The organism is Mycobacterium sp. NGS22, assembly GCF_059813095.1.
The window spans coordinates 1-40,556 of record NZ_JCALDY010000033.1 but is presented as its reverse complement, the minus strand read 5'-3'; the positions used below and the strand labels follow the sequence as shown (position 1 = coordinate 40,556).

36 protein-coding genes, 2 tRNA genes and 1 pseudogene are annotated in these 40,556 nt (G+C 66.4%); 30 read left to right on the top strand and 9 right to left on the bottom strand.

What is annotated here, in order from left to right; all coding sequences use genetic code 11:
• Positions 1-11 precede the first annotated feature (11 nt).
• Genes AC5Y47_RS22575 through AC5Y47_RS22565 form a run of 3 tightly spaced genes read right to left on the bottom strand, consistent with a single transcriptional unit; the run spans position 12 to position 3,049 of the window.
• The gene (locus tag AC5Y47_RS22575) at positions 12-1,028 is read right to left on the bottom strand and encodes a pyridine nucleotide-disulfide oxidoreductase (RefSeq protein WP_499946482.1); all 1,017 of its coding nucleotides are present in this window, start codon (positions 1,026-1,028) and stop codon (positions 12-14) included.
• Between the two features lie 60 nt (positions 1,029-1,088).
• Complete coding sequence (locus AC5Y47_RS22570; protein ID WP_499946480.1) at positions 1,089-2,654, bottom strand: glycoside hydrolase family 13 protein; 1,566 nt, start codon at positions 2,652-2,654, stop codon at positions 1,089-1,091.
• Positions 2,654-3,049 carry a globin gene (locus AC5Y47_RS22565; protein ID WP_499946479.1) on the bottom strand — a complete coding sequence of 132 codons (396 nt, stop codon included), beginning with the start codon at positions 3,047-3,049 and terminating at the stop codon, positions 2,654-2,656. Before AC5Y47_RS22565 ends, AC5Y47_RS22570 begins: the two co-directional genes overlap by 1 nt.
• 144 nt (positions 3,050-3,193) lie before the next feature.
• Here AC5Y47_RS22565 and AC5Y47_RS22560 point away from each other — a divergent pair, with 144 nt between their 5' ends.
• The 3 genes from AC5Y47_RS22560 to AC5Y47_RS22550 all read left to right on the top strand — a co-directional run bounded on the left by AC5Y47_RS22560 (position 3,194) and on the right by AC5Y47_RS22550 (position 4,586).
• Complete coding sequence (locus AC5Y47_RS22560; RefSeq protein WP_499946478.1) at positions 3,194-3,844, top strand: HNH endonuclease; 651 nt, start codon at positions 3,194-3,196, stop codon at positions 3,842-3,844.
• 63 nt (positions 3,845-3,907) lie between these two features.
• A complete protein-coding gene (gene ctaJ, locus AC5Y47_RS22555; RefSeq protein ID WP_499946481.1) occupies positions 3,908-4,132 on the top strand; it encodes an aa3-type cytochrome oxidase subunit CtaJ in 225 nt (74 codons plus the stop codon).
• On the top strand, positions 4,119-4,586 hold the full coding sequence (locus tag AC5Y47_RS22550; protein WP_499946477.1) for a DUF5130 domain-containing protein: 468 nt from the start codon (positions 4,119-4,121) through the stop codon (positions 4,584-4,586). Before ctaJ ends, AC5Y47_RS22550 begins: the two co-directional genes overlap by 14 nt.
• Here the strand turns inward: AC5Y47_RS22550 and pepN are convergent.
• Positions 4,583-7,180: an aminopeptidase N gene (gene pepN / locus AC5Y47_RS22545; RefSeq protein WP_499946476.1), complete on the bottom strand. Its 2,598-nt coding sequence runs from the start codon at positions 7,178-7,180 to the stop codon at positions 4,583-4,585. The genes AC5Y47_RS22550 and pepN overlap by 4 nt on opposite strands.
• 120 nt (positions 7,181-7,300) lie before the next feature.
• On the opposite strand from pepN, the gene AC5Y47_RS22540 reads away from it, so the two are divergent.
• From AC5Y47_RS22540 to AC5Y47_RS22530, 3 genes are read left to right on the top strand one after another with little or no spacing between them, the layout of a single operon-like run.
• Entirely contained in the window at positions 7,301-7,924 is a 624-nt protein-coding gene (locus tag AC5Y47_RS22540; RefSeq protein WP_499946475.1) for an Rv2466c family mycothiol-dependent reductase, read from the top strand.
• Between the two features lie 42 nt (positions 7,925-7,966).
• The gene (locus AC5Y47_RS22535; RefSeq protein WP_499946474.1) at positions 7,967-8,446 is read left to right on the top strand and encodes a ribose-5-phosphate isomerase; all 480 of its coding nucleotides are present in this window, start codon (positions 7,967-7,969) and stop codon (positions 8,444-8,446) included.
• Between the two features lie 15 nt (positions 8,447-8,461).
• A complete protein-coding gene (locus tag AC5Y47_RS22530) occupies positions 8,462-9,265 on the top strand; it encodes an Fpg/Nei family DNA glycosylase (protein ID WP_499946473.1) in 804 nt (267 codons plus the stop codon).
• Between the two features lie 12 nt (positions 9,266-9,277).
• Here the strand turns inward: AC5Y47_RS22530 and AC5Y47_RS22525 are convergent, their stop codons facing one another.
• Together AC5Y47_RS22525 and AC5Y47_RS22520 are read right to left on the bottom strand one after the other, a co-directional pair.
• On the bottom strand, positions 9,278-10,468 hold the full coding sequence (locus AC5Y47_RS22525; protein ID WP_499946472.1) for a serine hydrolase domain-containing protein: 1,191 nt from the start codon (positions 10,466-10,468) through the stop codon (positions 9,278-9,280).
• A 32-nt stretch (positions 10,469-10,500) separates the two neighbouring features.
• Positions 10,501-10,571, bottom strand: a tRNA-Gly gene (locus tag AC5Y47_RS22520).
• Positions 10,572-10,713: 142 nt separating this feature from the next.
• On the opposite strand from AC5Y47_RS22520, the gene AC5Y47_RS22515 reads away from it, so the two are divergent.
• The 21 genes and pseudogenes from AC5Y47_RS22515 to proB all read left to right on the top strand — a co-directional run bounded on the left by AC5Y47_RS22515 (position 10,714) and on the right by proB (position 34,927).
• Positions 10,714-10,790: transfer RNA gene (locus AC5Y47_RS22515), tRNA-Pro, on the top strand.
• 52 nt (positions 10,791-10,842) lie between these two features.
• A pseudogene (gene tig, locus AC5Y47_RS22510) lies at positions 10,843-12,162 on the top strand (trigger factor); the annotation flags it as partial.
• Positions 12,163-12,415: 253 nt separating this feature from the next.
• Positions 12,416-13,024 (top strand): ATP-dependent Clp protease proteolytic subunit, encoded by a 609-nt coding sequence (locus tag AC5Y47_RS22505; protein WP_499946471.1) that lies wholly within the window; start codon positions 12,416-12,418, stop codon positions 13,022-13,024.
• Positions 13,021-13,656: an ATP-dependent CLP protease proteolytic subunit ClpP2 gene (gene clpP2 / locus AC5Y47_RS22500; RefSeq protein WP_499946470.1), complete on the top strand. Its 636-nt coding sequence runs from the start codon at positions 13,021-13,023 to the stop codon at positions 13,654-13,656. The genes AC5Y47_RS22505 and clpP2 overlap by 4 nt, the downstream gene beginning before the upstream one ends.
• A 362-nt stretch (positions 13,657-14,018) precedes the next feature.
• A complete protein-coding gene (gene clpX / locus AC5Y47_RS22495; RefSeq protein WP_463824864.1) occupies positions 14,019-15,299 on the top strand; it encodes an ATP-dependent Clp protease ATP-binding subunit ClpX in 1,281 nt (426 codons plus the stop codon).
• Positions 15,300-15,580: 281 nt separating this feature from the next.
• Positions 15,581-17,521, top strand: a complete 1,941-nt coding sequence (locus AC5Y47_RS22490) for a 2-oxoacid:acceptor oxidoreductase subunit alpha (protein ID WP_499946469.1) — start codon at positions 15,581-15,583, stop codon at positions 17,519-17,521.
• Positions 17,522-17,558: 37 nt separating this feature from the next.
• Entirely contained in the window at positions 17,559-18,647 is a 1,089-nt protein-coding gene (locus tag AC5Y47_RS22485) for a 2-oxoacid:ferredoxin oxidoreductase subunit beta (protein WP_499946468.1), read from the top strand.
• Between the two features lies 1 nt (position 18,648).
• Positions 18,649-19,254, top strand: a complete 606-nt coding sequence (gene mobA / locus AC5Y47_RS22480) for a molybdenum cofactor guanylyltransferase (RefSeq protein WP_499946467.1) — start codon at positions 18,649-18,651, stop codon at positions 19,252-19,254.
• 699 nt (positions 19,255-19,953) lie between these two features.
• A complete protein-coding gene (locus AC5Y47_RS22475; RefSeq protein ID WP_499946466.1) occupies positions 19,954-20,535 on the top strand; it encodes a transglycosylase family protein in 582 nt (193 codons plus the stop codon).
• Positions 20,536-20,650: 115 nt separating this feature from the next.
• Positions 20,651-21,907, top strand: a complete 1,257-nt coding sequence (locus AC5Y47_RS22470) for a saccharopine dehydrogenase family protein (RefSeq protein WP_499946465.1) — start codon at positions 20,651-20,653, stop codon at positions 21,905-21,907.
• 56 nt (positions 21,908-21,963) lie between these two features.
• A complete protein-coding gene (locus AC5Y47_RS22465; RefSeq protein ID WP_499946464.1) occupies positions 21,964-22,554 on the top strand; it encodes a DUF937 domain-containing protein in 591 nt (196 codons plus the stop codon).
• A gap of 144 nt (positions 22,555-22,698) precedes the next feature.
• Positions 22,699-23,337 (top strand): LysM peptidoglycan-binding domain-containing protein, encoded by a 639-nt coding sequence (locus tag AC5Y47_RS22460; protein ID WP_499946463.1) that lies wholly within the window; start codon positions 22,699-22,701, stop codon positions 23,335-23,337.
• A gap of 69 nt (positions 23,338-23,406) precedes the next feature.
• Positions 23,407-26,058 carry a valine--tRNA ligase gene (locus AC5Y47_RS22455; RefSeq protein ID WP_499946462.1) on the top strand — a complete coding sequence of 884 codons (2,652 nt, stop codon included), beginning with the start codon at positions 23,407-23,409 and terminating at the stop codon, positions 26,056-26,058.
• Positions 26,055-27,497, top strand: coding sequence for a bifunctional tetrahydrofolate synthase/dihydrofolate synthase (gene folC, locus AC5Y47_RS22450; protein WP_499946461.1), 1,443 nt, complete (start codon positions 26,055-26,057; stop codon positions 27,495-27,497). The genes AC5Y47_RS22455 and folC overlap by 4 nt, the downstream gene beginning before the upstream one ends.
• A complete protein-coding gene (locus tag AC5Y47_RS22445; RefSeq protein WP_499946460.1) occupies positions 27,494-27,868 on the top strand; it encodes a DUF4233 domain-containing protein in 375 nt (124 codons plus the stop codon). Before folC ends, AC5Y47_RS22445 begins: the two co-directional genes overlap by 4 nt.
• Positions 27,869-27,902: 34 nt before the next feature.
• A complete protein-coding gene (gene ndk, locus AC5Y47_RS22440) occupies positions 27,903-28,313 on the top strand; it encodes a nucleoside-diphosphate kinase (RefSeq protein WP_499946459.1) in 411 nt (136 codons plus the stop codon).
• Between the two features lie 305 nt (positions 28,314-28,618).
• Positions 28,619-31,567 carry a ribonuclease E gene (rne, locus tag AC5Y47_RS22435; RefSeq protein WP_499946458.1) on the top strand — a complete coding sequence of 983 codons (2,949 nt, stop codon included), beginning with the start codon at positions 28,619-28,621 and terminating at the stop codon, positions 31,565-31,567.
• Positions 31,568-31,745: 178 nt separating this feature from the next.
• Positions 31,746-32,057 carry a 50S ribosomal protein L21 gene (gene rplU, locus AC5Y47_RS22430; RefSeq protein WP_499946457.1) on the top strand — a complete coding sequence of 104 codons (312 nt, stop codon included), beginning with the start codon at positions 31,746-31,748 and terminating at the stop codon, positions 32,055-32,057.
• A gap of 12 nt (positions 32,058-32,069) precedes the next feature.
• Positions 32,070-32,327, top strand: coding sequence for a 50S ribosomal protein L27 (gene rpmA / locus AC5Y47_RS22425; protein ID WP_499946456.1), 258 nt, complete (start codon positions 32,070-32,072; stop codon positions 32,325-32,327).
• Positions 32,328-32,372: 45 nt separating this feature from the next.
• Complete coding sequence (obgE, locus tag AC5Y47_RS22420) at positions 32,373-33,815, top strand: GTPase ObgE (RefSeq protein ID WP_499946455.1); 1,443 nt, start codon at positions 32,373-32,375, stop codon at positions 33,813-33,815.
• Positions 33,812-34,927: a glutamate 5-kinase gene (gene proB / locus AC5Y47_RS22415; protein WP_499946454.1), complete on the top strand. Its 1,116-nt coding sequence runs from the start codon at positions 33,812-33,814 to the stop codon at positions 34,925-34,927. Before obgE ends, proB begins: the two co-directional genes overlap by 4 nt.
• A 4-nt stretch (positions 34,928-34,931) precedes the next feature.
• Here proB and AC5Y47_RS22410 read toward each other — a convergent pair whose 3' ends face one another.
• Complete coding sequence (locus AC5Y47_RS22410; protein ID WP_499946453.1) at positions 34,932-35,576, bottom strand: TetR/AcrR family transcriptional regulator; 645 nt, start codon at positions 35,574-35,576, stop codon at positions 34,932-34,934.
• 84 nt (positions 35,577-35,660) lie between these two features.
• Between AC5Y47_RS22410 and AC5Y47_RS22405 the strand changes: the two genes are divergently transcribed.
• Together AC5Y47_RS22405 and AC5Y47_RS22400 are read left to right on the top strand one after the other, a co-directional pair.
• Positions 35,661-36,926, top strand: coding sequence for a cytochrome P450 (locus tag AC5Y47_RS22405; RefSeq protein WP_499946452.1), 1,266 nt, complete (start codon positions 35,661-35,663; stop codon positions 36,924-36,926).
• Positions 36,927-37,036: 110 nt separating this feature from the next.
• On the top strand, positions 37,037-37,201 hold the full coding sequence (locus tag AC5Y47_RS22400) for a hypothetical protein (RefSeq protein ID WP_499946451.1): 165 nt from the start codon (positions 37,037-37,039) through the stop codon (positions 37,199-37,201).
• Here the strand turns inward: AC5Y47_RS22400 and AC5Y47_RS22395 are convergent.
• Positions 37,185-38,018 carry an NAD-dependent protein deacetylase gene (locus AC5Y47_RS22395; protein WP_499946450.1) on the bottom strand — a complete coding sequence of 278 codons (834 nt, stop codon included), beginning with the start codon at positions 38,016-38,018 and terminating at the stop codon, positions 37,185-37,187. The genes AC5Y47_RS22400 and AC5Y47_RS22395 overlap by 17 nt on opposite strands.
• A 100-nt stretch (positions 38,019-38,118) precedes the next feature.
• Here AC5Y47_RS22395 and AC5Y47_RS22390 point away from each other — a divergent pair, with 100 nt between their 5' ends.
• A complete protein-coding gene (locus tag AC5Y47_RS22390; RefSeq protein ID WP_499946449.1) occupies positions 38,119-40,167 on the top strand; it encodes an NAD(+) synthase in 2,049 nt (682 codons plus the stop codon).
• A gap of 12 nt (positions 40,168-40,179) precedes the next feature.
• On the opposite strand, the gene AC5Y47_RS22385 is transcribed toward AC5Y47_RS22390, so the two are convergent.
• Positions 40,180-40,556 (bottom strand): HNH endonuclease signature motif containing protein (locus tag AC5Y47_RS22385; protein WP_499946448.1); only part of this gene is annotated, 377 nt, incomplete at its 5' end.

The window sequence follows — 40,556 nt, the reverse complement described above, 5'->3', positions numbered from 1 at the left end:
GGCCCGCCAACTCAGGTGCGGTAGACCATCCACAGCGGCAGCACGGAGTTGAGGTAGTCCATGAATTTCTTCAGCCCGACCCGATACTGCCCGTACCCGTAGGGATCCTCGGCGTATTCGGGGAACGCGATGCCGAGCCCGAACAGTCCGGGAGCGATGATGCCGTTCTGCGGGTTGTAATCCAGCACCCCCCACTGAGGCGTGGCCGGAAGCTCGCGGCGCTGGAACCCGACTGTGTAGACGACGCGGTCGCATTCGGCGAGCTTCTCGTCGAATTCCGCACTGCATACCCAATACCGCTCCAAGCGGTCCGGGTAGACGCCGTCGATGTTCTCCCGGGCCCATTCGGCGGCGCGGCCCTTGAGTCCGGTGTCGTCGAACAGAATCCAATCATCCAGGTACACAGCGTATTTGAGGGGACTTCGGTAGAAGTTGATCACCTTGGCCACCGGATGACGCAGCAGATGCGGCAACGCGATCATCGACGAGTGCGACGAGCCGAACACCGCCACCGTCGCACCCTCCAACGGCTCCTGCGCCAACAGCTCTGGATCGAGGGCGACCTGAACCGGAATCTCTTTCAGCTGCGGGTAGTCGAGCTTGGTCGGAACCGCACCGACCGCCAGAATGACGTTGGCGGAAACGATTTCGCCGTCGTCGGTCTCGATCCGCCACTGCCGGTTCTCCAGATACAGCGCGGTCGCCGTCGTCTGACACGCCGCCACCCGGTCGCGCAGGTGCCCGGTGACCCACAGCAGCGGATCCGCAACCAGCGCAAGGGCACACGTCTCCTCGGGATCGACTTCCCGCAGCGGCAACGGGGGCGCCTCGGAGAACCGGAAGGCGTCCGAACCGTTCAGGTATTCCAGAAACGTACCGGCGATGGTGTTGCTCGAGACCGACCGCCATCTGCCACCGAGGTCACCGGCGGTGAATGCTGGGTCTATCCACGCGATCTGCTCCGGCGCTATCCCGTAATCGAGGAGCCGTCCGACGCCCGCGATTCCCGCCGGGCCGGCTCCGATCACTGTCCACTCGTAGCGCGCCATGCACCACATATAGAGCACGGGCGACGAATTGCGAAACGGCTACCCGACCAGCCAGGCCGCGCTGTCCGCCGGCAACCGGCCGTCCGTCAACGGAGCGCTGGCGAGGATGACTTCGCCGGGCGGCAACGAAATCGGGCTGTCGCCGGCATTGAGTGCGCAGATCAGCTCCCCGCGGCGGCGGGCGAACACCAAGGCGTCCTCGGGGCCCGGCAGCCAGTCGATCTGGGTACCGTCGAATCCGTTACGCGCCCTGCGTAATTCGATCGCTCGACGGAAAAATGACAACGTCGACTCGTCGTCACGGAGCTGCTCTTCGACGGTGAGCCCGGCCCAGTCCGCCGGCATCGGCAGCCAGGTGTCCGGATTCGCCGAGAAGCCGAACGGGGGAGCGTCGCCCGACCACGGCATCGGCACCCGGCAGCGGTCGCGGCCGCGCTCGGTGTGCCCGGAGCGTTCCCACGTCGGATCCTGCAGTACCTCGTCGGGCAGATCCACGTCCGGCAGTCCGAGCTCTTCTCCGTTGTAGATGAACACCGCGCCGGGCAGGGCGAGCATCAGCATTGCCATGGCCCGCCCACGGCGCAGTCCCCGTTGGCCGCCGCCGTACCGGGTGACCTCGCGGCCGACGTCGTGATTGGACAGCGTCCAGGTCGGGGTGGCGTTTTCCAGTGCGGCCGCGTCCAGCGAATTCTGTATGGCGTCACGGATTTCGGTGGCGTCGAACTCGGTGCGGGTGAGCCGGAAGTTGAAGCCGAGGTGCAGTTCGTCCGGGCGGAGGTACTCGGCCCACTGCGCGTTGTCGTGCACCCACACCTCGCCGACGGTGACCGCTTCGGGGTAGTCGTCCATGACCGCGCGGATGTCGCGGTGGATCGCGTGCACGTTCGGCCGGTTGAAGCGCGGGTCGTCGTCGGTGTGCCGCAGCACCTCGGGGACGTCCGGACAGTCCGGCAGCCCCTGGGGCTTGGCCATCCCGTGCGCCACGTCGATGCGGAAGCCGTCCACGCCGCGTTCCAGCCAGAACCGCAGCGTCTTTTCGAAGTCGTCGAAGATCTCCGGGTTGTCCCAGTTCAAATCCGGCTGTTCGGTGTCGAACAAGTGCAGATACCACTGCCCGGGGTTGCCGTCCGGTTCGACCACCCGGGTCCAGGCCGGCCCACCGAACACCGACTCCCAGTTGTTGGGCGGCAACAATCCGTCGGGACCGCGCCCGTCACGGAAGAAATACCGGTCGCGAGCCTCGCTGCCGGGCCCGGCGGCCAGCGCCGCTTGAAACCACGGATGCGCCGAACTGGTGTGGTTGGGCACCACGTCCATGGTGACTTTGATGCCGCGGGCATGCGCCGCGGCGATCAACCGCTCGAAGGCGGCCATCCCGCCGAACAGCGGGTCGATGTCGCGGGGGTCGGCGACGTCGTAACCGTGGTCGGCCATCGGCGACACGGTCACCGGGTTGACCCAGATCCCGTCCACGCCGAGCTGTCGCAGGTAGTCCAGACGGTCGGCCAGGCCATCGAGGTCGCCGACGCCGTCACCGTTGCTGTCGGCGAACGAGCGGGGATAGACCTGGTAGAACACCGCGGACCGCCACCATTGAGTCGTCATCAGAACGCGGAGTTGACCAAAGAGTGGGCCGCCATCTCCAGGTACTGCAGCAACTGGCGCCGGTGCTCGTCGTCCAAGGTCTGCGAATCGATGGACGCGACCGCGGTGTGCATGCAGCGCAACCACGCGTCGCGTTCGATCGGAGTGATCCGGAACGGCATGTGCCGCATCCGCAACCGGGGATGCCCGCGCCGGTCCGAATAGGTGCGCGGCCCACCCCAGTACTGCTCCAGGAACATCCGTAGGCGTTCCTCGGCGCCGGTGAGATCCTCCTCCGGATACAACGGCCGCAGGATCTCGTCCTCGGCGACCTGCTCGTAGAAGCGCGCCACGATCGCGTCGAAGGTCGCGGCGCCGCCGACTGCGTCGTAAAAAGACTCTGGTGTTTGTTCCATCGTCTTCCATTGGAACAAACGATGTGGGCCACCCCCGCGACGAGGCACAGACACCGCCCGCTGTTCACCGGCTCGACACGGCGTGGCCGACACAAATGTCGTGCGATCGGCAGCAAATCATGGTGGACTGTCGGCGGAGGATTTATGGCGCAGCGCAACAAACGTCGTGGCCACCGCAATGTCGGTGTCGGGGCAAATGGAACCGGGCCAGCGACCGCGTCATGTCTGCACAGCGTCACCTCGGAAAACGCGACCACCCCCACCCAGAACGCTTCGATCTGGAATCGCCGCCGGGTGCTGCTGCTGAACTCCACCTACGAGCCGCTCACCGCCTTGCCGTTGCGCCGCGCCATCGTGATGGTGATCTGCGGCAAGGCCGACGTGGTGCACGCCGACCCCACCGGCCCGGTCATCCACTCCGCGACCAGGTCGATCGCCGTCCCGTCGGTGATTCAGTTGCGGACCTATGTCCGGGTGCCGTATCGGGCCCGGGTGCCGATGACGCGGGCGGCGCTGATGCATCGCGACCGGTTCTGCTGCGCATACTGCGGCGCCAAGGCCGACACCGTCGACCATGTGGTGCCCCGCAGCCGGGGCGGTGGCCACTCCTGGGAGAACTGCGTCGCTTGCTGCTCGACGTGCAACCATCGCAAGGGCGACAAGTTGTTGACCGAACTCGGTTGGTCGTTGCGACGGGCGCCGTTGCCACCCACCGGCCAGCACTGGCGGCTGCTGTCGACGGTCAAAGAGTTGGACCCGCACTGGGCGCGCTATCTGGGTGAGGGCGCGGCCTGATTTCTTGGGCGCCAGGTGTGCCGGTCGCGCCTCGGGTGGGATACGGTTTGCCTCGTGAACTCTATGGAGATGCACCTGATAATTGTCGGGATTCCCCTGTTGCTGTTCGGCTTGCTGATGTTGGCGTACATGACCCGCAAAGGGCCGCACCCCGCAACCTATGACCTGTCGGAAAAGTGGACCCACCCGCCGATTCTGTGGGCGGCTACCGACGAGGCCGTCGGTGGTGCCCACGGCGGACACGGCGCGGAGTTCACGGTAGGAGGTGGCGCAAGTGGCACATGGTGAGGTTGCGACGATCGATCCTGCCGACCTGCCGAAGGGGTCGGTGATCACCGCCAGCGGACGGATTTCGGCGGTCACCGAACCCGGTGAGCTCTCGGTGCACTACCCGTTCCCGATCAACGACCTGGTCAAGGTGGACGACGCGTTGGTGTACGCGTCGCGGGCGTCCAAGGCGCGCTTCGCCGTTTACCTCGGTGACCTCGGCAGCGACACCGCCGCCCGGGCACGCGAGATCCTGGCCAAGGTCCCCACACCGAACAATGCGGTGCTGCTCGCGGTGTCGCCGAACCAGAGCGTGATCGAGGTCGTCTACGGAGCAGACGTGCGTGGTCGTGGGGCGGAGTCCGCGGCGCCGCTCGGCGTCGCAGCCGCGTCCTCGGCTTTCGAGCAGGGCAACCTGATCGACGGGCTGGTCGACGCGATCCGGGTGCTCAGCGGGGGAATCTCCCGGCCCTAATCTCTTTCCGCGCTGTCGAACTTGCGCGCGCGCAGCGATCGCTTCACGCCGGCCTGACCTTCCAGCACCAGCCTGCGCAGGGCGGGAGGAACCTCCGGGTCCGCCAGGAACCTGTCGGCGGCGGCAATCGCCTCCTCGGAGATGTCGGAGTAGGGATACAGGCCGATCACCACCGACTGCGCGACTTCGCTGGACCGCCGCGCCCAGACGCCCGCGATCGCGGCGAAATAGCGCTCGGTGAACGGCTTGAGCAACTCGCCCTGTCCCGGCGCGCCGATACCGGCGATCATGGCCCGGCTGAGGGCATTGGCCAGGGTGTCGTCCTCGACGACGGTGGTGAACGTGTCCTCCTTGACGCCGATCTGCGGGCGCGCCGCCGAGGCCTGCGCACCGTGTCGCTTGCCGGCCGCGGTCGGGTCGCTCCGTACTTCAGCATCAATACGCGGGGTTTCCGGGCCGTCGGCATCGATAACGCCGGCGGCGGCCAACGCGATCACCACCCGCCACCGCAGGTCGGTGTCGACGTCCAAACCGGCCAGTCCCTGCTCGGCGGGATCGCTCTCGAGCAGGGCTTCCAAGACGTCGGTGTGCCGCGGTGACAGCACCGACGACAGCAGGGAGTTGACGTATGCGAGCTGATGGTCGGATCCGGGTTCGGCGCCGCGCGCCAATTCCAGCAACCGATCCGCAAGTTGCGGCCAACCGTGCTCGCGTGCCCAACCCGGATCCGCGTAGGAGCCGACCGCCGTCTGCGCCTGCAGCAGCAGCCGCTGCAGCACCGTGACCTCGCTCTCGGCCTGGATCCCACCCAGTACCAGTGACACGAAATCGCGGGCGCGCAGTTCGGCTTCACGCGTCATCTCCCAGGCCGCCGACCACACCAGCGTGCGCGGCAACGGCTCGGCGATGTCGGCGATACGGTCCAGGGCCGTCCGCAACGATTCCGGGTCCAGGCGCAGTGCGCAGTAGGTGAAGTCGTCGTCGTTGACCAGGACCAGTTTGCCGCGTGAGATACCAAGCAGCGCAGGAACTTCCGTACTCGGACCGTCGACGTCCAGTTCCTCCCGGTGGACCCGGACCAGCTTGCCCTGAGAAGAATCTTCGTCGTAGATGCCGATCGCTATCCGGTGTACCCGGGTCTCACCCGCGCCCGGCGCGGCACCGCTCTGGGTGACCGCGAACCGGGTGAACTTGCCGTCGTCGTCGACGTCGAAATCGGCACGCAGGGTGTTCAACCCGGTGGTCCGCAACCATTGCTGCCCCCAGTCGGACAGGTCGCGTCCCGACGCCTTCTCCAACGCTGCGACGAGATCGCTGAAAGTCGCATTGCCGAAGGCGTGCGTCTGGAAGTAGTCCCGCAAGCCGGCCAGGAAATGGTCCAGACCCACGTAGGCGACCAGCTGCTTGAGCACCGACGCGCCCTTGGCGTAGGTGATGCCGTCGAAGTTCACCTCGACCGCGTGCAGGTCGGGGATGTCGGCGGCGATCGGATGGGTGGAGGGCATCTGGTCCTGGCGGTAGGCCCACGACTTCTCCACGGTCGCAAAGGTTGTCCACGCTTCGGTGTACTCCGTCGACTCGGCCTGGCACAGCACCGAGGCGAACGTGGCGAAAGATTCGTTGAGCCACAAGTCATCCCACCACGTCATGGTGACCAGGTCGCCGAACCACATGTGGGCCATTTCGTGCAGCACCGTCTCCGCGCGCCGCTCATACGAGGCGCGGGTGACCTTGCTGCGAAAGACGTAATCCTCCAGGAACGTCACCGCGCCGGCGTTTTCCATTGCGCCGGCGTTGAATTCAGGCACGAACAGTTGGTCGTACTTACCGAAGGCGTAGGGCAGCCCGAAGTTGTTGTGATAGAAGCCGAATCCCTGTTTGGTCTCGGTGAACAACCGCTCGGCGTCCATGAACGGCGCCAGCGAGGCACGGCAGTAGATGCCCAACGGGATTTCGCCGTGCTCGTCGCTGTACGTGTCGTTCCATACGGCGTACGGCCCGGCGATCAATGCCACCAGATAGGTGCTCATCCGTGGAGTGGTGGCGAATGTGTGCACTTTGGCGGTCTCGGCGTCCGAGACGCTGCTGGGCGCCCCGTTGGAGACCACCTGCCAGTGCGCGGGCGCCGTCACCTGAATGTCGAAGGTGGCTTTGAGGTCGGGCTGGTCGAAGCAGGCGAACATGCGCTTGGCGTCGGCGGTTTCGAACTGGGAGTACAGATACGTTTCGTCGTCGACCGGGTCGACGAAGCGGTGCAGTCCCTCGCCGGTATTGGAATAGCGGCAGTCGGCGTCCACCACCACGACGTTGCGATCGGCCAACCCGCGCAACGGGATTCCGGTCGATTCGTCGTAACCGGACAGGTCGATGCCCTGCCCGTTGAGGGTCGCGCTGTGCACGGTGTCGGCGGCGATGTCGATGACCGTGTCGGCACCGGCAAGTGCGTCGAACACCACCGTGGTGCTGGAGCGGAAGGTGCGTGCGCCGGGGGCGCCCCTACCGTCGGTGACGTCGAGGTTGATCTGATAGCTGTGCACGGTGACCAGCGCGGCGCGTTCGACCGCCTGGTCCCGGGTGAGGTTGGGAAGTGCCACGCGCTCCAACATATCGGCTGGGCGTGCGGCGTTCCGGGTGAGCGGGAACAGTCGGCCCGCGACTACGGTTGTGTCTGAGCGGACCGTCCCGTCCCTGACCGCATAGGAGAGGACCGCAGCATGCCCGAAAAGTCCGCCTCGAAAGACAAAGCCGATTTCTGGTTCGACCCGCTCTGTCCGTGGTGCTGGATCACCTCCCGCTGGATCCTGGAGGTGGAAAAGGTCCGCGACATCGAGGTGAACTTCCACGTGATGAGCCTCGCCGTGCTCAACGAGAACCGCGAAGACCTGCCCGAGCAGTACCGGGAGATGATGGCCAGAGCCTGGGGCCCGGTACGGGTGGCGATCGCCGCCGAACAGGCCCACGGTGCCAAGGTGCTGGACCCGCTCTACACCGCGATGGGCACTCGGATCCACAACGAAGGCAACAAAGACCTCGACGAAGTCATCCAGCTGGCCCTGGCCGACGCCGGGTTACCCGCCGAACTGGCCGAAGCCGCCAGCAGCGACGCCTACGACGAAGCCCTGCGCAAGAGCCACCACGCCGGCATGGACGCGGTAGGCCCTGACGTGGGCACCCCGACCATCCACGTCAACGGGGTGGCGTTCTTCGGTCCGGTGATGTCGAAGATCCCGCGCGGCGAGGAAGCCGGCAAGTTGTGGGACGCCTCGGTCATTTTCGCGTCCTATCCACATTTCTTCGAGCTCAAGCGAACTCGCACCGAGTCGCCCCAGTTCGACTAGCCGATGCGGGCGCCGGTCGCGCGCTGATGCACAATGTCCGGCATGCGCGTCTACCTGGGTGCCGACCATGCCGGATTCGAGCTCAAACAGCAGATCATCGAGCACCTGAAGAAGACCGGACACGAGCCGATCGACTGCGGCGCCTTCAGTTACGACGCCGAAGACGACTATCCGGGCTTTTGCATCGCTGCCGCCGCCCGCACGGTGGCCGACCCGGACAGTTTGGGCATCGTGCTCGGCGGGTCCGGCAACGGTGAACAGATCGCGGCCAACAAGGTGCCCGGAGCACGCTGCGCGCTGGCATGGAGTGTGGAGACCGCGGCACTGGCCCGCCAACACAACAACGCCCAGCTGATCGGGATCGGCGGGCGCATGCACACCGTCGACGAGGCGCTGGCGATCGTCGACGCGTTTCTGTCCACGCCGTGGTCGAAAGTCGAACGCCACCAACGACGTATCGACATTCTCGCCGAGTACGAGCGCACCCACCAAGCCCCGCCGGTGCCCGGTTCGACGTCCTGAAAGGTGTGAGCGCCTGTGCCCGAGGGGCATACCCTGCACCGGCTCGCCCGGCTGCACCAGCGCCGGTTCGGCGGTGCCCCGGTAGCGGTATCGAGCCCGCAGGGCCGGTTCACCGACGCCGCCGTCGTCGACGGGCAAGTGCTGCGTCGTGCCAGCGCCTGGGGTAAGCACCTGTTCCACCACTACGCCAACGGCTCAGTGGTACACGTGCATCTGGGTTTGTACGGCGCCTTCACCGAATGGGAGCGACCCGACGACGGGTCGGTGCCGGAACCGGTCGGGCAGGTCCGGATGCGCATGGTCGGGTCCGAATACGGCACCGACCTGCGCGGCCCGACGGTGTGTGAACTGCTGGACGTGAGTCAGGTCGACGACGTGGTCGCCAGGCTGGGTCCCGACCCGCTGCGCGCCGACGCCGACCCGGCCTGGCCGTGGGCACGAATCAGCAAGTCGCGCAGGCCGATTGGCGCGCTGCTGATGGACCAGACCGTCATCGCCGGGGTAGGCAACGTCTACCGCAACGAGTTGCTGTTCCGGCACAACATCGACCCGCACCGGATCGGACAGAACATCTCCGAGGCGGAGTTCGCCGCGGCGTGGACCGACCTGCTGGCTTTGATGAAGGTCGGGTTGCGGCGCGGCAAGATCGTGGTGGTCCGGCCAGAACACGACCACGGCGCACCTTCCTACGCACCCGGACGACCCCGCACCTACGTGTACCGGCGCGCCGGCGATCCGTGCCGGGTGTGCGGAGAGACGGTCCGGACCGCGGTGCTGGAAGGCCGAAATCTGTTCTGGTGCCCGACCTGTCAAACCTGACGGCCAGGTTGTTCAGTCGCCGCTCGGGATCACACCGAGTGCCCGGTAGACCTCGTTGCTCAGGGCGACGCTGCGCGGGTCGGCGTTGGCTTTGCTGGCGTCGAACCGGTTGGACACGTACCCGTATCCGATCCGGTGTTCTAAGTCGACGAACGCGAACGATCCGCCCAGTCCGCCGTGGCCGAACATCTTCGGGTTCGGGCCGTTGATGCAGCGCTGGTTGAGCATGTAGCCCAGGCCCCAGCCGTGGTCGGCGACGCGGGGTCCCAGCACGAGATCGGGCTCGAATCCGCCCTGGCATTCGCGGACCAGGTCCATGTGCTCGCGGCTGAACAGCTTCTCCTGGGCCAGCGCGTTGTAGAACGTCGCCATGCCCAGCGCGGACACCTGGCCGTTGGTGCCGGGGAACTCCAGTCGGCGCCACAGCTGCAGGTTCTCGGTGTCCAGGTCGTCGTCGGCGAGGAATCCCATCGAGATCGCCATCCCCGCCTTCGGGTGCTCTTGCAGGCTGGTCGGGTAGCCGGGTGCGTTCAGTTCGGCCAGCAACTGCCGACCGGTCGGCTTGTTCACCCGCTCGGCGCAACGCGACTGCTCGGCGTCGGTCAGACCGATGTGGACCTCGGCGCCGATCGGTTCGGCGATTTCGGTGCGCAGGTACTGGCCGACGGTGCGGCCCGTGACGCGGCGGAACACCTCGCCGAGGATGAAGCCATAAGTGGTCATGTGGTAGCCCTGCGCGGTGCCCGGCTCCCACCAGGGTTCGGCGACGGCGAGCTGCTCGCAGACGTAATCCCAATCGAGCAGTTGCTCGGTGGTCAGCCGGGTCCGCGGCCCGATCACGCCGGACCGGTGGCTCATCACCATGGCCAGCGTGATGTCGCGCTTGCCGGCCTGCCCGAACTCGGGCCAGTAGCGGGCCACCGGGGCGTGCAGGTCCAGTTCGCCGCGGTCGGCGAGCTGGTGCACGCAGGTGGACGTCAGACCCTTGGTGCCGGACAGCACCGTGGTGAGCGTGTCCACCTGCCACGGCCGAGTGCGGGCGGCGTCGGCGAAACCACCCCACAGGTTGACGACCAGATTCCCGTCGACCCAGACCGCGACCGCCGCGCCGACCTCGTCGCGCAGCACGAAATTGCGCTCGAACGCGTCGCGCACCCCGGCGTACTCCGACGCGCATGAGCCTTTGATATCGACGTCGCTCATGGCGCCTTTCTGTCAAGCAAAAATTCGCCCAGAGCGGGCGACGGGAATCGAACCCGCGTAGCTAGTTTGGAAGACTAGGGCTCTACCATTGAGCTACGCCCGCGTGAATCAGTCGAGCAAGACATTACGTGGTGGCGGACATCGAATCTAATCGACGCTGTCGCGTGACCGCTCCGTGAGGTTCTGGGTGCCTGGAGGTCGGTGCGTGCCCGGCGTTGCCGGGCCGTAGGATCGCGAGGTCAGCGCGGGGTGTAGCGCAGCTTGGTAGCGCATCCGCTTTGGGAGCGGAAGGCCGCAGGTTCAAATCCTGTCACCCCGACCAGCCAGACAAAGCGCACCCAGCGCGCCGGAACCAACACATCGAGGAGCACGCCGTGAAAAGCACCGTCAAGCAGTTGAGCCCCACCCGGGTTCGCATCAACGTGGAGGTGCCGTTCACCGAACTCGAACCCGATTTCCAGCGCGCCTACAAGGAGTTGGCCAAGCAGGTCCGGCTGCCCGGGTTCCGGCCCGGCAAGGCGCCGGCCCGGCTGCTGGAGGCCCGCTTCGGCCGCGAGGCACTGCTCGACCAGGTCATCGAAGAGGCGGTGCCCAGCCGTTACGGCCAGGCGCTCACCGAGTCCGACGTGCAACCGATCGGTCGGCCCAACATCCAGGTGACCAAGAAGGAGTACGGCGAGGAGCTGCAGTTCTTCGCCGAGGTCGACGTCCGTCCCAAACTGGAGATTCCCGACCTGGACGCGCTGAGCGTCTCGGTCGATCCGATCGAGGTCACCGACGCCCAGGTCGAGGCCGAACTGGATTCGCTGCGCGCCCGGTTCGGCACCCTGACCGGGGTGGACCGGACGGTGTTGATGGAGGACTTCGTCTCCATCGACCTGTCGGCGACGGTGGACGGCGAGGACGTGCCCGGTGCCGCGGCCGAGGGACTGTCCCATGAAGTCGGTTCCGGGCGGCTCATCGCAGGTCTGGACAACGCGGTCATCGGACTGGGGGTGGACGAGTCCAAGACCTTCACCGCCAAGCTGGCCACCGGCGAGCACGCCGGCAAGGACGCCGAGGTGACGGTCACCGTCAGATCGATCAAGGAACGCGAACTGCCTGAGCCCGACGACGAATTCGCCCAGCTCGCCAGCGAATTCGACACCATCGACGAACTCCGCGACAGTCTGCGCGAGCAGGTGCGCAACACCAAGCGGGCGCAGCAGGCCGACCAGATCCGTGAGGCGGCGCTGGACGCGCTGCTCGAGCGGGTCGACGTCCCGGTCCCGGACGCGGTGGTGCGCTCCCAGATCGAGGAGACCCTGCAGGCCGCGATGAGCGGTCTCAACCAGGATCAGGACAAGTTCGCCGAGGTGCTCGAGCAGCAGGGTTCCTCCCGCGAGGAGTTCGACGCCGAAGCTCGGGTCGCCGCGGAGAAGAACGTGAAGCGCCAGCTGCTGCTGGACGCCATCGCCGACGAACTCGACGTTCAGGTCGGGCAGGAGGACCTCACCGAACGGTTGGTGATGACATCGCGGCAATACGGCATCGAGCCGCAGCAGCTGTTCGCCTACCTGCAGGAGAACAACCAGCTGGCGGCCATGTTCGCCGACGTGCGACGCGGTTTGGCCCTCGCGGCGGTGATCGAGAAGGCGACGGTCACCGACAAGGACGGCAACGAGATCGACGCCAGCGAGTTCTTCGGCAAGCGGCACGCCGGGCACGACCACGACCACGACCACGACCATGACCATGACCACGACGATGACCACGACCACGAGCACGAGGCTGACGAAACCGACGACGTCGAAACCGACGACGCGGACGAGACCGACGACGCCGGCGAGGCAGACAACCCCACTGCATGACGCTGTGAGCGAACGCGCCCGTCTCGAGTAGTCCACGGGCGGGTCCGGTTGGTTAGTGTCGGTGCAACGAGCAGAAAAGAAAGTAGGTGTCCCCGCGGTGGGCAAAATGACTGACATGCGTTCGAACTCGGTGGGTCTCAACCTCACGGACTCGGTCTATGAGCGCTTGCTCGCCGAGCGCATCATCTTCCTGGGTTCGGAGGTGAACGACGAGGTCGCCAACCGGTTGTGCGCCCAGATCCTGCTGCTCGCGGCCGAGGACGGCGACAAGGACATCAACCTCTACATCAACTCGCCGGGCGGATCGATCAGCGCCGGCATGGCCATATACGACACGATGGTGCTGGCGCCCTGCGACATCGCCACCTACGCGATGGGTATGGCCGCGTCGATGGGCGAATTCCTGTTGGCGGCTGGCACCAAGGGCAAGCGTTACGCGCTGCCGCACGCTCGGATCCTGATGCACCAGCCGCTCGGTGGCGTCACCGGTAGCGCGGCCGACATCGCCATTCAGGCCGAGCAGTTCGCCGTGATCAAGAAGGAAATGTTCCGGCTCAACGCCGAATTCACCGGCCAGTCGATCGAACGCATCGAAGCGGACTCGGACCGCGACCGCTGGTTCACCGCGCAGGAAGCCCTCGAATACGGCTTCGTCGACCACATCATCACCCGCGCCGCTCACATCAGCAACGGAGAAGTCCAGTGAATCCTCAGACCCAGCCTCAGGCGCGCTACATCCTGCCGTCGTTCATCGAGCACTCCAGCTTCGGCGTCAAGGAATCCAACCCGTACAACAAGCTGTTCGAGGAACGCATCATCTTCCTCGGGGTGCAGGTCGACGACGCGTCGGCCAACGACATCATGGCGCAGCTGCTGGTGCTCGAGTCCCTCGATCCGGACCGCGACATCACCATGTACATCAACTCCCCGGGCGGCGGCTTCACCTCGCTGATGGCGATCTACGACACCATGCAGTACGTGCGGGCCGACATCCAGACCGTCTGCCTGGGTCAAGCCGCTTCGGCCGCCGCCGTGCTGCTGGCCGCCGGAACCCCGGGCAAGCGGATGGCGCTGCCCAACGCGCGGGTACTGATCCACCAGCCGTCGCTGTCGGGAGTCATCCAGGGACAGTTCTCCGACCTGGAGATCCAGGCCGCCGAGATCGAGCGGATGCGCACGCTGATGGAGACCACCTTGGCCCGGCACACCGGCAAGGACGCCGAGGTGATCCGCAAGGACACCGACCGCGACAAGATCCTTACCGCCGAGGACGCCAAGGACTACGGGATCATCGACACCGTTCTCGAATACCGGAAGCTGTCCGCGCAGAACGCCTGACGCCTCGCCGAACGTGTCGCCACTGCGAAAAACCGGCCGGATTTTGACAGTGGTTACACGCTCGACGGATCGCACCGCCGGGGCACGGCGTCCACTGTAGGGTTGGTGCCGGAAGCGGCCCGCCGGCCTCGCCGGCGTAACGACCGCGACACGCCAGAGACACGGATTGCGCGTCTCGACGAGTGCCGGACGCCGACGGGAGATATGTTGCTTTCGCACGAGAAAGCGCGAATATCCAGTGAATATCAAGCAAGCTATTCGGTGTTAACGGTCGCGGCGGGCCGGAACTAACGGGTAGCGTCGTGGGATACACGCGGCAGGCAAGACGATACGGCGACACAGGAAGTAGGCCCTGAAGCATCATGGCGCGCATCGGAGACGGCGGTGACTTGCTGAAGTGCTCGTTCTGCGGGAAGAGCCAGAAGCAAGTCAAGAAACTCATCGCGGGTCCCGGGGTGTACATCTGTGATGAATGCATCGACCTGTGCAACGAGATCATCGAAGAGGAGCTCGCCGACGCCGACGACGTCAAGCTCGACGAACTGCCCAAGCCGATCGAGATCCGGGATTTCCTGGAGGGCTACGTCATCGGCCAGGACACCGCGAAGCGGACGCTGGCCGTCGCCGTCTACAACCACTACAAGCGCATCCAGGCCGGCGAGAAGGGCCGCGACTCGCGCTACGAGCCCGTCGAGCTGACCAAGTCCAACATCCTGATGCTCGGCCCCACCGGCTGCGGCAAGACCTACCTGGCCCAGACGCTGGCCAAGATGCTCAACGTGCCGTTCGCCATCGCCGACGCCACCGCGTTGACCGAGGCCGGCTACGTCGGTGAGGACGTCGAGAACATCCTGCTCAAGCTCATCCAGGCCGCCGACTATGACGTGAAGCGCGCCGAAACCGGCATCATCTACATCGACGAGGTGGACAAGATCGCCCGCAAGAGCGAGAACCCCTCGATCACCCGCGACGTCTCCGGCGAAGGCGTCCAGCAAGCGCTGTTGAAGATCCTCGAAGGCACTCAGGCGTCGGTGCCTCCGCAGGGCGGTCGCAAGCACCCGCACCAGGAGTTCATCCAGATCGACACCACCAACGTGCTGTTCATCGTCGCGGGTGCGTTCGCCGGCCTGGAGAAGATCATCTACGAACGAGTCGGCAAGCGGGGTCTGGGCTTCGGTGCCGAGGTGCGTTCCAAGGCCGAGATCGACACCACCGACCACTTCGCCGAAGTGATGCCCGAGGACCTGATCAAGTTCGGCTTGATCCCCGAGTTCATCGGCCGCCTCCCCGTCGTCGCATCGGTGACCAACCTGGACAAGGAGTCGTTGGTCAAGATCCTGTCTGAGCCGAAGAACGCGCTGGTCAAGCAGTACACGCGGCTGTTCGAGATGGACAACGTGGAACTGGAGTTCACCGGCGACGCCCTCGAAGCGATCGCCGACCAGGCCATCCACCGCGGCACCGGCGCCCGCGGTCTGCGCGCGATCATGGAAGAAGTCCTGTTGCCGGTGATGTACGACATCCCGAGCCGCGACGACGTCGCGAAAGTGGTCGTCACCAAGGAGACGGTGCAGGACAACGTGCTGCCGACCATCGTGCCCCGCAAGCAATCCCGCAGCGAGCGTCGCGACAAGACCGCCTGAGCGCCCTCCCGCACCCGCGCCGCTCCGTGACCGGCGTAACGAAAGTGACCAAAACCACAGTTTTTCTGTCGACGACCGCCTCCGCCGCGCTGACTTCGGCTTTTACCTGCGTACTCGCCGGTAACGAGGTGCGGGAGGTCGAACAGACATCCTTAGAGAAGTGTCATAATTGGTACCGCCAGTGACACCAAATAAGTGTCAGCGGAGACGGCACTTCGGCGCGCTTAATCTTTGAGCTGCAGCGGGGTGCCGGTCCGGGACAGCAGATGGAAGGCGGAGACGTGGATCCGAACGGCAACGGTGCCGGGACAGAGTCTCAGAATGGGTCCGGACGGCAGCGCCTGGAAAACGTCGTTATCCGGTTCGCGGGGGACTCCGGCGACGGCATGCAGTTGACCGGCGACCGGTTCACCTCCGACGCAGCGCTGTTCGGCAACGACCTCGCCACCCAGCCCAACTATCCCGCCGAGATCCGCGCTCCCGCAGGGACATTGCCGGGCGTCTCGTCGTTCCAGATCCAGATCGCCGACTACGACATCCTGACCGCCGGGGACCGGCCCGACGTGCTGGTCGCCATGAACCCGGCGGCACTGAAGGCCAATATCGGCGACCTGCCGCGCGGTGGAATGGTGATCGTGAATTCCGACGAGTTCACCAAGCGCAACCTGACGAAAGTCGGCTACGTCACCAACCCGCTGGAGACTGACGAACTCGAGGAATACGTCGTCCACTCCGTCGCGATGACCACGCTCACGCTGGGCGCCGTCGAATCGATCGGCGCGACGAAAAAGGACGGCCAGCGCGCCAAGAACATGTTCGCGCTGGGCTTGCTGTCGTGGATGTACGGACGCCCGATCCAGACCAGCGAGAACTTCATCCGGGAGAAGTTCGTCCGTAAGCCCGACGTCGCCGAGGCCAATGTGCTGGCCCTGAAGGCGGGCTGGAATTACGGCGAAACGACCGAGGCTTTCGGTACCACCTACGAAGTCTCCAAGGCCTCGCTGCCGGCCGGCGAGTACCGGCAGATATCCGGCAACACCGCGCTGGCCTACGGCATCGTCGCGGCCGGGCAGTTGGCCGACAAGCAGGTGGTGTTGGGCAGCTACCCGATCACCCCGGCCTCCGACATCCTGCATGAGCTGTCCAAACACAAGAACTTCAACGTCATCACCTTCCAGGCCGAAGACGAGATCGGCGGCATCTGCGCGGCCATCGGCGCCTCCTACGGCGGTGCCCTGGGCGTCACCAGCACGTCGGGTCCGGGGATCTCGCTGAAATCCGAGGCGCTCGGTCTGAGCGTGATGACCGAGCTGCCGCTGATCGTCATCGACGTCCAGCGCGGCGGACCCTCCACCGGTCTGCCCACCAAGACCGAACAAGCCGACCTGCTGCAGGCGCTGTTCGGGCGCAACGGCGAGTCGCCGGTCGCCGTGGTGGCGCCGCGCTCGCCTTCGGACTGCTTCGAGACCGCCCTCGAGGCCGTGCGGATCGCGGTGTCGTACCACACCCCGGTGATCGTGTTGTCCGACGGCGCGATCGCCAACGGTTCCGAGCCGTGGCGCGTCCCGGACGTCAGTTCACTGAAGCCGATCAAGCACGTCTTCGCCGAGCCCGGGAAGCCGTTCCAGCCGTACGCTCGGCATCCCGACACCCTCGCCCGGCAGTTCGCGGTGCCCGGCACACCCGGCCTGGAACACCGCATCGGTGGCCTGGAGGCGGCCAATGGCTCCGGCGCCATCTCCTACGAGCCGGTCAATCACGACCTGATGGTTCGGATACGCCAGGCCAAGATCGACGGCATCAGTGTCCCGGATCTCGAAGTGGACGACCCGACCAACGACGCCGAACTGCTGCTGATCGGCTGGGGCAGTTCCTACGGGCCGATCGGCGAAGCCTGCCGCCGGGCGCGGCGAAAGGGCATCAAGGTCGCGCACGCCCACCTGCGCTACCTCAACCCGTTCCCGGCCAACCTCGGGGACGTGCTGCGTCGTTACCCGCAGGTGGTGTGCCCGGAGATGAACCTGGGTCAGCTGGCCATGCTGCTGCGGGCGAAGTACCTGGTGAACGTGCAGTCGGTGAGCAAAGTGCATGGGCTGGCGTTCCTGGCCGACGAAGTGGGGCGCATCATCCGTGCCGCGCTGGGTGGCACGTTGGCCGAGATCGAACAGGACAAGGCAATGGTCGCCAAACTGGGTGCGGCAACGGTCGGCGCGGGAGCATGAAGCCCGGCGGCGATGCGATAGAGGAGGAGCGGCGCAAATGACCAGCCTGATCGGCACAGACCTCGGCGTCACGGCCAAGCCGACCAAGAACGACGGGGTGCCCACGCTGTCTGTTGAAGACCAGCCCCAGAAGGGCAAGGACTTCACCAGCGACCAGGAAGTGCGCTGGTGCCCAGGCTGTGGTGACTACGTCATCCTCAACACCATCCGCAACTTCCTGCCCGAACTGGGCCTGCGTCGCGAGAACATCGTCTTCATCAGCGGCATCGGCTGCTCCAGCAGGTTCCCGTACTACCTGGAGACCTACGGTTTCCACTCGATTCACGGCCGCGCCCCCGCCATCGCCACCGGCCTGGCCCTGGCCCGCGAGGACCTGTCGGTATGGGTGGTCACCGGCGACGGAGACGCGTTGTCGATCGGTGGCAACCACTTGATCCACGCGCTGCGCCGCAACGTCAACATCACCATCTTGTTGTTCAACAACCGGATCTACGGACTGACCAAGGGCCAGTACTCGCCCACCTCGGAGGTCGGCAAGGTTACCAAGTCCACGCCCATGGGTTCGCTGGATCACCCCTTCAACCCGGTGTCGCTCGCGGTGGGCGCCGAGGCGACCTTCGTCGGCCGCGCGCTGGACTCCGACCGCGCCGGACTGTCCGAGGTACTGCGGGCCGCCGCCCAGCACCGCGGCGCCGCACTGGTCGAGATCATGCAGGACTGCCCGATCTTCAACGACGGCTCGTTCGACGCGCTGCGCAAGGAGGGCGCCGAGGAGCGGGTGATCAAGGTAAGCCACGGCGAGCCGATCGTCTTCGGCGGCAACGGGGAGTACTGCGTGGTGAAGTCGGGCTTCGGGCTCGAAGTCGCCAAGACCGCCGACGTCTCGGTGGACGAGATCGTCGTGCACGACGCACACGCCGAGGACTCGGCATACGCCTTCGCCTTGTCCCGGCTGTCCGACCAGAACCTCGATCACATGGTGATGGGTATCTTCCGCGACATCAGCCGGCCGACGTACGACGACGCCGCCCGCTCACAGGTGGCGGCCGCGCAGGAGTCGGCTTCGTCGGACCAGGTTGCTTTGCAGTCGCTGCTGCGCGGCCGCGACACCTGGACCGTGGACTGAGGTGGCTGCTCAGGTGCCTGACGAAGTTTCACTTGCCGGGGTAGTCCTGGCAGGCGGTGAATCGCGACGAATGGGCCGCGACAAGGCCACCCTGACACTGCCGGGGGGTACGACGACGCTGGTGGAGCACGTCGTCGACGTCGTCGGTCAGCGTTGTTCGCCCGTCTACGTGGTGGCGGCTCCGGGACAGCCCCTGCCGAACCTGTCCGCTCCCATCCTGCGGGACGAACTCCGTGGACAGGGTCCGCTACCGGCGACCGGGCGCGGACTGCGCGCCGCAGCCGAGGCGGGAGCGTCTTTGGCTTTCGTGTCTGCCGTCGACATGCCTTCGCTCACAGCCGATTTGATCGACGAGTTGGTACGCCTGGCCGTCGAGACGAACGCCGAAGTCGTGATGCCGTGGGATGGTCGCAGCCATTACCTGGCCGCGGTGTACCGCACCGATCTGGCGGACCGGATCGACGCGTTGGTTGCTGCCGGGCAGCGCAGGATGAGTGCGCTGATCGACGCCTCAGACTCGCAGCAGATCGTGCTCGCCGACACCGACGTGCTGGCGAACGTCAACACCGAAGCCGACTTGCTGGCGCCGGTGCGGTCCGTTCGCTGAGACGACGTCCACCCGCGTCGCAGCCTCAGAGCAGCTTTCCTTCCTAATTGCCGGAAACTGAACACAGGGCGGTTTTCGTGCCGATTTCCTGCGCATACTTCAGTTTTCGGCGGCATTGTCGGTGCCGAAGTGAGAAATGTGGGTATTCGACAGTTGCGCAAAGTCGATGAGGTAACCGATTACTGAATAGGATTGTGCGCCAAGTCACTTCCGACTAGGTGCAGGCTTACGGCGCTATTGTTCATGTGTCGTATCGTGAAATTCGGTGGCCCATCTCACAATTTGGGCGTGATTCGGCTCACCAAAAGGTGCGCGCCGCGATAGCTCCCTCGCGTCCGAAAATGTGGACGTGACCTGCGCTGACAATTCGCGCACCGGTATGTGATCCGCGCATGATCGAACCGAGATATCGGCGACGTCGAGATGACGAATCCGAATCGTTATCGTACGGTCCTTTTAGCCCGCAAACGGGCGCAATAAATCGAAAATTGAATCCACGGACCCGCGTGTGAGCGGAACCGGGACGGCGCCGACATAACCGTCGCCTGGTGGGTGCTGGCCACTGCGCCACCCCGGACGAATCGAGTCCTCCGCTGTCGTGCCGAACCGAGACGGCACGCTCTGAAGCGATTTCATCCCCTAACAATGCAGCCCTTCTACAGGGCTGGCTTCGGCGCGCGCGCAACGAAAGGAAATAGGTTGAAGAACGTCCGCAAGACGCTCATCGTCGCCGCGATTACAGGGACGCTCGTGACCGTGCCGACCACCGGCATCGCTCATGCGGATGTCCCGGGCGTCGACCCGAACGTGGCACCTGGTTTCGACCCCAACGCGCCGGCTCCCGACGCGCCGCCGGCTCCCGAGCCAGTGGGATTCGACCCGAACCTGCCGGCTCCGGACGCCCCGGCGCCCGACGCACCCCCGGCACCCGACGCGCCCCCGGCTCCCGACGCGCCCCCGGCTCCCGAGCCGGCGGCCTTCGACCCGAACCTGCCGGCCCCCGGGGCTCCGCCGGTCGACGAGGTTCCCGCACCCGCCCCGGTCAAGGCGTACAGCGTCAACTGGGACGCGATCGCGCAGTGCGAGTCCGGCGGTAACTGGGGCATCAGCACCGGCAACGGCTACTCCGGCGGGCTGCAGTTCACCCCCAGCACCTGGCGTGCCAACGGTGGCTCGGGTTCCGCTGCCGGCGCCAGCCGTGAGGAGCAGATCCGCGTGGCCGAGAACGTGCTGCGTACCCAGGGCATCGGCGCCTGGCCGGTCTGCGGCCGGCGCGGCTGATCTAGCCGGCCAGTCAGAGTATTAACGCGAAGTGCCGGGCCTTCGGGCCCGGCACTTCGTCATTCCTGCAGTAGTGGCCCCGGCACCGCTCGATGCCCGTAGTAGCGTCGGGTAAGTGACTGATACGCCACGCGAATTCGACATCATCCTGTATGGGGCAACCGGCTTTGTGGGCAAGTTGACTGCCGAATACCTCGCCCGCGCCGGAGGGGACGCGCGGATCGCGCTGGCCGGCAGGTCGAAGGATCGCCTGGCCGCGGTGCGCAAGGACATCGGGACAGCAGCGGAGTCGTTCTCGCTGGTCTCAGCCGATGCCACCGACCAGTCGACGCTCGAGGAGATGGCCGCCCGAACCCGCGTCGTGATCACCACCGTGGGTCCGTACACCAAGTACGGGCTGCCGCTGGTGGCTGCGTGCGCCGCCGCCGGCACCGACTACACCGACCTGACCGGTGAGGCCAACTTCGTCCGGGAGAGCATCGACGTCTACCACAAGCAGGCCGCCGACACCGGCGCCCGCATCGTGCACGCCTGCGGCTTCGACTCGGTGCCCTCGGACCTGACCGTCTTCGCGTTGCACCGCGCCGCCAGCCAGGACAACGCCGGCGGTTTGACCGACACAAACCTGGTCGTCCGCTCGTTCCGCGGCGGCCTCTCCGGCGGCACCATCGCTTCGATGCTGGAACTGATGCGCGCCGCTTCCAACGATGCCGACGTGCGCCGTCAGCTCCTGGACCCGTACACGCTCAGTGACGACCGCGACGCGGAGCCCGATGTCGGACCGCAACCCGACCTGCCGTTGCGCCGTGGCAACCGGATCGCCCCCGAGCTGAACGGATTGTGGACTGCGGGGTTCGTGATGGCGCCCTACAACACCCGAATCGTGCGACGTAGCAACGCGTTACTGGACTGGGCCTACGGGCGCGAGTTCCGCTACGCCGAAACCGTCAACCTCGGTTCGTCCCCCCTGGCGCCGGTCGCGTCGGCGCTGGTCACCGGGGCCAGCAACGCCGTGTTCGGACTGGGCAGTCGCTTCCTGAGCGTGCTGCCGGAGAAGTTGGTGGAACGTGTCGTCCCGAAGCCCGGGACCGGTCCCAGCGCGAAATCCCGCGAGCGCGGCTACTACAAGCTCGAGACCTACACCACCACGACGTCGGGCGCGCGCTATGTGGCCCGCATGGAACAGCGCGGCGACCCCGGCTACAAGGCGACTTCGGTGATGCTGGGCGAGTGCGGTCTGGCGCTGGCCAAAGACCGGGACAAACTTCCCGACCTGCACGGCGTGCTGACCCCCGCGGCGGCCATGGGCGATGCGCTGCTGGCGCGGTTCCCGAGCGCGGGTATCTCACTGAAGACCGAACGATTGACATGACGGACTAGTGTCGATATTGACTCGTCTGTAGATACCAGCAACGAAGGTGGACAGTGATGGCCGGGCTCGATGACCTCTATGCGCAGATTCCCACGACGGACATCGCCACCAAACTGGGTGCCGATCAAGGCGAAGTCGACAAAGCGGTTCACACCCTGGTGCCGGTGCTGCTGAGCGGGTTGCAACACACCTCGCAAGATCCCGAGCACGCCAGCAAGATAGAGTCCGCCGCCAGCGGACACGCCGCTCGCGGCCTGCTCGACGCCGGCGGTGGGGTCGACCAGGTCGACGAGGACGACGGTCACCAGGCCGTAGCAACGCTGTTCGGCGGCAAGGACACCGATCAGGTAGCAGCAGCGCTGTCCAGCGGCGGTGCCGGCAACAGCGATCTGCTCAAACAACTGCTACCGGTCGTCCTGCCAATCGTGTTGGCGTACATCGGAAAACAGCTCGGTTCCGGTGGTGCAGCCGAGACCAGTGCCTCGCAACAGAAGACTTCCGGTGGGGGACTGGGCGACATCCTGGGCAGCATCCTGGGCAGTGGCGGCCACGACAAGTCGCTCGGCGGCATCCTCGGCAGTGTGCTGGGCAACAAGGGTGGCGGCCTCGGAGACATCCTCGGTGGCCTGCTCGGCGGCAAGAAATAAGCAGCGTGACAACAGGATTGCGTTGAGCGCAAGTCTGTTTAGCCGGTAACGGGATCGGTAACTTCCAGTTCGGGGGCACCAGGACCGCAACGGCCGCGCGGGGTGGCCGGTGCTCGGGATCGACAGGGATGGAGAGGAAAAGTCATGTCAGACACGCTCACTGAGGGACAGAAGCTGGTACGGGGAGAGTCATTGGTCTCCAACAACGGGGCCTACTCCTTGACCCTGCAGGATGACGGCAATCTGGTGCTCGCCGTCTGGGGTAGGCCGATCTGGTCCACCTCCACCAACGGACAAGAGGTGGTGCGCGCCGAAGTGCAGCGCGACGGCAACTTCGTCCTCTACACCGCGGACAAGCCGGTGTGGCACTCCGACACCAAGGGCAAGAAGCAGGTCAAACTCGTCCTGCAGGACGACCGCAATCTGGTGCTGTATGCCGCGGACGGCGCGGCGTGGTCGACCAAGACGGAGACCGACCAACCGCCGCCGCCCGCGCCGGCTGCCGCAGAGCCGGCCGCCGCAGAGCCGGCCGCTGTGGATCTCGACGACAAGAGTGCAGACGCGCCGGAGCAGAGCGCGGTGGCCGAGCCGGTCGGCGAAGCGGCGCCAGAACCTGCGCCGGAACCCGCGGCGCGGACCTACACCGTCGTGTCCGGCGACACGCTCTGGGCAATCGCCGAGCGCTTCTACGGCGACGGCAGCAAGTACCAGGCGATCGCGGACGCCAGCAACATCCCCAACCCCGACCTGATCTACCCGGGCCAGGTGCTGACGATTCCCTGACCCCTGGCCGGGCCTGCGGGATTCAGGCCCATGGGCGACGGCGTGGCTGGCGGTTCCTAGAATTGTCCGGTGACCGCCAGCCCCCGCCCCGCCGACGACCAGCTGCCCAAGTCGTGGGATCCGGCCGCGATGGAAGGCGTCATCTATCAGAAGTGGCTGGATGCCGGCTACTTCGCCGCGGACCCGCACAGCACCAAACCCGGCTACTCGATCGTGTTGCCGCCACCGAATGTGACGGGCACCCTGCACATGGGTCACGCGCTGGAACACACCATGATGGATGCGCTGACCCGCCGCAAGCGGATGCAGGGTTACGAGGTGCTGTGGCAGCCGGGAATGGACCACGCGGGCATCGCCACCCAGAGCGTGGTGGAAAAGCAACTCGCGGTAGACGGCAAGACCAAAGAGGACTTCGGCCGCGAGTTGTTCGTCGAGAAGGTGTGGGACTGGAAACGCGAGTCCGGCGGCGCGATCGGCGGGCAGATGCGCCGGCTCGGCGACGGTGTCGACTGGGGCCGCGACCGGTTCACCATGGACGAGGGCCTGTCGCGTGCGGTGCGCACGATCTTCAAGCGGCTCTACGACGCCGGGCTGATCTATCAGGCCGAGCGACTGGTCAACTGGTCACCTGTGCTGGAGACGGCCATTTCGGACCTCGAGGTCAACTATCAGGACGTCGAAGGCGAGTTGGTGTCGTTCCGGTACGGCTCGCTCGATGACGCCGAACCGCACATCGTGGTCGCCACTACCAGGGTCGAGACCATGTTGGGGGACACCGCGATAGCGGTGCACCCGGACGACGAGCGCTACCGCGACCTGGTCGGCGCCAGGCTGCCGCACCCCTTCGTGGACCGCGACATGATCGTCGTCGCCGACGAGCACGTCGACCCCGAATTCGGCACCGGCGCAGTCAAAGTCACGCCCGCGCACGACCCCAACGACTTCGAGATCGGCCTGCGCCACCAGCTGCCGATGCCGTCGATAATGGACACCAAAGGCCGGATCGACGGCACCGGAACGCAATTCGACGGCATGGACCGTTTCGAGGCCCGCGTCGCGGTGCGCGAGGCGCTGGCGGCGCAGGGCCGGGTGGTCGAGGAGAAGCGACCGTATCTGCACAGCGTCGGGCATTCCGAGCGCAGCGGCGAGCCGATCGAACCGCGGCTGTCGCTGCAGTGGTGGGTCCGGGTCGAGTCGATGGCCAAGGCCGCCGGTGACGCGGTTCGCAACGGCCACACCGTGATTCATCCGGCCAGCCTGGAGCCACGGTGGTTCGGCTGGGTCGACAACATGCACGACTGGTGCATTTCGCGGCAGCTGTGGTGGGGTCATCGGATCCCGATCTGGTACGGGCCCGACGGCGAGCAGAAATGTGTCGGGCCCGACGAGACACCTCCGCAGGGCTGGGAGCAGGATCCCGACGTGCTGGACACCTGGTTCTCCTCGGCGCTGTGGCCGTTCTCCACGATGGGCTGGCCGGAAGAGACGCCGGAGCTGGAAAAGTTCTACCCCACAAGCGTTCTGGTCACCGGTTACGACATCCTGTTCTTCTGGGTGGCCCGGATGATGATGTTCGGCACCTTCGTCGGCCAGGACGACATCATCACGCTGCGCGGCAACCGCGCCCCGCAGGTGCCGTTCACCGATGTGTTCCTGCACGGTCTGATTCGCGACGAGTTCGGCCGCAAGATGAGCAAGTCCAAGGGCAACGTCATCGACCCGCTGGACTGGATCGACACGTTCGGCGCGGATGCGTTGCGGTTCACGCTGGCCCGCGGCGCCAGCCCCGGCGGTGACCTGGCGATCGGCGAGGACGCCGTGCGGGCGTCGCGCAACTTCGGCACCAAGCTGTTCAACGCGACCCGCTACGCGCTGCTCAACGGCGCCGCCTTGGCTCCCTTGCCCCCGGCAGAACAGCTCACCGACGCCGACCGCTGGATCCTGGGCAGGCTGGAAGAGGTCCGGGCCGAAGTGGACTCGGCCTTTGACAGCTACGAGTTCAGCCGGGCCTGCGAGACGCTCTACCACTTCGCCTGGGACGAATTTTGCGACTGGTACCTGGAGCTCGCCAAAACTCAGCTGGCGCAGGGTATTACGCACACCACCGCGGTGCTGGCCGTCGGGCTGGACGCGCTGCTGAGGTTGCTGCATCCGGTGGTCCCGTTCATCACCGAGACGCTGTGGCAGGCATTGACCGGTCAGGAATCGCTGGTAATAGCCGATTGGCCGCAGCCCTCCGGTATTGCGCTGGATCCGGTTGCCGCACAACGGATCACCGACATGCAGAAGCTGGTGACCGAGGTGCGGAGGTTCCGCAGCGACCAGGGCTTGGCGGACCGGCAGAAGGTGCCCGCACGGTTGGTCGGTGTCGAAGACGCCGATCTGAGCAACCAGGTGCCCGCCGTGACGTCGCTGGCCTGGCTCACCGAGCCGGGTGCGGATTTCGCCGCGTCGGCCTCGCTGGAGGTGCGGCTGAGCGCGGGCACGGTGGTCGTCGAACTCGACACCTCCGGCACCATCGACGTGGCGGCCGAACGCCGTCGCCTCGAAAAGGACTTGGCCGCAGCGCAAAAGGAGCTGACCTCCACCGACGCCAAGCTGGCCAACCAGGACTTCCTGGCCAAGGCGCCCGAAGCCGTCGTCGACAAAATCCGGGCCCGCCGACAACTCGCGCAGGAAGAGTCCGACCGGATCACCGCCCGATTGGCAACGCTGCGGTGAACGCCGAGCCTTCCGGACCGGACTGGACGGAACAGATCGCCGAACCGGCCCCGACACCCGACGAGATCGCGTCGCTGCTGCAGGTCGAGCACCTGCTGGACCAGCGGTGGCCGGAGACCCGCATCGAGCCGAGTCTGACCCGGATCAGCGCCCTGATGGATCTACTCGGTTCGCCGCAGCTGAGCTATCCCTCGATCCACATCGCCGGCACCAACGGCAAGACCTCGGTGGCTCGGATGGTCGACGCGCTGCTCACCGCGTTGCTGATGCGCACCGGGCGCACCACCAGCCCGCATCTGCAGTCCGCGGTCGAGCGAATCTCCATCGACGGCAGGCCGATCAACCCCGCGCGCTACGTGGCGACCTACCAGGAGATCGAGCCGTTCGTGCAGATGATCGACCAGCAGTCGGAACAGGCCGGGGGTCCGGCCATGAGCAAGTTCGAGGTCCTGACCGCGATGGCGTTCGCGGCGTTCGCCGACGCGCCCGTCGACATCGCGGTCGTCGAGGTAGGCATGGGCGGTACGTGGGACGCCACCAACGTGGTCAACGCCCCGGTGGCGGTCATCACCCCGATCGGCATCGACCACGTCGAATACCTCGGGCACGACATCGCCGGGATTGCCGGGGAGAAGGCGGGCATCATCACCCGGGCACCCGACGGGGCGCCCGACACCGTCGCGGTGATCGGGCGACAGGCGCCCGAAGCCATGGAGGTCTTGTTGGCTCAGTCGGTGCGCGCCGACGCGGCCGTCGCCCGCCAGGATTCCGAATTCGCGGTGCTGGACCGGCAGGTGGCCATCGGCGGCCAGGTGCTGACCCTGCAGGGCCTGGGCGGGGTGTACTCCGAGATCTACTTGCCCTTGCACGGGGAACATCAGGCCCACAACGCGGCGCTCGCGCTGGCCGCGGTCGAAGCCTTCTTCGGCGCCGGCGCGCAACGTCAACTCGACGTCGACGCCGTCCGGGCCGGCTTCGCCGCCGTCACCAGCCCTGGCCGGCTGGAACGAATGCGAAGTGCCCCAACGGTATTCATCGATTCCGCGCACAATCCGGCCGGAGCCGCCGCACTGGCACAGACGCTGTCCGACGAATTCGACTTCCGCACGCTGGTCGGGGTGCTCAGCGTGCTCGCCGACAAAGACGTCGACGGCATCCTGGCCGCGCTGGAACCGGTGTTGGACTCGGTCGTCGTCACCCACAACGGGTCGCCGCGCGCGCTGGACGTCGAGACGCTCGAACTGGCGGCCCAGCAGCGGTTCGGGCCCGAACGGGTGATCACCGCCGCGAACATGCGCGACGCCATCGACGCCGCGACAGCGTTGGTGGACGCCGCCGCCGAAGAAAACGACGCGTACTCGGGCACCGGCATCGTCATCACCGGCTCGGTGGTCACCGCCGGGGCCGCGCGCACGCTGTTCGGCCGGGATCCGCAATGACCGCACCGGCTCCCGACCCGTGGAAGAGCTTCGCCGGGGTGATGGCGGGCACCCTCATCCTGGAAGCGATCGTGGTGTTGCTGGCCATACCGGTCGTAGGGGCCGTCGGCGGCGGCCTGAGTGCGGCATCGCTGAGCTACCTGATCGGTTTGGCCGCGCTGTACATCCTATTGGCCGGCGTGCAGCGCAAGCCGTGGGCGATGTGGGTCAACCTGGGCTTCCAACTGCCGCTGGTCGCCGGGTTCCTGGTGTATCCGGCCGTCGGATTCGTCGGACTGTTGTTCGTCGGAGTGTGGTCGCTGATCGCTTATCTGCGCGCCGAGGTGCGCCGGCGCCTCGAGGTCCGAGCTTCGGAACCGCCGCCGGATTAGCGACTGGGTCCTGCGCCATCTACTCTTGTGCACCGTGACCGAACGGACTCTCGTACTGATCAAGCCCGACGGCGTACAACGTCAGTTGGTCGGCGAGATACTGAGCCGCATCGAGCGCAAGGGCCTGACCATCGCCGCCTTGGAGCTCCGGAACGTCGGCGAGGAGCTGGCCCGACGCCACTACGCCGAACACGAGGGCAAGTCGTTCTTCGGGTCGCTGCTGGAGTTCATCACGTCGGGGCCGGTGGTGGCCGCCGTGGTGACAGGGCCTCGGGCGATCGCCGCGTTTCGGCAGCTCGCCGGTGGCACCGACCCGGTGGACAAGGCCACCCCCGGCACGATCAGGGGCGACTTCGGCCTGGAAACGCAGTTCAACCTCGTGCACGGCTCGGATTCGGCCGAATCGGCACACCGCGAGATCGAACTCTGGTTCCCCGACATCTAGCTCCGGGACCGCCCGTTCGCACGGCGCGGTCGAGCCTGCCCAGTGATGTGGGATACTGACTGTCGGGTGAACGTCGTCGAACTGGCGTCGGTCACCCGAATGAAGACTTCGACAAGCGCGACCATCGCCAGTCCGCGGTGCGGCGCAGCAGGTCAAGCCGTCATTCAGTACGGCGCCGAGTTGGTCCGATCCGGGCCGCTCGGGGCGAGACCATTACAAGTCCGGGAGAAGTGGCCGGATCCATAGCGAAGCCCTCGCGTGGCCGCGTCGATAGGACGACGCGCCCGGGGGCTTGAGGAGAATACGTGGTAGACGGTGCCCCATCTTCAGAATCAGCAAACGAGCCGACACAGCACGAGGAACTGCCGGACCGCCTGAGAGTCCATTCCCTCGCGCGGACGCTCGGGACCACCAGCAGGCGGGTCCTTGACGCGTTGGCCGCACTCGACGGGCGGATCCGCAGCGCCCATTCCAGCGTGGACCAGGTGGACGCGGTGCGGGTCCGCGACCTGCTGGCGGCCCAAACCGAGACGTCGGCCGCGACCACTGCCGAGGAACCCGAATCGCGGTTGATGCTCGAATCCGGCGAAGCTGACGTCGAGCGACCCCACTACATGCCGCTGTTCGTCGCGCCGCAGCCGATTCCGAAGCGGGTCGCGGTCGCCGCCGACGAGGGGTCCGGGGCTCAGGACGACTCCGACGACGACGTGGACGACGACGGTTCCGGCGAAGACGAGGAGCAGGCCGATCGCCCTGCCAACAAACGCCGCCGCCGGGGCCGGCGCGGTCGCGGACGCGGCCGCGGTGAGCAGGCGGGTCCCGACGGTCCCGCCGACAGCCAGAACGGTGACGCCGCGCCCGGTGGCGAGCAGCGTGCGGCCGACGGCGACGACTCCGATCAGGGTCAGGACTCCGACGACAACGACGACAGCGACGACGGCGACGACGAAAACGGTTCAGCCGACGGCGGCAACCGTCGGCGGCGTCGGCGGCGTCGGCGCAAGTCCACGTCCGGTGAGGACGGCGACGACGGACCGTCGCCCGACGATCCGCCGAACACCGTCGTGCACGAGCGTGCACCTCGCAACGGCGGCAGGCAGGGCCAGGACAACGGCGAGTCCGGTTCCGGCGAGATCAAAGGAATCGACGGCTCCACGCGTCTGGAAGCCAAGCGGCAGCGGCGCCGGGACGGGCGCGATGCGGGCCGCCGTCGGCCACCGGTATTGAGCGAGGCTGAGTTCCTTGCCCGGCGTGAGGCCGTCGAGCGGGTCATGGTCGTGCGCGACCGGGTCCGCACCGAGCCGCCGCACCCAGGGGCTCGCTACACCCAGATCGCGGTGCTCGAAGACGGCATCGTGGTCGAGCACTTCGTGACGTCGGCGGCGTCCGCCTCGCTGGTCGGCAACATCTATCTGGGCATCGTGCAGAACGTGCTGCCGTCGATGGAGGCGGCGTTCGTCGACATCGGCCGCGGCCGCAACGGCGTGCTCTACGCCGGCGAAGTGAATTGGGAGGCTGCCGGACTGGGCGGCGCGGACCGCAAGATCGAGCAGGCCCTCAAACCCGGCGACTACGTCGTGGTTCAGGTCAGCAAGGACCCGGTCGGACACAAGGGCGCCCGACTGACCACGCAGGTGTCGCTGGCGGGGCGCTACCTGGTCTACGTGCCCGGTGCGTCGTCGACCGGGATCAGCCGCAAGTTGCCCGACACCGAACGCCAACGCCTCAAGGAGATCCTGCGCGAGGTGGTCCCGTCCGACGCCGGCGTCATCATCCGAACCGCTTCGGAGGGCGTCAAGGAAGACGACATCCGTGGTGACGTCACCCGGCTGCAGGAACGCTGGAATCAGATCGACGCCAAGGCCGCCGAGACCAAGCAGAAAGCCGCCGGCGCCGCGGTGGCGCTCTACGAAGAACCGGACGTGCTGGTGAAGGTCATCCGGGACTTGTTCAACGAGGACTTCTCGTCGTTGATCGTGTCCGGGGACGAGGCCTGGGCCACGATCAACGAGTACGTGAATTCCGTTGCGCCCGACCTGGTTTCCAAGCTCGACAAATACGAACCCGCGGACGAGAGCGGACCGGACGTGTTCGCGGTGCACCGTATCGACGAACAGCTCGCCAAGGCGATGGACCGCAAGGTGTGGTTGCCGTCGGGCGGCACGCTGGTGATCGACCGGACCGAAGCGATGACGGTCATCGACGTCAACACCGGCAAGTTCACCGGGTCCGGGGGCAACCTGGAACAGACCGTCACCAAGAACAACCTGGAGGCCGCCGAGGAGATCGTGCGCCAGCTGAGGTTGCGCGACATCGGCGGCATCGTCGTCATCGACTTCATCGACATGGTCCTCGAGTCCAACCGTGACCTGGTGCTGCGGCGGCTGACCGAGTCCTTGGCCCGCGACCGCACCCGCCATCAGGTGTCGGAGGTGACGTCGCTGGGGCTGGTGCAGTTGACCCGTAAACGGTTGGGCACCGGCCTGATCGAGGCGTTCTCGACATCGTGTCCGAACTGCACCGGCCGCGGGATCCTGCTGCACGCCGACCCGGTCGACTCGGCTCCGGCGGCCGGGCGCAAGACGGAGTCCAGCTCCCGGCGCAACCGACGCTCGAAGAAGAACCGGTCCGACGATTCCGCCGAGAAGGCCGTCGTGGCCAAGGTCCCGACGCACGCGCCGGGTGAGCACCCGATGTTCAAAGCGATGGCCGCGTCGTCGCGTGACGACGACGAAAGTGCCGAGACCGACGAAGAGGTGACCCCCGAGGCCGACGAGGCGACCGCAGAGCGGCTTCCCGCGCAGACCGATGAGGGCGACGCTGCCCAAGACTTCGAGGACGCCGACGAGGACGCTGACGAGGACGAAGACGGGGACGAAGACACCGACGACGTGGACGAACTCGACGACGAGGACCTCGACGACGACGATGACGACGACGATGACGGCGACGAGGACGTGGACGAACTCGACGACGAGGATCTCGACGACAGCGACGAAGACGACAGCGACGACAGCGACGACAGCGATGACGTCGACGACGTCGACAGCGATGACAGCGATGACAGCGACGACGACAGCGATGACGAGGACGAAGATGACGACGTCGAGGACATCGACGTCGTACCTGATCAAGACGAGGTGATCAGCGCCGTGGCGGGCATCGATCGTGCGTCCGTCATCGTCGCACCGGCGGCGTCACGCCGGCGCCGGGCGGCGGGCAGGCCGGCGGGTCCGCCCACGCACGTCGACTAGCCGGGCCGGTTTGACCCTGTACCCGCTGGTCACGTACCCTTGGACAGTTGTCGTCAGGCCACGGGAAACGCTGGCCGGCGACAGCGGGACGCAATAGCCCGCACCAAGACCACCCACCGCGCACCGTCGTTGGCACGCGCGCGAGCACAACGCAGGCAGAAGAGGCAGGAGTACACCGATGGCGACCTACGCAATCGTCAAGACCGGCGGTAAGCAGTACAAGGTTGCCGTCGGGGACGTCGTCAAGGTCGAGAAGCTGGAGTCCGAGCCCGGCGCCCAGGTGTCGCTGCCGGTCGCGCTGGTCGTCGACGGCGCCGACGTGACCTCCGACGCCAGCGCGCTGGCCAAGGTTGCGGTCACCGGTGAGGTGCTCGAGCACACCAAGGGCCCGAAGATCCGTATCCACAAGTTCAAGAACAAGACCGGCTACCACAAGCGCCAAGGGCACCGTCAGCAGCTGACGGTTCTCAAGGTCACCGGCATCAACTAGGGGCGACAGACAATGGCACACAAGAAGGGCGCTTCCAGCTCGCGCAACGGTCGGGATTCGGCAGCTCAGCGGCTCGGTGTCAAGCGGTTCGGCGGCCAGGTCGTCAAGGCCGGCGAGATCCTGGTCCGCCAGCGCGGCACCAAGTTCCACCCCGGCGTCAACGTGGGCCGCGGCGGCGACGACACCCTGTTCGCCAAGGCGGCCGGGGCGGTCCAGTTCGGCGTCAAGGGCGGCCGCAAGACCGTGAGCATCGTCGGGCCTTCCGACTAAGCTCCGCCGTCCTTGGGCTGACCAGGGACTGTGAGAGGAATTTCGATGCCTCGATTCGTCGATCGGGTCGTCATCCACACCCGGGCGGGTTCGGGCGGCAACGGCTGCGCATCGGTGCACCGCGAGAAATTCAAGCCGCTGGGTGGCCCCGACGGCGGTAACGGCGGGCGCGGCGGCAGCGTCGTCTTCGTGGTCGACCCGCAGGTGCACACCCTGCTGGACTTCCATTTCCGCCCGCATGTCACCGCGCCGTCCGGCAAGCAGGGGATGGGCAACAATCGCGACGGCGCCGCCGGCGCGGACCTGGAAGTCAAGGTGCCCGACGGCACCGTGGTGCTGGACGAGAACGGTCGGCTGCTGGCCGACCTGGTCGGCGCCGGTACCCGGTTCGAGGCCGCCGCCGGTGGCCGCGGGGGGCTGGGCAACGCCGCGCTGGCCTCGCGCGCCCGCAAGGCGCCCGGTTTCGCGCTGCTGGGCGAGCCCGGCCAGGCGCGCGACCTGACGCTGGAACTCAAGACGGTCGCCGACGTCGGGCTGGTCGGGTTCCCCTCGGCCGGAAAGTCCTCCCTGGTGTCGGTCATCTCCGCGGCCAAGCCGAAAATCGCCGACTACCCGTTCACCACGCTGGTGCCCAACCTCGGTGTGGTCTCCGCCGGCGAGCATGCGTTCACCGTCGCCGACGTGCCGGGCCTGATCCCCGGTGCGTCCGAGGGCCGCGGTCTGGGCCTGGACTTCCTGCGGCACATCGAGCGCTGCGCGGTCCTGGTTCATGTGGTGGACTGCGCCACGGCCGAGCCGGGCCGCGACCCGATCTCCGACATCGACGCGCTGGAGGCCGAACTCGCGGCCTACACGCCCACCCTGCAGGGCGACGCGGTGCTGGGCGATCTGGCCGAGCGGCCGCGGGCGGTGGTATTGAACAAGATCGACGTGCCCGAGGCTCGCGAGATGGCCGAGTTCGTCCGCGACGAGATCGCCGAGCGCGGCTGGCCGGTGTTCCTGGTGTCGACGGCCACCCGGGAAGGCTTGCAGCCGTTGATCTTCGGGCTGTGGCAGATGGTTTCGGAGTACAACGCTGCCCGCCCCGTTGTGGTGCCGCGACGTCCGGTGATCCGTCCGATTCCGGTGGACGACAGCGGTTTCACGGTGGAACCCGACGGCCAGGGCGGCTTCCTGGTGACCGGCGCGCGACCCGAACGCTGGATCCGGCAGACCAATTTCGACAACGACGAAGCCGTCGGATATCTCGCCGACCGACTGGCCCGCCTGGGCGTGGAGGACGAACTGCTGCGCCTGGGTGCCCGCCCCGGCTGCGCGGTGACGATCGGCGAGATGACCTTCGACTGGGAGCCACAAACCCCTGCGGGCGTTGAGGTTCCGATGACCGGCCGGGGAACCGACGCACGGCTGGAACGTAACGACCGGATCGGCGCCGCCGAGCGCAAGGCGGCCCGACGGCAACGTCGCGAGAGCCCCGACGACTCGTGACCAGTCCGCACCGGGAAGCGATCCGCACCGCCCGCAGCATCGTCGTCAAGGTCGGCACCACCGCGCTGACCACCGACGCGGGCATGTTCGACGCCAGTCGACTGGCTGAACTGACCGACGCCATCGAGACGCGGATGAAGGCCGGCACCGACGTGGTCATCGTGTCCTCGGGTGCCATCGCCGCCGGTATCGAGCCGCTCGGATTATCCCGCCGCCCAAAGGATCTCGCGACCAAACAGGCCGCGGCCAGCGTCGGGCAGGTCGCGCTGGTGAACTCGTGGAGTGCGGCGTTCGCCCGGTATGACCGGACCGTCGGACAGGTGCTGCTGACCTCGCACGACATCTCGATGCGGGTGCAGCACACCAACGCCCAGCGCACCCTGGACCGGTTGCGGGCGCTGCGCGCGGTGGCGATCGTCAACGAGAACGACACCGTGGCCACCAACGAGATCCGGTTCGGCGACAACGACCGGCTTTCGGCGCTGGTGGCGCACCTGGTCGGCGCCGACGCGCTGGTCCTGCTGTCCGATATCGACGGCCTCTATGATGCGGATCCGCGAAAGTTCCCCGGCGCCAGGTTCATTGCGGAAGTGACCGGACCCGCCGATCTGGACGGTGTGGTCGCGGGGCAGAGCAGTCACCTGGGCACCGGCGGGATGGCGTCGAAGATGTCCTCGGCGCTGCTGGCCGCCGACGCCGGGTTGCCGGTGTTGCTCGCTCCGGCAACCGAAGTCGCCCGCGCGCTCACCGATGCCTCGGTGGGCACGGTGTTCGCGCCGCGGCCCGACCGGATGTCGGCGCGCCGGTTCTGGGTGCGTTATGCCGCCGAGTCCACCGGGACCCTGTCCCTGGACGCCGGCGCGGTGAGCGCCGTTGTCGGACAACGCCGTTCGCTGCTGCCCGCGGGCATCACCGCGGTGTCGGGCAAGTTCTACGGCGGCGACGTCGTCGAATTGTGCGATCCCGCAGGCGCTGTCGTGGCCCGCGGCGTGGTCGCCTACGACGCGGTCGAGCTGGCCGGCATGATCGGACGGTCCACCTCGGAATTGCCCGGGGAGTCACGCCGGCCGGTGGTGCACGCCGATGACCTGGTAGCCGTGCAACGGCATTGAGAAGTCACTGGGAAGCTTGCAAATACAGTGAGCCCCACACTATCTCGGTCAACGTCGCGGCCAGCTCCGTGTCGTACTCGGCTGGCCGGGCCGGCAGGTTCTGGTGGCAGGCCCGCTCGACCATCCAGGTCAGGGCGCTCGCGGTGGTAGTCGCGTGCAGCTGGGGCCGGATCGACCCGTCGGCCTGGCCTTCTTCGATGACCCGGGTCAGGCGCCCGATGATGTCGTCCAACAGATCCCGGTAGGCCTGCGCGGTGGCGGGGTCGTAACCGGAGACCTCGTTGAGGGCGATGAGCACGGGTTGGTGACGACGGAAGCTGGCGATGATGCCGGTTATCGCCGCGCGCGCGTCGTCGGGATTGTGCCGCCAGGCCACGTCCCACCAGCGTTCCCCGCTGCTGGTCAGGTCACTGAGGACCTGGCCGGCGAGCTGGCGCAGCAGATCGCCCTTGTCCTGGAAGTAGATGTAGAAGCTGGCGCGGGAGATGCCGGCCTCGGTCGCCAGGCGGTCCACGCTGAGCTCGGTGAAGCTGGTGCCGTCGCGCATCAGGCGTTCGGTGGCTTCCAGCAGGCGGCGTTCCATCTGTTCTTGGCGCTGCTGACGCTCCTGTTGGCGATTGCCCTGGGATCTGCGGGTAACGGCCGGCATCCGTCGAGCATAACCGAAGCGTGGACGTCTTGACTAGACAATATGTCTAGGCATATCGTCGGGCCAACGGAAGGATCGCCAACCATGAACACATCCGCGCAGACCGCCGAAGCCCGCCCGTATGACGCGGTCGACCTGTCGTCCAAAGCGTTCTGGTCGAAGACCGCCGCGGAACGAGAACGCTCCTTCGCCACCCTGCGGGCTGAACGCCCGGTCAGCTGGCAGCCACCGGTCGAGGGCGACCTGATCGAGAACCCGGCCGATCCGGGCTATTGGGCGGTCACCCGTCGGGCTGACATCGTCACGGTGAGCCGCAACAACGAGGTATTCCTGTCCGGCAAAGGCGTGATGTTCGCCGACATCCCCGAAGAACTCCTGGAAGCCTCCCAATCCTTCCTGGCGATGGATCCGCCACGGCACACCAAACTGCGCAAGCTCGTCAGCGCGGCCTTCACACCGCGACAGGTCCGCCGCATCGAAGACTCGATCCAGCACAACGCCGAGGTGATCGTCGCAGAACTGCGGGACGCGGGCAGCGGCGCGGACTTCGTCGACATCTGCGCCAAGGAATTACCGATACGCACCCTGTCGGACATGATGGGGATTCCCGACTCCGAGCGGCACCAGGTGGCGCACGCCGCCGATGCCGTGGTGTCGTGGGCCGACCCGGAGTTCCTCGACGGCCGCAACCCGCTGGAGCTGCTCGTCCAGAACCAGATCTATCTGCACCAGGTGGCCGGATCGCTGGCCGCGCAGCGGCGCGAGCAGCCCGGCGACGATCTGTTCAGCGGGCTGGTGAACGCCGAGGTGGACGGCGACCGGCTCACCGATGCGGAGGTCGCCGCATTCTTCGTCCTGTTGGCCGTGGCCGGCAATGACACCACCCGTCAGACCGCCAGCCACGCGCTGAAGGCGCTGACCGACTTCCCCGACCAAAAAGCTTGGCTACAAGCCGATTTCGAGAACCGCAACGGGACGGCGATCGAAGAGTTCATCCGATGGGCCACCCCGGTGATGACGTTCCGGCGCACCGCGGCAACGGATTTCGAGCTGGGCGGGCAGACCATCCGGGCGGGGGAGAAGGTGGCGATGTTCTACGCCTCCGGCAACTGGGATCGCGAAGTCTTCGACGAACCGGAACGTCTGGACCTCAGCCGCAGTCCCAATCCGCATGTCGGCTTCGGCGGCGGTGGTGTGCACTTCTGCCTCGGCGCCCACGTGGCACGAGCGCAACTACGGGCGCTGTTCGGCGAATTGCTCCGGCAGGTTCCCGACATCCAGGCTGGGGAGCCGTCCTTCGTGGTCGGCAATTTCATCCACGCCATCCGGCGCTTGCCCTGCACCTTCTGAATTTCCGGCGCCTGAGCGCGCCAAGAATTCGTTGAGGATCCGCATAGGCACCTCCGAAATGCTTTTCGCATCGACAACGACGCGAAAACACGGAGGACATCATGTGGGCTTTGACGACATCAAACGGCTTGCGGGTAGACAACATTCGGCACGAGACCGACGCTCGGCTGGCCGTTCGCAACCTCGGGTACCCCAGGGTCATCGGCCCCAACTCCTGGCAGGTGGTCGACAACTTCGGCCGGCAGTTCGTCGCCGAGGTCAGAAGGGCGCGCTGACCGTCAGTTCGGCGGCCAACAGGCTCAAGATCTCTGAACAGCCGCCGTCGACTTTGACCGTCGCCAGGTCGTCGCCGCGGGTGGGGCCCCGGTTGACGATCGCCACCGGCTTGCCGGCCGTTGCGGCGTGGCGCACGAATCGGTAGCCGGAGAACACGGTCAGCGACGAACCCGCGACCAACAGCGCATCGGCTTCATTCACCATCGAATAAGCCTGCGCAACAATGTTTTTAGGGACGCTCTCGCCGAAGTAGACGATGTCGGGCTTGAGCATGTCGCCGCACTTTCGACAGTCCAGATACCGGAACGACGCGGTGTCGGCGACGACGGCGTCCGCGTCGGGTGCCACCGCCAGCCCGCCAACGGCCTCGGCGCGCTCGATGAAACCCGGGTTCAGCGCTTCGAGTTCCTCGGCCAGCGCGGCGCGGCTCATGGTGTGACCGCAGCCCAGGCACACGACCTGGGCATAGCTGCCGTGCAGGTTCACCACGTTGGTGCTGCCGGCTTTGGTGTGCAACAGGTCGACGTTCTGCGTGATGACGCCGACGACCACGCCCGCCTGTTCCAACATGGCCAGGGCACGGTGGCCCGCGTTCGGGCGAGTCCCGTCCATGTGTCGCCAACCCACGTGGTTGCGCGCCCAGTACCGCTGCCGGAACACCGGGTCGGAGATGAACTGCCGGATCGTCATCGGGTTGCTGGGCGGCGAGTCGGGTCCCCGGTAGTCGGGGATGCCGGAGTCGGTGGAGAGTCCGGCGCCGGTCAGCACCGCAATCCGGCGCCCGGCCAGGGTCGCGACGAGCTCGGGGGACTCCACTTCTTCGAGGGTAAGCGTGCTGGTTCGCGCCAGATCGTTTTGCCCGCGGGGTGCGGGGGTAATTCGGCGGGAAGACCCTGCCAAGCGACAATGGACGGCGATGAGCTTCTACTCCGCATACCAGCACGGATTCGTGCGCGTCGCGGCGTGCACGCACCACACCACCATCGGCGACCCGGCGGCCAACGCCGAGTCGGTATTGGGACTGGCGCACAGCTGCCACGACGAGGGCGTCGCGCTGGCGATCTTTCCCGAGCTGACGCTGACCGGTTACTCCATCGAGGACATCCTGCTGCAGGATGCTCTGCTCGACTCCGTCGAAGCAGCGTTGCAGGAGCTGGTCGCCGCGTCGGCCGGACTGTTGCCCGTCCTGGTCGTCGGCGCGCCGCTGCGGCATCTGCACCGCATCTACAACACCGCGGTGGTCATCCACCGCGGTTCGGTGCTCGGGGTGGTGCCGAAGTCGTACCTGCCGACTTATCGGGAGTTCTACGAGCACCGCCAGATCGCTCCCGGGGACGGCGAGCGGGGCACGATCCGCATCCCCGCGCTCGACGTGGAAGTCCCGTTCGGCCCCGATCTGCTCTTCAGCGCGTCGGACCTGCCGGACTTCGTGCTGCACGTCGAGATCTGTGAGGACATGTTCGTCCCGGTGCCGCCCAGTGCCGAAGCGGCGCTGGCGGGAGCGACCGTGCTGGCCAATCTGTCCGGCAGCCCGATCACCATCGGCAGGGCCGAGGACCGCTGCCTGCTTGCCCGGTCGGCGTCGGCACGCTGTCTGGCCGCCTATGTGTACGCCGCCGCGGGCGAAGGCGAGTCGACGACGGACCTGGCTTGGGACGGTCAGACGATGATCTGGGAGAACGGTACCCAGCTGGCCTGCTCGGAGCGTTTCCCGAAGGGCGAGCGACGTTCGGTCGCCGACGTCGACACCGGATTGCTGCGTTCCGAGCGGCTCCGGATGGGCACTTTCGACGACAATCGTCGCCACCACCGGACGGCTACGGATCCGTTCCGGCGCATCGAGTTTCGGCTCGACCCGCCGGACCGTGACATCGGGCTGCTGCGCAACGTCGAGCGGTTCCCGTTCGTCCCGGCGAATCGGGAACGGTTGGAACAGGATTGCTATGAGGCCTACAACATCCAGGTGGCCGGGCTCGAGCAGCGGCTGCGCGCGCTGGACTATCCCAAAGTCATCATCGGCGTGTCCGGTGGGCTGGACTCGACGCACGCGTTGATCGTGGCGGCCAAAGCGATGGACCAGGAGGGGCGTCCACGTAGCGACATTCTGGGCTTCACCCTGCCGGGCTTCGCCACCGGCGATCACACCAAGAACAACGCGATCAAGTTGGGTGAGGCGCTGGGTATCACCTTCGAGGAGATCGACATTCGCGAGACCGCCAACCGGATGTTCGAGGAGATCGGGCATCCGTTCGCGCGCGGCGAGAAGGTTTACGACGTCACGTTCGAGAACGTCCAGGCGGGGTTGCGCACCGACTACCTGTTCCGGTTGGCCAACCAGCGCGGCGGCATCGTGCTGGGCACGGGTGATCTTTCGGAGCTGGCACTGGGATGGTCGACTTACGGTGTCGGAGACCAGATGTCGCATTACAACGTCAACGGCGGAGTGCCCAAGACGCTGATTCAGCATCTGATCCGATGGGTCATCTCCTCCGACCAGTTCGAGAAGGAAGTGACCGACGTGCTGCAGTCGGTCGTCGACACCGAGATCACCCCGGAACTGGTTCCGGCCGGCGAGGAAGAGGAACTGCAGAGCAGCGAAGCGAAGGTCGGACCCTATGCGCTGCAAGACTTCTCGTTGTTCCAGGTGTTGCGCTACGGCTTCACGCCGTCGAAGATCGCCTTCCTGGCCTGGCACGCATGGAGCGACCCGGACAGCGGCAGCTGGCCACCCGGCTTCCCGGAAGACAACCGACCGGCCTATTCGCTGAGCGACATCCGGCACTGGTTGCAGGTGTTCGTCAAACGGTTCTACTCGTTCAGCCAGTTCAAACGGTCGGCATTGCCCAACGGCCCCAAGGTTTCTCACGGCGGTTCGCTCTCCCCGCGAGGTGACTGGCGGGCGCCGTCGGACATGTCCGCGCGTATCTGGCTCGACGAGATCGAGCGCGAGATCCCGCAGGACTGATCCCGTCCCGGGCTACGGGTCTTCGTCGTCGTCGGGGATCAGGAGTTTCTCGGGGTGGTGGAATGTGTTGATTCTGGGTTGGCCGTGGTCGAGGTGTGGTGGTGGGATCCATTCGGTGTGGCCTTGGGTGTTGGTGCGGGTGGTCCAGCCTTTTTCGGCCAGTCTGTTATCGGGGCCACAGGCCAGGGTGAGGTCGTTGATGTCGGTGCGCCCGGTTTTGCGCCAGGCGGTGACGTGGTGGACTTCGCTGTGGTAGGCCGGGGCATCGCAGCCGGGCCTGGTGCAGCCGAGGTCTTTGGCGCACAGCATGATCCGTTGGGCCGGGGAGGCCAACCGTTTGGTGTGATAGAGGGCTTGGGGTTTGGAGCCGTCGAAGATCGCCAAATAGT

Bases quoted from the DNA above. Each gene is read 5' to 3' on its own strand.
- rpmA (WP_499946456.1), top strand. From the start codon at position 32,070: ATGGCACACAAGAAGGGCGCTTCCAGCTCGCGCAACGGTCGGGATTCG.
- obgE (WP_499946455.1), top strand. From the start codon at position 32,373: ATGCCTCGATTCGTCGATCGGGTCGTCATCCACACCCGGGCGGGTTCG.
- AC5Y47_RS22390 (WP_499946449.1), top strand. From the start codon at position 38,119: ATGAGCTTCTACTCCGCATACCAGCACGGATTCGTGCGCGTCGCGGCG.
- AC5Y47_RS22405 (WP_499946452.1), top strand. From the start codon at position 35,661: ATGAACACATCCGCGCAGACCGCCGAAGCCCGCCCGTATGACGCGGTC.
- AC5Y47_RS22540 (WP_499946475.1), top strand. From the start codon at position 7,301: ATGCCCGAAAAGTCCGCCTCGAAAGACAAAGCCGATTTCTGGTTCGAC.
- AC5Y47_RS22445 (WP_499946460.1), top strand. From the start codon at position 27,494: ATGACCGCACCGGCTCCCGACCCGTGGAAGAGCTTCGCCGGGGTGATG.
- clpX (WP_463824864.1), top strand. From the start codon at position 14,019: ATGGCGCGCATCGGAGACGGCGGTGACTTGCTGAAGTGCTCGTTCTGC.
- AC5Y47_RS22410 (WP_499946453.1), bottom strand. From the start codon at position 35,576: ATGCCGGCCGTTACCCGCAGATCCCAGGGCAATCGCCAACAGGAGCGT.
- AC5Y47_RS22560 (WP_499946478.1), top strand. From the start codon at position 3,194: ATGGCGCAGCGCAACAAACGTCGTGGCCACCGCAATGTCGGTGTCGGG.
- rplU (WP_499946457.1), top strand. From the start codon at position 31,746: ATGGCGACCTACGCAATCGTCAAGACCGGCGGTAAGCAGTACAAGGTT.
- ctaJ (WP_499946481.1), top strand. From the start codon at position 3,908: ATGGAGATGCACCTGATAATTGTCGGGATTCCCCTGTTGCTGTTCGGC.
- AC5Y47_RS22570 (WP_499946480.1), bottom strand. From the start codon at position 2,654: ATGACGACTCAATGGTGGCGGTCCGCGGTGTTCTACCAGGTCTATCCC.
- AC5Y47_RS22535 (WP_499946474.1), top strand. From the start codon at position 7,967: ATGCGCGTCTACCTGGGTGCCGACCATGCCGGATTCGAGCTCAAACAG.
- AC5Y47_RS22525 (WP_499946472.1), bottom strand. From the start codon at position 10,468: ATGAGCGACGTCGATATCAAAGGCTCATGCGCGTCGGAGTACGCCGGG.
- AC5Y47_RS22460 (WP_499946463.1), top strand. From the start codon at position 22,699: ATGTCAGACACGCTCACTGAGGGACAGAAGCTGGTACGGGGAGAGTCA.
- AC5Y47_RS22565 (WP_499946479.1), bottom strand. From the start codon at position 3,049: ATGGAACAAACACCAGAGTCTTTTTACGACGCAGTCGGCGGCGCCGCG.
- AC5Y47_RS22485 (WP_499946468.1), top strand. From the start codon at position 17,559: ATGACCAGCCTGATCGGCACAGACCTCGGCGTCACGGCCAAGCCGACC.
- AC5Y47_RS22465 (WP_499946464.1), top strand. From the start codon at position 21,964: ATGGCCGGGCTCGATGACCTCTATGCGCAGATTCCCACGACGGACATC.